The organism is Streptomyces cupreus, from assembly GCF_014257025.1.
In the GTDB taxonomy this organism is placed as follows: domain Bacteria; phylum Actinomycetota; class Actinomycetes; order Streptomycetales; family Streptomycetaceae; genus Streptomyces; species Streptomyces cupreus.
The window spans coordinates 1-56,987 of the sequence record NZ_JACMSF010000044.1; the positions used below are offsets into that span (position 1 = coordinate 1).

Annotated in this window: 52 protein-coding genes and 1 pseudogene (1 of these 53 running past the window's edge); 33 read left to right on the forward strand and 20 right to left on the reverse strand. The window is 71.2% G+C overall.

Features of this window, described 5'->3' with window-relative positions:
• The 8 genes from H4N64_RS31655 to H4N64_RS31690 all read left to right on the forward strand — a co-directional run.
• Positions 1-848 (forward strand): FtsK/SpoIIIE domain-containing protein (locus H4N64_RS31655; protein WP_186285869.1); only part of this gene is annotated, 848 nt, incomplete at its 5' end.
• Between the two features lie 244 nt (positions 849-1,092).
• The gene (locus H4N64_RS31660; RefSeq protein WP_186285870.1) at positions 1,093-1,926 is read left to right on the forward strand and encodes a RodZ domain-containing protein; all 834 of its coding nucleotides are present in this window, start codon (positions 1,093-1,095) and stop codon (positions 1,924-1,926) included.
• Between the two features lie 86 nt (positions 1,927-2,012).
• A complete protein-coding gene (gene rimO, locus H4N64_RS31665) occupies positions 2,013-3,482 on the forward strand; it encodes a 30S ribosomal protein S12 methylthiotransferase RimO (RefSeq protein WP_186285871.1) in 1,470 nt (489 codons plus the stop codon).
• Positions 3,479-4,192 carry a CDP-diacylglycerol--glycerol-3-phosphate 3-phosphatidyltransferase gene (gene pgsA / locus H4N64_RS31670; protein WP_186285872.1) on the forward strand — a complete coding sequence of 238 codons (714 nt, stop codon included), beginning with the start codon at positions 3,479-3,481 and terminating at the stop codon, positions 4,190-4,192. Before rimO ends, pgsA begins: the two co-directional genes overlap by 4 nt.
• Positions 4,189-4,734 (forward strand): nicotinamide-nucleotide amidohydrolase family protein, encoded by a 546-nt coding sequence (locus tag H4N64_RS31675; RefSeq protein ID WP_186285873.1) that lies wholly within the window; start codon positions 4,189-4,191, stop codon positions 4,732-4,734. The genes pgsA and H4N64_RS31675 overlap by 4 nt, the downstream gene beginning before the upstream one ends.
• Positions 4,735-4,843: 109 nt before the next feature.
• Positions 4,844-5,224, forward strand: coding sequence for a helix-turn-helix domain-containing protein (locus H4N64_RS31680; RefSeq protein WP_015657463.1), 381 nt, complete (start codon positions 4,844-4,846; stop codon positions 5,222-5,224).
• 158 nt (positions 5,225-5,382) lie between these two features.
• Positions 5,383-5,853, forward strand: coding sequence for a Dps family protein (locus H4N64_RS31685; RefSeq protein ID WP_186285874.1), 471 nt, complete (start codon positions 5,383-5,385; stop codon positions 5,851-5,853).
• A 92-nt stretch (positions 5,854-5,945) separates the two neighbouring features.
• Positions 5,946-6,221: a hypothetical protein gene (locus H4N64_RS31690; RefSeq protein WP_186285875.1), complete on the forward strand. Its 276-nt coding sequence runs from the start codon at positions 5,946-5,948 to the stop codon at positions 6,219-6,221.
• Here the strand turns inward: H4N64_RS31690 and H4N64_RS31695 are convergent.
• From H4N64_RS31695 to H4N64_RS31705, 3 genes are read right to left on the reverse strand one after another with little or no spacing between them, the layout of a single operon-like run.
• Complete coding sequence (locus H4N64_RS31695; protein WP_186285876.1) at positions 6,169-6,933, reverse strand: SDR family NAD(P)-dependent oxidoreductase; 765 nt, start codon at positions 6,931-6,933, stop codon at positions 6,169-6,171. The genes H4N64_RS31690 and H4N64_RS31695 overlap by 53 nt on opposite strands.
• Before the next feature lie 32 nt (positions 6,934-6,965).
• On the reverse strand, positions 6,966-7,790 hold the full coding sequence (locus tag H4N64_RS31700) for an Fpg/Nei family DNA glycosylase (protein ID WP_186285877.1): 825 nt from the start codon (positions 7,788-7,790) through the stop codon (positions 6,966-6,968).
• A gap of 59 nt (positions 7,791-7,849) precedes the next feature.
• The gene (locus H4N64_RS31705) at positions 7,850-12,637 is read right to left on the reverse strand and encodes an ATP-dependent helicase (RefSeq protein WP_186285878.1); all 4,788 of its coding nucleotides are present in this window, start codon (positions 12,635-12,637) and stop codon (positions 7,850-7,852) included.
• A gap of 93 nt (positions 12,638-12,730) precedes the next feature.
• On the opposite strand from H4N64_RS31705, the gene H4N64_RS31710 reads away from it, so the two are divergent.
• Genes H4N64_RS31710 through H4N64_RS31720 form a run of 3 tightly spaced genes read left to right on the forward strand, consistent with a single transcriptional unit; the run spans position 12,731 to position 14,621 of the window.
• On the forward strand, positions 12,731-13,687 hold the full coding sequence (locus H4N64_RS31710) for an AraC family transcriptional regulator (protein ID WP_186285879.1): 957 nt from the start codon (positions 12,731-12,733) through the stop codon (positions 13,685-13,687).
• Complete coding sequence (locus H4N64_RS31715; protein ID WP_186285880.1) at positions 13,594-14,316, forward strand: AzlC family ABC transporter permease; 723 nt, start codon at positions 13,594-13,596, stop codon at positions 14,314-14,316. The genes H4N64_RS31710 and H4N64_RS31715 overlap by 94 nt, the downstream gene beginning before the upstream one ends.
• A complete protein-coding gene (locus H4N64_RS31720; protein WP_186285881.1) occupies positions 14,313-14,621 on the forward strand; it encodes an AzlD domain-containing protein in 309 nt (102 codons plus the stop codon). The genes H4N64_RS31715 and H4N64_RS31720 overlap by 4 nt, the downstream gene beginning before the upstream one ends.
• 10 nt (positions 14,622-14,631) lie before the next feature.
• Here H4N64_RS31720 and H4N64_RS31725 read toward each other — a convergent pair whose 3' ends face one another.
• A complete protein-coding gene (locus H4N64_RS31725; RefSeq protein ID WP_186285882.1) occupies positions 14,632-15,576 on the reverse strand; it encodes a hypothetical protein in 945 nt (314 codons plus the stop codon).
• A 79-nt stretch (positions 15,577-15,655) separates the two neighbouring features.
• On the opposite strand from H4N64_RS31725, the gene H4N64_RS31730 reads away from it, so the two are divergent.
• Entirely contained in the window at positions 15,656-15,853 is a 198-nt protein-coding gene (locus H4N64_RS31730; RefSeq protein ID WP_186285883.1) for a DUF3046 domain-containing protein, read from the forward strand.
• A gap of 60 nt (positions 15,854-15,913) precedes the next feature.
• Positions 15,914-17,173 carry an AI-2E family transporter gene (locus tag H4N64_RS31735; RefSeq protein ID WP_186285884.1) on the forward strand — a complete coding sequence of 420 codons (1,260 nt, stop codon included), beginning with the start codon at positions 15,914-15,916 and terminating at the stop codon, positions 17,171-17,173.
• Positions 17,174-17,177: 4 nt separating this feature from the next.
• Here the strand turns inward: H4N64_RS31735 and H4N64_RS31740 are convergent, their stop codons facing one another.
• A complete protein-coding gene (locus H4N64_RS31740) occupies positions 17,178-17,750 on the reverse strand; it encodes a GNAT family N-acetyltransferase (RefSeq protein WP_186285885.1) in 573 nt (190 codons plus the stop codon).
• A gap of 275 nt (positions 17,751-18,025) precedes the next feature.
• Between H4N64_RS31740 and recA the strand changes: the two genes are divergently transcribed.
• From recA to H4N64_RS31755, 3 genes and pseudogenes are all read left to right on the forward strand, one after another.
• Positions 18,026-19,150 (forward strand): recombinase RecA, encoded by a 1,125-nt coding sequence (recA, locus tag H4N64_RS31745; protein ID WP_186285886.1) that lies wholly within the window; start codon positions 18,026-18,028, stop codon positions 19,148-19,150.
• Positions 19,151-19,153: 3 nt separating this feature from the next.
• A complete protein-coding gene (gene recX / locus H4N64_RS31750; protein WP_186285887.1) occupies positions 19,154-20,002 on the forward strand; it encodes a recombination regulator RecX in 849 nt (282 codons plus the stop codon).
• A 27-nt stretch (positions 20,003-20,029) separates the two neighbouring features.
• Positions 20,030-20,341 (forward strand): annotated as a pseudogene (locus tag H4N64_RS31755) (sugar ABC transporter substrate-binding protein); the annotation flags it as partial.
• Between the two features lie 37 nt (positions 20,342-20,378).
• Here the strand turns inward: H4N64_RS31755 and H4N64_RS31760 are convergent.
• The 8 genes from H4N64_RS31760 to H4N64_RS31790 all read right to left on the reverse strand — a co-directional run bounded on the left by H4N64_RS31760 (position 20,379) and on the right by H4N64_RS31790 (position 26,768).
• Positions 20,379-20,792, reverse strand: coding sequence for a rhodanese-like domain-containing protein (locus tag H4N64_RS31760; RefSeq protein ID WP_222109644.1), 414 nt, complete (start codon positions 20,790-20,792; stop codon positions 20,379-20,381).
• Positions 20,783-21,313, reverse strand: a complete 531-nt coding sequence (locus H4N64_RS31765; RefSeq protein ID WP_186285889.1) for a cupin domain-containing protein — start codon at positions 21,311-21,313, stop codon at positions 20,783-20,785. The genes H4N64_RS31760 and H4N64_RS31765 overlap by 10 nt, the downstream gene beginning before the upstream one ends.
• A gap of 81 nt (positions 21,314-21,394) precedes the next feature.
• The gene (locus H4N64_RS46895; protein WP_351985706.1) at positions 21,395-21,481 is read right to left on the reverse strand and encodes a putative leader peptide; all 87 of its coding nucleotides are present in this window, start codon (positions 21,479-21,481) and stop codon (positions 21,395-21,397) included.
• Positions 21,482-21,548: 67 nt separating this feature from the next.
• Complete coding sequence (locus H4N64_RS31770) at positions 21,549-23,150, reverse strand: FAD-dependent monooxygenase (protein ID WP_186285890.1); 1,602 nt, start codon at positions 23,148-23,150, stop codon at positions 21,549-21,551.
• 199 nt (positions 23,151-23,349) lie between these two features.
• The gene (locus H4N64_RS31775) at positions 23,350-24,255 is read right to left on the reverse strand and encodes an ABC transporter permease subunit (RefSeq protein WP_186285891.1); all 906 of its coding nucleotides are present in this window, start codon (positions 24,253-24,255) and stop codon (positions 23,350-23,352) included.
• Positions 24,252-24,929, reverse strand: coding sequence for an ABC transporter permease subunit (locus H4N64_RS31780; protein ID WP_186285892.1), 678 nt, complete (start codon positions 24,927-24,929; stop codon positions 24,252-24,254). The genes H4N64_RS31775 and H4N64_RS31780 overlap by 4 nt, the downstream gene beginning before the upstream one ends.
• Positions 24,930-25,062: 133 nt before the next feature.
• Complete coding sequence (locus H4N64_RS31785; protein WP_186285893.1) at positions 25,063-25,911, reverse strand: glutamate ABC transporter substrate-binding protein; 849 nt, start codon at positions 25,909-25,911, stop codon at positions 25,063-25,065.
• An 80-nt stretch (positions 25,912-25,991) separates the two neighbouring features.
• On the reverse strand, positions 25,992-26,768 hold the full coding sequence (locus tag H4N64_RS31790) for an amino acid ABC transporter ATP-binding protein (RefSeq protein ID WP_186285894.1): 777 nt from the start codon (positions 26,766-26,768) through the stop codon (positions 25,992-25,994).
• 291 nt (positions 26,769-27,059) lie between these two features.
• On the opposite strand from H4N64_RS31790, the gene H4N64_RS31795 reads away from it, so the two are divergent.
• Positions 27,060-27,746 (forward strand): response regulator transcription factor, encoded by a 687-nt coding sequence (locus tag H4N64_RS31795; RefSeq protein ID WP_186285895.1) that lies wholly within the window; start codon positions 27,060-27,062, stop codon positions 27,744-27,746.
• 9 nt (positions 27,747-27,755) lie between these two features.
• On the forward strand, positions 27,756-29,141 hold the full coding sequence (locus tag H4N64_RS31800; protein WP_186285896.1) for an ATP-binding protein: 1,386 nt from the start codon (positions 27,756-27,758) through the stop codon (positions 29,139-29,141).
• Here H4N64_RS31800 and H4N64_RS31805 read toward each other — a convergent pair.
• From H4N64_RS31805 to H4N64_RS31815, 3 genes are all read right to left on the reverse strand, one after another.
• Positions 29,138-30,133 (reverse strand): TAXI family TRAP transporter solute-binding subunit, encoded by a 996-nt coding sequence (locus H4N64_RS31805; RefSeq protein WP_186285897.1) that lies wholly within the window; start codon positions 30,131-30,133, stop codon positions 29,138-29,140. The genes H4N64_RS31800 and H4N64_RS31805 overlap by 4 nt on opposite strands.
• Before the next feature lie 71 nt (positions 30,134-30,204).
• On the reverse strand, positions 30,205-31,428 hold the full coding sequence (locus H4N64_RS31810; protein ID WP_186285898.1) for a cation:proton antiporter domain-containing protein: 1,224 nt from the start codon (positions 31,426-31,428) through the stop codon (positions 30,205-30,207).
• 4 nt (positions 31,429-31,432) lie between these two features.
• A complete protein-coding gene (locus H4N64_RS31815; RefSeq protein WP_186285899.1) occupies positions 31,433-31,918 on the reverse strand; it encodes a cation:proton antiporter regulatory subunit in 486 nt (161 codons plus the stop codon).
• Between the two features lie 165 nt (positions 31,919-32,083).
• Here H4N64_RS31815 and H4N64_RS31820 point away from each other — a divergent pair, with 165 nt between their 5' ends.
• The 5 genes from H4N64_RS31820 (at position 32,084) to H4N64_RS31840 (ending at position 37,916) form a co-directional block, all read left to right on the forward strand.
• Positions 32,084-33,019, forward strand: a complete 936-nt coding sequence (locus tag H4N64_RS31820) for a sensor histidine kinase (protein WP_336246843.1) — start codon at positions 32,084-32,086, stop codon at positions 33,017-33,019.
• The gene (locus tag H4N64_RS31825) at positions 33,019-33,672 is read left to right on the forward strand and encodes a response regulator (protein WP_186285901.1); all 654 of its coding nucleotides are present in this window, start codon (positions 33,019-33,021) and stop codon (positions 33,670-33,672) included. Before H4N64_RS31820 ends, H4N64_RS31825 begins: the two co-directional genes overlap by 1 nt.
• Before the next feature lie 48 nt (positions 33,673-33,720).
• On the forward strand, positions 33,721-35,577 hold the full coding sequence (locus tag H4N64_RS31830; RefSeq protein ID WP_186285902.1) for a glycoside hydrolase family 5 protein: 1,857 nt from the start codon (positions 33,721-33,723) through the stop codon (positions 35,575-35,577).
• 62 nt (positions 35,578-35,639) lie between these two features.
• The gene (miaB, locus tag H4N64_RS31835) at positions 35,640-37,160 is read left to right on the forward strand and encodes a tRNA (N6-isopentenyl adenosine(37)-C2)-methylthiotransferase MiaB (RefSeq protein ID WP_186285903.1); all 1,521 of its coding nucleotides are present in this window, start codon (positions 35,640-35,642) and stop codon (positions 37,158-37,160) included.
• Positions 37,161-37,208: 48 nt separating this feature from the next.
• Positions 37,209-37,916 carry a class III extradiol dioxygenase subunit B-like domain-containing protein gene (locus H4N64_RS31840; protein WP_186285904.1) on the forward strand — a complete coding sequence of 236 codons (708 nt, stop codon included), beginning with the start codon at positions 37,209-37,211 and terminating at the stop codon, positions 37,914-37,916.
• A gap of 84 nt (positions 37,917-38,000) precedes the next feature.
• On the opposite strand, the gene H4N64_RS31845 is transcribed toward H4N64_RS31840, so the two are convergent.
• Both H4N64_RS31845 and H4N64_RS31850 read right to left on the reverse strand, forming a co-directional pair.
• A complete protein-coding gene (locus tag H4N64_RS31845; RefSeq protein ID WP_186285905.1) occupies positions 38,001-38,285 on the reverse strand; it encodes an antitoxin in 285 nt (94 codons plus the stop codon).
• Between the two features lie 24 nt (positions 38,286-38,309).
• A complete protein-coding gene (locus H4N64_RS31850; RefSeq protein WP_186285906.1) occupies positions 38,310-38,597 on the reverse strand; it encodes a hypothetical protein in 288 nt (95 codons plus the stop codon).
• A 183-nt stretch (positions 38,598-38,780) separates the two neighbouring features.
• Here H4N64_RS31850 and miaA point away from each other — a divergent pair, with 183 nt between their 5' ends.
• From miaA to hflX, 6 genes are all read left to right on the forward strand, one after another.
• Positions 38,781-39,719 (forward strand): tRNA (adenosine(37)-N6)-dimethylallyltransferase MiaA, encoded by a 939-nt coding sequence (miaA, locus tag H4N64_RS31855; protein ID WP_186285907.1) that lies wholly within the window; start codon positions 38,781-38,783, stop codon positions 39,717-39,719.
• A gap of 108 nt (positions 39,720-39,827) precedes the next feature.
• Complete coding sequence (locus H4N64_RS31860) at positions 39,828-40,331, forward strand: hypothetical protein (RefSeq protein ID WP_186285932.1); 504 nt, start codon at positions 39,828-39,830, stop codon at positions 40,329-40,331.
• Positions 40,332-40,382: 51 nt separating this feature from the next.
• Positions 40,383-41,252 (forward strand): diaminopimelate epimerase, encoded by an 870-nt coding sequence (gene dapF, locus H4N64_RS31865; protein WP_186285908.1) that lies wholly within the window; start codon positions 40,383-40,385, stop codon positions 41,250-41,252.
• 301 nt (positions 41,253-41,553) lie between these two features.
• Positions 41,554-43,683 (forward strand): RelA/SpoT family protein, encoded by a 2,130-nt coding sequence (locus H4N64_RS31870; RefSeq protein ID WP_186285909.1) that lies wholly within the window; start codon positions 41,554-41,556, stop codon positions 43,681-43,683.
• 93 nt (positions 43,684-43,776) lie between these two features.
• On the forward strand, positions 43,777-45,240 hold the full coding sequence (locus tag H4N64_RS31875; RefSeq protein ID WP_186285910.1) for a M1 family metallopeptidase: 1,464 nt from the start codon (positions 43,777-43,779) through the stop codon (positions 45,238-45,240).
• 155 nt (positions 45,241-45,395) lie between these two features.
• Positions 45,396-46,889 carry a GTPase HflX gene (gene hflX / locus H4N64_RS31880; RefSeq protein WP_186285911.1) on the forward strand — a complete coding sequence of 498 codons (1,494 nt, stop codon included), beginning with the start codon at positions 45,396-45,398 and terminating at the stop codon, positions 46,887-46,889.
• A 63-nt stretch (positions 46,890-46,952) separates the two neighbouring features.
• Here hflX and H4N64_RS31885 read toward each other — a convergent pair whose 3' ends face one another.
• Together H4N64_RS31885 and H4N64_RS31890 are read right to left on the reverse strand one after the other, a co-directional pair.
• Complete coding sequence (locus H4N64_RS31885; RefSeq protein ID WP_186285912.1) at positions 46,953-48,119, reverse strand: trypsin-like serine peptidase; 1,167 nt, start codon at positions 48,117-48,119, stop codon at positions 46,953-46,955.
• 135 nt (positions 48,120-48,254) lie between these two features.
• Complete coding sequence (locus tag H4N64_RS31890) at positions 48,255-49,475, reverse strand: trypsin-like serine peptidase (protein WP_186285913.1); 1,221 nt, start codon at positions 49,473-49,475, stop codon at positions 48,255-48,257.
• A 677-nt stretch (positions 49,476-50,152) separates the two neighbouring features.
• On the opposite strand from H4N64_RS31890, the gene H4N64_RS31895 reads away from it, so the two are divergent.
• From H4N64_RS31895 to H4N64_RS31910, 4 genes are all read left to right on the forward strand, one after another.
• Positions 50,153-51,562, forward strand: a complete 1,410-nt coding sequence (locus H4N64_RS31895) for a diaminobutyrate--2-oxoglutarate transaminase family protein (RefSeq protein WP_186285914.1) — start codon at positions 50,153-50,155, stop codon at positions 51,560-51,562.
• A 160-nt stretch (positions 51,563-51,722) separates the two neighbouring features.
• A complete protein-coding gene (locus H4N64_RS31900; RefSeq protein ID WP_418896304.1) occupies positions 51,723-53,822 on the forward strand; it encodes an IucA/IucC family protein in 2,100 nt (699 codons plus the stop codon).
• A 100-nt stretch (positions 53,823-53,922) separates the two neighbouring features.
• On the forward strand, positions 53,923-54,735 hold the full coding sequence (locus H4N64_RS31905) for a GNAT family N-acetyltransferase (protein ID WP_186285915.1): 813 nt from the start codon (positions 53,923-53,925) through the stop codon (positions 54,733-54,735).
• A 375-nt stretch (positions 54,736-55,110) separates the two neighbouring features.
• Positions 55,111-56,987, forward strand: partial view of an ATP-dependent DNA helicase gene (locus H4N64_RS31910; RefSeq protein ID WP_186285916.1) — the 5' portion only. Its footprint extends 103 nt past the window's final position; 1,877 of the gene's 1,980 nt are visible here — the first part of the coding sequence; its start codon is at positions 55,111-55,113; the stop codon falls past the right edge of the window.

The following is a 56,987-nucleotide window of genomic DNA, read 5'->3' on the forward strand; positions in this document are numbered from 1 at the left end:
CCAACCCCAAGCGGGCCGCCGAGGCGCTCCAGTGGGTCGTACGGGAGATGGACCTCAGGTACGACGACCTGGCGGCGTACGGCTTCCGGCACATCGACGACTTCAACCAGGCGATAAGGGACGGCAAGGTCAAGCCGCCGGAGGGCAGCGAGCGCGAGCTCCAGCCGTATCCGTATCTGCTGGTGATCGTCGACGAGCTCGCCGACCTGATGATGGTCGCTCCGCGGGACGTCGAGGACGCGATCGTGCGGATCACGCAGCTCGCGCGTGCGGCCGGTATTCACCTGGTGCTCGCCACGCAACGGCCCTCGGTCGACGTGGTCACCGGTCTGATCAAGGCGAACGTGCCCTCGCGGCTCGCCTTCGCCACCTCCTCGCTCGCCGACTCGCGGGTCATCCTCGACCAGCCGGGTGCCGAGAAGCTGATCGGCAAGGGTGACGGACTGTTCCTGCCGATGGGGGCCAACAAGCCCACCCGTATGCAGGGCGCGTTCGTGACCGAGGAGGAGGTCGCGGCGGTCGTCCAGCACTGCAAGGACCAGATGGCGCCGGTCTTCCGGGACGACGTCACCGTGGGCACCAAGCAGAAGAAGGAGATCGACGAGGACATCGGCGACGACCTCGATCTGCTGTGCCAGGCGGCGGAACTGGTGGTCTCCACGCAGTTCGGGTCGACGTCCATGCTCCAGCGCAAGCTGCGGGTGGGCTTCGCCAAGGCCGGGCGGCTGATGGATCTGATGGAGTCGCGGAACATCGTCGGGCCGAGCGAAGGCTCCAAGGCACGTGATGTTCTTGTGAAGCCTGACGAGCTGGGTGGCGTGCTGGCGCAGATCCGCGGGGAGGCTTGAGAGGAGTCCCCGGCGGGTCGGGCCACCGATGTTCGATTGTGACTCATCCGTAAGGGATCATTGAGCAACTGTTTTCCTTTGGCGTACGTCAAGTTGAGGGAAGCGAAAATCTGCTGCTTCACCATCGGTGTGCCGGGCCATACCGATGGCGTACAAAGTCCCACCGCCCGGTTGCCCCACCCTTTCGCACCCCCCCTAGACTGAACCTCCAGCACAGGTGGCTACACGCTCGAAAGGCGCCCCCGTGTCCATCGGCAACTCCCCTGAAGACGAGCGTCCGTTCGAAGACGTTTCCGACGAAGCCCGCCTCTCCGTCGGCCGTGCCCTCCAGCAGGCGCGTATCGCTGCCGGGCTGACCGTCGACGACGTCAGCAACGCCACCCGGGTCCGCCTGCCCATCGTGCATGCCATCGAGGCGGACGACTTCGCCCCCTGCGGCGGAGACGTGTACGCCCGCGGCCACATCAGGACCCTGGCCAAGGCGGTCGGCATCGATCCGGGCCCGCTGCTCGCCCAGTACGACGCGGATCACGGCGGGCGGCCCGCGCCCACCCCCGCGGCCCCGCTGTTCGAGGCGGAACGCATCCGCCCGGAGCGGCGCGGGCCGAACTGGACCGCGGCGATGGTCGCCGCGATCGTCGCCGTGATCGGCTTCGTCGGGTTCACCGCGTTCAAGGGTGACGACGGCGGCTCGGCGTCGGTCGCCGAGGGCGCCACGCCCTCGACCAGCAAGCCCGCCACGTCCAAGCCCAAGACCGAGAAGCCCGAGGACCCGAAGCCGGATCCGACCGACAGCGCCATCGCGGCCGCGCCCCAGGACAAGGTGACGGTCCAGGTCAGCGCCGACGACGGCAAGAGCTGGATCTCCGCCAAGGACCACAACGGCCGGCTTCTCTTCGACGGCCTGCTCAAGCAGGGCGAGTCCAAGACCTTCCAGGACAGCGAGAAGATCAACCTCGTCCTCGGCGACGCGGGCGCGATCCAGCTCTACGTCAACGGCAAGAAGATCGACGACGACTGGCAGCCGGGGGCCGTGGAGCGCCTCACGTACACGAAGGGCGACCCCCAGGTCGGTTAAGAGCGGCTCATGTATGTACGGGGTTGGCCAAGATCGGCCAACCCCGTCGACGTGGGGTGTCAGTGAGACAAAGTACTCTTGAGCCCATGCCTGAACGCCGTACCGTCGCACTCGTCACCCTTGGCTGCGCCCGTAACGAGGTGGACTCGGAGGAGCTCGCAGGCCGCTTGGAGGCGGACGGCTGGGATCTCGTGGAGGATGCCTCCGACGCGGATGTCGCCGTCGTCAACACCTGTGGCTTCGTCGACGCCGCCAAGAAGGACTCCGTGGATGCCCTGCTGGAGGCCAACGACCTCAAGGGGCACGGGAGAACCCAGGCGGTGGTGGCGGTCGGCTGCATGGCCGAGCGGTACGGCAAGGAGCTCGCGGAGGCCCTTCCCGAGGCCGACGGCGTGCTCGGCTTCGACGACTACGCCGACATCTCCGACCGGCTGCAGACCATCCTGAACGGCGGTATCCACGCCGCGCACACTCCGCGCGACCGGCGCAAGCTGCTGCCGATCAGCCCGGCCGAGCGGCAGGAGTCCGCCGCCGAGGTGGCGCTGCCCGGGCACGCGCCCGTGGACCTCCCGGACGGCCTCGCGCCCGCCTCCGGCCCCCGTGCGCCCCTGCGCCGCCGGCTCGACGGCGCCCCCGTCGCCTCGGTGAAGCTCGCCTCCGGCTGCGACCGGCGCTGCTCCTTCTGCGCCATCCCCTCCTTCCGCGGCTCCTTCATCTCGCGCCGCCCCAGCGACGTACTGAATGAGACGCGCTGGCTGGCCGAGCAGGGCGTCAAGGAGATCATGCTGGTCTCCGAGAACAACACCTCCTACGGCAAGGACCTCGGCGACATCCGCCTGCTGGAGTCCCTGCTGCCCGAGCTGGCCGAGGTCGACGGCATCGAGCGGGTGCGCGTCAGCTACCTCCAGCCGGCCGAGATGCGCCCCGGGCTGATCGACGTCCTCACCTCCACGCCCAAGATCGCGCCCTACTTCGACCTCTCCTTCCAGCACTCCGCGCCCGGCGTGCTGCGCGCGATGCGCCGCTTCGGCGACACCGACCGCTTCCTGGAGCTGCTCGACACCATCCGGAGCAAGGCACCCCAGGCGGGTGTGCGCTCCAACTTCATCGTGGGCTTCCCCGGCGAGTCCGAGGCCGACCTGGCCGAGCTGGAGCGTTTTCTCAACCACGCCCGCCTGGACGCCATCGGCGTCTTCGGCTACTCCGACGAGGAGGGCACCGAAGCGGCGACGTACGAGAACAAGCTGGACGTGGACGTCGTCGCCGACCGGCTGGCACGTGTCTCCCGGCTGGCCGAGCAGCTCGTCTCGCAGCGGGCCGAGGAGCGCCTGGGCGAGACCGTGCAGGTGCTCGTGGAGTCGGTGGACGAGGAGGGCGTGTACGGCCGCGGCGCGCACCAGGCGCCGGAGACGGACGGCCAGGTGCTGCTCACGAGCGGCGAAGGCCTGCGTGCCGGTCGTATGGTCGAGGCGAAGGTGTTCGGCACCGAGGGTGTCGACCTCGTGGCCGAGCCGCTCCAGGGCTCGTTCGTACCCGGTGAGGAGGCGGCCAGATGACCGGAGTCCCGGCATCCGCCGCGGGCGGCTCCTCCAAGGCGACGCCGGCGGGCGCGACCTCCGGTGAACCCGGGGGCGCGAAGTCGGCCCGGGGCGGGAAGATCGCGGCGGCGGCCGTCAACCAGGCCAGCGTCTGGAACATCGCCAACCTCCTGACCATGCTCCGGCTGCTCCTCGTGCCCGCGTTCGTCACGCTGATGCTGGCCGAAGGCGGCTATGACCCGGCGTGGCGCTCGCTCGCCTGGGCGGCCTTCGCCATCGCCATGATCACTGACCTGTTCGACGGTCATCTGGCGCGGACGTACAACCTCGTCACCGACTTCGGGAAGATCGCCGACCCCATCGCCGACAAGGCGATCATGGGGGCGGCGCTGATCTGTCTGTCCGCGCTCGGCGATCTGCCGTGGTGGGTGACCGCGGTGATCCTCGGCCGGGAACTCGGCATCACCCTGCTGCGTTTTCTCGTCATCCGGTACGGAGTCATCCCGGCGAGCCGGGGCGGCAAGCTCAAGACGCTCACCCAGGGCGTGGCCGTCGGGATGTACATCCTGGCGCTGACGGGGTGGCTGGCCACTCTTCGGTTCTGGGTGATGGGTGCGGCGGTGGTCCTGACCGTGGTGACCGGGCTCGACTATGTAAGACAGGCCATTGTGCTGCGCAGACAGGGCATCGCCGAGCGCAAGGCCGCGTCGGAGGAGTCGGAAGCGTGAATTCCCCGGCCGCCGAGGTGGTGCGACTACTGACCGTGAGGGGCGAGACCCTCGCCGTCGCGGAATCGCTGACCGGTGGCCTTGTTGCGGCGGAGATCACAGCGGCCCCCGGGGCGTCCAAGGCCTTCCGGGGCTCGGTGACCGCCTACGCCACCGAGCTCAAGCACCGACTGCTTGGCGTCGACGCCACTCTGCTGGAGCGCCGCGGCGCGGTGGATCCGCAGGTAGCGGCCGAGATGGCCGCGGGAGTGCGCAAGGCTCTGGGGGCCGACTGGGGCCTCGCGACGACCGGCGTCGCGGGCCCCGAGGAGCAGGACGGGCAGCCCGTCGGAACCGTTTTCGTGGCCGTGGACGGGCCCTGGGCGGCGGATTCCGGATCCACCGGTGGCGGGAAAGTGGCCTCGCTGCGGTTGAACGGCGACCGGGCGGAAATTCGTATGGAGAGTGTACGGAGCGTACTCGCGTTGCTCCTTCAGCAGCTTGCGAGCGAACAGACCGAGAATGAGCGGGCACAGGATACGGAACAGAACGGGGGGTTTTGATGTTTGCAGCCCTGAGTGAACACGACATCGCTCCCCGCACGGCCGCAGCGCGAGGCGGTACGGTGGGGCGTGAAGGATGCGGCTACGCGGTCCGAGGAGGGAGCCACCGATGATTCTGCTCCGTCGCCTGCTGGGTGACGTGCTGCGTCGGCAGCGCCAGCGCCAGGGCCGTACTCTGCGCGAAGTCTCCTCGTCCGCCCGAGTCTCACTCGGCTATCTCTCCGAGGTGGAGCGGGGGCAGAAGGAGGCTTCCTCCGAGCTGCTCTCCGCCATCTGCGACGCGCTGGACGTACGGATGTCCGAGCTCATGCGGGAAGTGAGCGACGAGCTCGCCCTCGCCGAGCTGGCCCAGTCTGCTGCGGCCACCCCCAGCGAGCCCGTGCCCACGTCGGTCCGACCGATGCTGGGTTCCGTTTCGGTGACCGGTGTGCCACCGGAACGGGTGACGATCAAGGCGCCCGCGGAAGCTGTGGACGTGGTCGCCGCGTGAGTCTCACGCGCGTGGGCGCATGATCTGATCATGCGCTGAGGAAGTGTGCGAAGCCCCGGCCGGGGTCTTTCCAGGCGAACTGGAGAGGCGACGGCCGGGGCTTTCGTGCATCGTGGAGGGCGTGGAATCGGGGCCGGCACACCGATCGGAGCATGTGGATGTACGTCGTGAAGAGCCCGTTGTCCGACGCCCACCTCAAGACCGTCTCCGAGGCGCTCCAGGGCGCTCTCGTCGATCTCGTGGACCTCGCCCTGGTGGCGAAGCAGATCCACTGGAACGTGGTCGGACCCCGGTTCCGTTCCGTGCATCTCCAACTCGACGAGGTCGTGGACACCGCGCGCACGCACTCCGACACGGTCGCCGAGCGCGCCTCGGCCCTTGGCGTCCCGCCCGACGGGCGTGCCGCGACGGTGGCCGCCGGCAGCGGCATCGGGGCCGTGTCCGAAGGCTGGGTCAAGGACGTGGACGCGGTGGGGACGCTGGTGAACGCGCTCGGCGCGGTGATCGCCCGGATGCGCGAGCGGGTCGAGGCGACCGGCGAGGCGGACCCGGTCAGCCAGGACATCTTCATCACCGTCACGGCGGACCTGGAGAAGCATCACTGGATGTTCCAGGCCGAGAACGGATGACGAGGGTGCTGTCCGCGTTGCTTCCGTGTGCCGTCGGTGCGCCCTCCCGGCGGTGAGAGCGGCGATCTAGCTTCGGGCCGGAGGTGGCGGGCATGGCGGGGATGGTGCGCTGGGGGGCGGCGCTCGGGCTCGGGACGCTGTGGTGGTGGGCCGCGCTGCGGCTCGCCATGGCGCCGGACGCCGGAGTGGTGGAGGGCGCGATCGCCGCCGGGGGATGGGGGCTGAGCCTGCTGCCCGTGCACTGTGTGCCGAAGTCACGGGCCGCGGGCGCGCTGGCCACGGGGCGGTGGGTACGGGCATGGCGGGCGGCCGGGGTCACCACGGCATCGCCACACCCCCGTTCGGACGCAGGATCTGACCCGTCGTGAAAGCCGAGGCGTCCGAGGCCAGATACAGCACCGCGTGCGCGACGTCCTCCGGTTCGCCGACGCGGCCCAGGGGCGCCATCCGCGTCATGAGCGCCTCGGTGTGCGCCTGTGCTTCGTCGTCATGGCGGTCCGTCATGGGCGTGCGGATCCAGCCCGGCGCCACGGCGTTGACCCGGATGCCGTGCCGGCCCATCTCGGTCGCGAGGGTCTTCGTCAGCTGGACGACGGCCGCCTTGGCGGCGCCGTAGCAGAGCAGTCCGGGGCCGCCGGTGTCGACGGCGCCCGAGGCCATGGTGACGATGCTGCCCCGGATGCGCCGGGCGAGCATCAGACGGGCGGCCTCCTGGCAGGCGTGGAGGACGCCTTTGAAGTTGACGTTCAGGACGCGGTCGAGGTCCTCGTCGCTCGTCTCCAGGACCGGGCTGCTGTGCATGATCCCGGCGATGGCGGCCAGTACGTCCAGGCGCTCACAGGAGGCGATCGCCTGTTTGAGCCGGGCGCGGTCCGTGACATCCAGGGGGTGGGTGTGGGCGGTGCCGCCCCGGCCCTTGATCAGGGTCGCCGTCTCGTGCAGGCCCTGTGGGTCGCGGTCCGCGCAGTGCACCGTGGCGCCGGAATCCGCGAGCAGGACGGCCGAGGCGCGGCCGATGCCGCTCGCGGCGCCGGTGACGAAGGCGGTGCGTCCGGTGAGGTCGTACGCGCTGACGGCCATGAAGGGACCGTACGAGGCTTTCTGACGGGTCGTCAATTGTTGGTACGGCGGGGATGTCCCGGTGTGGGGGCCGGGCCGGTCTGGCAGCTCGGGCACCAGTAGGTGGGGCGTTCGCGGGAGCCGTCGCCCTGGTTGGCGGAGCGGATGGAGGTGCCGCAGCGCAGGCAGGGGCGCGGTGCGCGGCCGTAGACGAAGAGGTCCTGGCCTCGGCGGGCCGTCGTGCTGCGGACCGGGCGGTCGCGGTTGGCCTCCAGGAGCTTCCTTGCCAGGGCGGGGAGTTTCGCCACGCGGTCGGGCGGGAGGGCGCCGACCGGGAGCCAGGGGGTGGCGCCCAGGAGGAAGCAGAGCTCGCTCTTGTAGATGTTGCCGATGCCGGCGAGGTTGCGCTGGTCGAGGAGGGCCTCGCCGAGGGGGCGGGCGGGGTCCGCGAGGAGGTTGGCCAGGGCCTGCTCGGGGTTCCAGTCCGGGCCCAGGAGGTCGGGGCCGAGGTGGCCGACGGCTCGGGACTCGTCGGTGGTGCGGAGCAGTTCGAGGACCGGGAGGCGGTAGCCGACGGCTGTGCGGTCGATGGTGGCGAGGACCGCGCGGATCTGGTGGGTGGGGCCGCCGGTCCAGCGCTGCCGGTCGGCGTACACCTTCCAGGAACCCTCCATGCCGAGGTGCGAGTGCAGGGTCAGGCCGCCCTCGATGCGGGTGAGGAGGTGCTTGCCGCGCGGGGTGACGTCCAGGACGGTGCGGTCGGTGAGGTCGACCGTGGCGTACTTGGGCACCCTGAAGTCGCTGCGGGTCAGGACCTTGCCCGCGAGGGCTGAATGCAGGCGCTGCGCGGCCTGCCAGACCGTGTCTCCTTCGGGCATGGGTCAAGGGTTGCATGCGGGCCGGTGATGCGGATCGCGCATGTGCCTGGGCTTCCGGGTCATGCGCGCAGGCGCAGACCGCGGGGGGTGGCGATGAAGCCCGCTCCTTCCAGGAGGGTGCCGAGGGGGGAGGTCAGGGCCGAGGCGCCGTTGACGCGTTCGACGGTGACGGTGCCGAGGGAGCCCGCGCGGGCGGCCGCGGCGAGGGCGTCGGCCGCCGTGTGCAGGCGGGGGTCGTCCGTCGGGGCGTCGTCCGGGGCGGTGAGCCAAGCCAACAGGGTTTTGCCGCCGCGCTCCATGTAGAGGGTCAGCTCACCGTCGACCAGCACTACCAGCGAGCCCGCCTTGCGGCCCGGTTTGTGCCCGGCGCCGGTCGGGGGCTCGGGCCAGGGGAGTGCGGCGCCGTACGCGTTCGCCGGGTCGGCGGCGGCGAGGACGACGGCCCGGGAGTCGGGGGCGGGGCGCGGGCGGTGTGCGGGCGGGGGGAAGTCGCGGGGCGAGATGTACTCGTCCGGCCTGGTGGGGAGGAAGTGCGCTGCGCCCTCGTCGAAGTCGTGGCCCGCGAAGGCCTCGGTCTCGAAGGGCGGGGCCGGCAGTGCCTCGCCGCGGTCGCGGGCGTTCGAGACCGCGCGCAACCGGTCCACCGCGCCGTCCATCGCGAACTGCGCGGCGCCGAGGCCCTCCACCACATAGCCGCGCCGGGCCTGACCGCTCTCCTCGAAGACGGACAGGATGCGGTACGTCGCCGAGAAGCCGCCCTCGACGCCTTCCGCGGAGACCGCGCCCCGGGTCACCACGCCGTGCCGGTCGAGGAGGGCGCGGGCCAGGGCGTGGGCGCGGACGGTGGGGTCGGGTTCGTGGGCGGGGAGCAGGGACCAACGGCCCGCGGCGGTCGGCGGGCCCGAGCGGGAGGCGGGGCGGGCGGCCGCCGTGAGCGAGCCGTAGCGCCCGCGCGGGACGGTGCGCTTGGCTCGGTGGGCCGTGGAGCCCGCGGTGCGGCCCGAGCCCAGCAGGGAGCGCATCGGTGCCAGCGTGTCGTTCGTCAGGCGGCCCGACCAGGCCAGTTCCCAGATGGTGTCGGCGAGTTGGGGGTCGGTGGCGTCGGGGTGGGTGGTGGCGCGGACCTGGTCGGCGATCTGGCGGAAGAACAGGCCGTAGCCCCCGGACAGGGCGTCCAGGACGGACTGGTGGAGCGCGGTCAGCTCCAGGGGGTGGGGCGCGGACAGCAGCAGGGGGGCCGCGTCCGCCATGTACAGCGAGACCCAGCCGTCCTTGCCGGGCAGGGCGCCGGCGCCCGCCCACACCACCTCTCCGGCGGCGGTCAGTTCGTCGAGCATCGCCGGTGTGTAGTTCGCGACCCGGGACGGCAGGATCAGCTTCTCCAGGGCGGAGGCGGGCACCGACGCGCCCTGCAACTGCTCGATGGCGCGCACCAGTCCGTCGATGCCTCGCAGCCCGTGTCCCTTGCCGATGTGCTGCCACTGGGGGAGGAACTGGGCGAGCGCGGCCGGGGGCACCGGCTCCAGCTCGTGCCGCAGCGCGGCCAGGGAACGGCGCCTGAGGCGGCGCAGCACCGCCGCGTCGCACCACTCCTGGCCGATCCCGGCCGGATGGAACTCGCCCTGGACGACTCTGCCCGCCGCCGCGAGCCGCTGGAGGGCGCCCTCGGTGACGGCCACACCCAGTCCGAACCGGGCCGCAGCGGTGACCGAGGTGAAGGGGCCGTGGGTGCGGGCGTAGCGTGCGAGGAGGTCGCCGAGCGGGTCCTTCACCGGTTCCGTGAAGGCCTCCGGGACGCCGACCGGCAGAGCGGTGCCGAGGGCGTCGCGCAGACGCCCCGCGTCCTCGATCGCCGCCCAGTGGTCGGCGCCGGCGACACGGACCTTGATCGCGCGGCGGGCTCCGGCCAGCTCCTGCGCCCACTGCCGCTCCGCGCCCCTCTCGGCCAGCTCGGCGTCCGTGAGCGGGCCGAGGAGGCGCAGGAGGTCCGCGACGCCCTCGGCGTCCTTGACGCGGCGGTCCTCGGTGAGCCACTGGAGCTCCTGCTCCAGCTCGGTCAGCACCTCGGCGTCGAGCAGTTCGCGCAGCTCCGCCTGGCCGAGCAGCTCGGCCAGCAGCCGGGAGTCGAGGGAGAGGGCGGCGGCGCGGCGCTCGGCGAGCGGGGAGTCGCCCTCGTACAGGAACTGGGCGACGTAGCCGAACAGCAGGGAGCGGGCGAAGGGGGAGGGCTCGGGGGTGGTGACCTCGACCAGGCGCACCTTGCGGGACTCCAGGTCGCCCATGAGCTCGACCAGTCCCGGGACGTCGAAGACGTCCTGGAGGCATTCGCGGACCGCCTCAAGGACGATCGGGAACGAACCGAACTCGCTGGCCACCTGGAGCAGTTGAGCCGCGCGCTGACGCTGCTGCCACAGCGGGGTGCGCTTGCCGGGGCTGCGGCGCGGCAGGAGGAGGGCGCGGGCGGCGCACTCCCGGAAGCGGGAGGCGAACAGGGCCGAGCCGCCGACCTGGTCGGTGACGATCTGGTCGACGTCGCCCTTGTCGAAGACGACGTCCGCGGCGCCGACGGGGGCCTGGTCGGCGTCGAACTCCGTACCCGCCTTCATGGGCTCCTGGTCGAGCAGGTCAAGGCCCATCAGATCGGCGTCCGGCAGGCGCAGCACGATGCCGTCGTCGGCGTGCATCACCTGCGCGTCCATGCCGTACCGCTCGGAGAGCTTGGCACCGAGGGCCAGGGCCCAGGGGGCGTGCACCTGGGCGCCGAACGGGGAGTGCACGACGACCCGCCAGTCGCCGAGCTCGTCGCGGAAGCGCTCGACGACGATGGTGCGGTCGTCGGGGATGTGGCCGCAGGCCTCGCGCTGTTCGTCCAGGTAGGACAGGACGTTGTCCGCGGCCCAGGCGTCCAGGCCCGCGGCGAGCAGGCGCAGCCGGGCGTCCTCCTTGGTGAGCGAGCCGACCTCGCGCAGGAACGCGCCCACCGCGCGGCCCAGTTCGAGCGGGCGGCCCAGCTGGTCGCCCTTCCAGAAGGGGAGCCGGCCGGGGACGCCCGGAGCGGGGGAGACCAGGACGCGGTCGCGGGTGATGTCCTCGATGCGCCAGGAGCTGGTGCCGAGCGTGAAGACATCGCCCACGCGGGACTCGTAGACCATCTCCTCGTCGAGCTCGCCGACCCGGCCGCCGCCCTTCTTGGGGTCGGATCCGGCGAGGAACACCCCGAACAGGCCGCGGTCGGGGATGGTGCCACCGGAGGTGACGGCGAGGCGCTGGGCGCCGGGGCGGCCGGTGATGGTGCCGGCGACGCGGTCCCACACCACGCGCGGGCGCAGTTCGGCGAAGGCGTCCGAGGGGTAGCGCCCGGCGAGCATGTCGAGGACGGCCGTGAACGCGGACTCGGGGAGCGAGGCGAAGGGGGCGGCCCGGCGGACCGTGGCGAGGAGGTCGTCGAACTGCCAGGTGTCCATCGACGTCATGGCGACGAGCTGCTGGGCCAGTACGTCCAGGGGGTTGGCCGGGACGCGGAGCGACTCGATCGCGCCGGTGCGCATCCGCTCGGTGACCACGGCCGCCTGGACCAGGTCGCCGCGGTACTTCGGGAAGACCACGCCGGTCGAGACCGCGCCCACCTGGTGTCCCGCGCGGCCCACGCGCTGGAGCCCCGAGGCCACGGAGGGCGGGGACTCCACCTGCACGACCAGGTCGACCGCGCCCATGTCGATGCCCAGTTCGAGGCTGGAGGTGGCCACCACGGCGGGGAGCCGGCCCGCCTTGAGGTCCTCCTCGACGAGGGCGCGCTGCTCCTTGGAGACCGAGCCGTGGTGGGCGCGCGCGATGACCGGCGGGGCGCCCTGGGCGGCCCCGGAGCCGCCCATCAGCTCGGCGGGGGAGTGATGTTCGTCCAAGGGCTCGCCGGTGGCCCGCTCGTACGCGATCTCGTTCAGGCGGTTGCACAGGCGCTCCGCCAGACGGCGGGAGTTGGCGAAGACGATGGTGGAGCGATGGGACTGGACGAGGTCGGTGATGCGCTCCTCGACATGCGGCCAGATCGACGGGCGCTCCCCGCCCTCATTGCCGTCGGCCACCGGGGAGCCGCCCAGCTCGCCCAGGTCCTCGACCGGGACCACCACCGAGAGGTCGAACTCCTTGCCCGACTTCGGCTGGACGATCTCCACCTTGCGGCGCGGGGAGAGATAGCGGGCGACCTCGTCGACCGGCCGGACAGTGGCGGACAGGCCGATGCGGCGGGCGGGCCTCGGCAGCAGCTCGTCCAGACGCTCCAGGGAGAGCGCGAGATGGGCGCCGCGCTTGGTGCCCGCGACCGCGTGCACCTCGTCCAGGATCACCGTCTCGATGCCGGTCAGCGCCTCGCGGGTGGCCGAGGTCAGCATCAGGAACAGGGACTCGGGCGTGGTGATCAGGATGTCCGGGGGGCGGGTGGACAGGGCACGGCGCTCGGCGGCCGGGGTGTCGCCGGAGCGGATGCCGACCTTGACCTCCGGCTCGGGCAGGCCGAGGCGGACGGACTCCTGGCGGATGCCGGTCAGCGGGCTGCGGAGATTGCGCTCGACGTCCACCGCCAGGGCCTTCAGCGGGGAGACGTACAGCACGCGGCAGCGCTTCTTGGGGTCGGCGGGCGGGGGAGTCGAGGCCAGCTGGTCCAGGGCGGCGAGGAACGCGGCCAGCGTCTTGCCGGACCCGGTGGGGGCCACCACCAGGACGTCCGAGCCCTCGCCGATGGCCTGCCACGCGCCCGCCTGAGCCGCGGTGGGCGCGGAGAAGGCCCCCGTGAACCAGCCGCGGGTCGCGGGGGAGAAGACGTCCAGAGCTCGGTGTGCGGAGCTGACCATGCGTCCATCCTGCACCCGGCCACTGACAATGACGCTGACCTGCGCGAACGCGGTCGGCGGCGGCGCCGGTCCGGGGGCGGTGACAATGGGGGCATGGCGGGATCGAACGAGCGGGCGCGGCACTGGCAGTACGCGGAGCTGCCCGGTGTCGACCTGCTGCGGGCCCGGTACATCCGCAAGACGTTCGTCCGGCACACCCACGAGCACTTCGTGATCGCCGCCATCGCCGACGGCGTCGAGGTCTTCCACCACCGCGGCTCCGACCAGTACGCGGGCGCCGGAGCGCTCGCCCTGGTCAACCCCGACACCCCGCACACCGGGCGGGCCGGGGTGCCGGAGGGCTGGAGGTACGGGGCGGTGTATCCGTCGCCCGAGGTCGTGGCGGAGATCGCGGCCGAGACCACGGCGATCCGCGGCACCCCCGGCTTCGTGTCCCCGGTCCTCGACGACCCCTACGCCGTGTCCCTGGTCCATCAGGTGCTGCGCGCCGCCGACGAGGGCAACGCGCTGGCCGCCGACACGCTGTTGCGGGTCGCCGTGACGCGGCTGCTGCGGCTGAACGGCGGGGCGCTGCCGCAGCGCGAGGTGCGCACGGCGGGAGCCAGGATCGCGGCACGCGCGCGTGGCGTGCTCCAGGAACGGATGGCCGAGCCGCCGACCCTGGAGAAGCTCGCCGGTGAACTGGGCACCAGCCCCTTCGCGCTGCTGCGCGCGTTCCGGGACGCCTATGGGATGCCACCGCACACCTGGCTCACGGACGCCCGGGTACGGCGGGCGCGCGGGCTGCTGGACGCCGGTGTGGCGCCCGCCGAGGCCGCCGTCGCCGTGGGCTTCGTCGACCAGCCGCATCTGAACCGGCACTTCACCCGGATCGTGGGCGTGCCCCCGGGCGCGTACCAGCGCGAGCGCAAGAACGTACAAGACCCGAAAGGGCGGCTGCTCCTACCGTCCGAGGCGTGGCAGACACAACACTCACAGACATACGGGACGGCGGAGGAAAGCCGGACGCCGCGGTCGTACGGGACGGGCTCGGGGTCGGGGTCGCCGTAGGGCTGTCCGGGTTCGCGTTCGGGGTGACCTCGGCCGGCAGCGGGCTCACGCTCTGGCAGACCTGTGCGCTCAGCCTTCTGGTGTTCACCGGTGCGTCCCAGTTCGCGCTGGTCGGGGCGCTGGCGGCCGGGGGCGGGCCGATCGCGGCGGCCGCGGGGGCCTTCTTCCTCGGGGTGCGCAACGCCTTCTACGGGCTGCGTCTGTCGCAGGTGCTCGCCCTCCCGCGCGCGGTGCGGCCGTTCGCGGCCCAGTGGGTCATCGACGAGACGGCCGCCGTCGCGCTCGCGCAGCCCACACGGCGTGCCGCGCGGATCGGGTTCGTGGTGACCGGGCTCAGCCTGTACGCGCTGTGGAACCTCACCACCCTGGCCGGAGCGCTCGGCGCCGAGGCCATCGGGGACACCGACGCCTGGGGCCTCGACGCGGCCGGACCCGCCGTGTTCCTGGCGCTGCTCGCGCCGATGCTGACGAGCACGACCGAGCGCGCTGTCGCCGGGGCGGCGGTCGTACTGGGACTCGGGCTGCTGCCCGTCCTGCCGGCCGGTGTACCGGTGCTGGTGGCCGCGCTGGCGGCACCTGTCGTGCTGTGGGCCCAGGGGCGGCGCGGGCTGCGGGAGGGGGACCGTTGAACATCTGGATCGCCATCGCGCTGACCGTCCTCGGCTGTTACGCCGTCAAGCTCGCCGGACTCCTGGTGCCCGCGGGCGTCCTGGAACGGCCTCTGGTCCGGCGGCTCGCCGCGCTGCTGCCCGTCGCGCTGCTCGCCGCCCTCACGGCCCAGCAGACCTTCGCCGACGGGCGCGCGCTGGTGCTGGACGCGAGGGCGGCCGGGCTTGCGGCGGCCGCTGTGGCGTTGGTGCTGCGGGCACCGTTCCTGTTGGTCGTGGGGGCGGCCGTGGTGGTGACCGCGGGGGTGCGGGCGCTGGGCGGATGACCCGCGGAGGTCACCCGATGGCCCGCCCGTAGGCCCTCAGCGTGTGCAGGGCCGCGATGGTCACCATGGGGCGGGCCTCCAAGGCGGGGGCCGGAGCCCAGCGGCGCCACCGGATCGGCCAGCCGCCGTCCTCCTGCTGCTCGGCGGCGAGGAAGTCCAGCGAGCGAGCCATCTCGTCGTCGGTGAACCACGCGCGTGCCAGCGAACGCGGACTCTTCGCGTAGTCGTGCGGGAAGTGGTGTTCGGCGGGGGCGTAGCCGGGCGCCACCGGGTAGGCGTCGAGATCGTCCGGGTCCAGTGCCGCGAGCCGGTGCTCGCGGACCAGGCGGCCGAGCCGGTCCGCGGCCGCCTCCGCGCGCGAGCGGTCCGGTGCGGAGTCCAGGAAGGCCACCGCGGCCTCGATCTCGTACGGATGGGACTTTTCCAGGGACTCCACCGCCTGCCAGCAGAAGTCCGTCGCCCGGAACAGCCAGGCGTGCCACACCTCGTTGCTGTGCAGTACCCCCACCACCGGACCGGTGGCCAGGAGTTCGCTCGGCGGGTCGTCCACGATCGGGATGAACGGCGCCGCCGGGTAGCCGCGCTGGCTGGGATGGATCGCCGGAAGGGCGCCCTCCGCGGTGGAGACCGAGGTCAGATAGCGGCACACGCGCTCCACGCGCTGCCCGCCGCAGCGTCCGACCGCGTCCAGCACCTGCAGCGCGTGCGCGGTGTGCAGCGGCTGGCTGACCGGGCCGCGCAGATCGGGTTCCAGCGCGTGACCGTAACCGCCGTCGTCGTTGCGGTAGGCGTCCAGCGCGGTCTCCACCGGGTCGGCGCCGCCGTGCAGGAAGTGATGCGCGAAGAGTCGCTGCTCCAGCACGCGCGCGGTGAGCCACACGAACTGCTCGGCGCGGAAGAGCGGGGAGTGCGCCGGGGGCGTCGGGGGGGGTGGGGAAGCTCCTGATTCGGCCATGCGTCAGACCGTAGGCCGGAAAGCGGTCTCGGCGAGGGGTCCCCGCGAGGGCCCACCCTCAGGGCGGGATACTGACGTCATGAGGTTGACGGTCTTCTGGGAGCGGATGGCGGAGCACTTCGGCACGGCGGGATACGCCGAGACCTTCGCGCGCGATCACGTGATGTCGGAGCTCGGCGGACGCACCGTGCACGAGGCACTGGACTCCGGCTGGGAGGCCAAGGACGTGTGGCGGGTCGTCTGCCAGGTCATGAACGTGCCACAGGAACAGCGCTGACAGGTCACGAAGATCGCAGGACCGCCTCCGATTGTCGGTGGCGTGGGCGAGACTTGCTCCGTGGCACCCACTGACGACACCGGGCAGCTCGCCCCGCACACCTCTTCGTTCGCTACGGCGCCGCCGGCCGAGCCCCCGGCCGACGGCGCCGTCACGCAGCCGCATGCGCGCATGCCGCGCTGGCTGCCGCGCGCCATGGTGCTCGCGCTCGCGCTCGTCGGTGCCTTCCAGCTCGGCAGCTGGGCCTTCCACCAGCTCACCGGGCTGCTGATCAACATCCTGATCGCGTTCTTCCTGGCCCTCGCCATCGAGCCCGCGGTGAGCTGGATGGCCGCCCGCGGGATGCGCAGGGGGCTGGCCACGGCGCTGGTGTTCCTCGCCGTGATGGTGGTGTCCGCCGGCTTCGTCACCTTGCTCGGCTCGATGCTCGCGGGCCAGATCATCACGATGGTCGAGGGATTCCCGGACTACCTCGACTCCGTGATCAACTGGATCAACACCCACTTCCAGACCGATCTGAAGCGCGTGGACATCCAGGAGGGCCTGCTGCGCTCCGACTGGCTGCGCAACTACGTGCAGAACAGCGCGACCGGTGTCCTCGATGTGTCCACCCAGGTCATCGGCGGTCTGTTCCAGCTGCTGACGATCACGCTGTTCTCGTTCTACTTCGCCGCGGACGGTCCGCGACTGCGCCGCGCCCTGTGCTCCGTCCTGCCGCCCGCCAAGCAGGCCGAGGTGCTGCGCGCGTGGGAGATCGCGGTGAACAAGACCGGCGGCTATCTGTACTCGCGCGGTCTGATGGCGCTGATCTCCGGGATAGCCCACTACATCCTGCTCCAGTCCCTGGATGTGCCCTACGCGCCCGTGCTCGCCGTCTGGGTGGGCCTGGTCTCGCAGTTCATCCCGACCATCGGCACCTATCTCGCGGGCGCCCTGCCCATGCTGATCGCCTTCACGGTCGATCCCTGGTACGCGCTGTGGGTGCTGATCTTCGTCGTGGTCTACCAGCAGTTCGAGAACTATGTGCTCCAGCCCAAGCTGACCGCGAAGACCGTCGACGTGCACCCCGCGGTCGCCTTCGGTTCCGTCATCGCCGGCACCGCTCTCCTGGGCGCGGTGGGCGCCCTGATCGCGATCCCGGCGGTCGCCACGCTCCAGGCGTTCCTGGGGGCGTACGTGAAGCGGTACGACGTCACCGACGACCCACGTGTGCACGGGCACCGGGGGCGCCGGCCGGGCCCCGGCATGCTCACGCGCGCGCGGCAGATATGGGCCCGGCGGCCGGGAGAGGCCCCCGCCTCGGAGACCGACACGGGCTGAGCCTTCAGCGCAGGTCGAGCCGCATCAGGATGCGGGGGTGTCCGGCCAGCACCGAGGTGGTGTCGGCGACGTGGACGAACCCGGCGCGCTCGAAGTTCTTGCGGAGACCGGCGTACGCCATCGTCAAGTCGACCTTGGCGTCGCCGTTGTCGAGGGGGTACGCCTCGACGACCGGTGCGCCCTGGGCGCGGGCGAACTCCACCGCGCCCTCGATGAGGGCGTGCGAGATTCCCTGCTTGCGGTGGCCGGGGCGGACCCGGATGCACCACAGCGACCAGACCGGCAGTTCGTCGACGTGCGGGATCTTGCGGTTGCGGGCGAAGGAGGTCTCCGCGCGCGGGGCCACGGCGGCCCAGCCGACCGGTTCGTCGCCGTCGTAGGCGATCACCCCGGGAGGAGGGTCGGCCCGGCACAGCTCGGCGACGTACTCGCCGCGGGCCGGGCCGCGCAGCTCCTTGTTGAGCTTGGACGGGATCCGATAGCTCAGGCACCAGCAGACGTTGGCTCCGGGTGACTTCGGGCCGAGCACGGCCCGGACGTCCTCGAAGACCGACGCGGGACGAACCTCGATGGTCATGGCTGCACGATAGAACCAAGGGGTTCCGCGATGCCGACGATGTTTCCCACCCGTCGTCGACCCGTCGGGCGCCCGTGTGGTGCCCTTGACACGAAAATCGAACATCCATTCTTATGGAATCTCCGGCGGGGCTCTCGGTGGGTTGTTTGCCCTGGTTTCGATAGGGAAGTGCCCGAGTTATCCACAGGCCGGACGGGCGTCGGGGCGCATTGTCAGTGGCAGGCGTTAGCGTCTTTGACGTGAAGCGATCGACTCAAGCAAATCGGGTGGAACCCATGGCAGGAACCGACCGCGAGAAGGCCCTGGATGCCGCGCTCGCACAGATTGAACGGCAATTCGGCAAGGGCGCGGTCATGCGCATGGGCGAGCGGTCGAAGGAGCCCATCGAGGTCATCCCGACCGGGTCGACCGCGCTCGATGTGGCCCTCGGCGTCGGCGGTCTGCCGCGCGGCCGCGTCGTCGAGATCTACGGACCGGAGTCCTCCGGTAAGACGACCCTGACCCTGCACGCGGTGGCGAACGCCCAGAAGGCCGGCGGCCAGGTGGCCTTCGTGGACGCGGAGCACGCCCTCGACCCCGAGTACGCGAAGAAGCTCGGCGTCGACATCGACAACCTGATCCTGTCCCAGCCGGACAACGGCGAGCAGGCGCTGGAGATCGTGGACATGCTGGTCCGCTCCGGCGCCCTCGACCTCATCGTCATCGACTCCGTCGCCGCGCTCGTCCCGCGCGCGGAGATCGAGGGCGAGATGGGCGACAGCCACGTCGGCCTTCAGGCCCGTCTGATGAGCCAGGCCCTGCGGAAGATCACCAGCGCGCTCAACCAGTCGAAGACCACCGCGATCTTCATCAACCAGCTCCGCGAGAAGATCGGCGTGATGTTCGGCTCCCCGGAGACCACGACCGGTGGCCGGGCGCTGAAGTTCTACGCCTCGGTGCGTATCGACATCCGCCGCATCGAGACCTTGAAGGACGGCACCGAGGCTGTCGGCAACCGCACCCGCTGCAAGGTCGTCAAGAACAAGGTCGCGCCGCCCTTCAAGCAGGCCGAGTTCGACATCCTCTACGGCCATGGCATCAGCCGCGAGGGCGGCCTGATCGACATGGGCGTGGAGCACGGCTTCGTCCGCAAGGCCGGCGCCTGGTACACGTACGAGGGCGACCAGCTCGGTCAGGGCAAGGAGAACGCGCGCAACTTCCTGAAGGACAACCCCGACCTGGCCAACGAGATCGAGAAGAAGATCAAGGAGAAGCTGGGCGTCGGCGTGCGTCCGGAGGAGCCGGCCGCCGAGCCGGGTGCGGACGCCGCGGGTTCCGCCGCCGCGGACGAGGCCGCCAAGACGGTGCCCGCTCCGGCCGCGGCCAAGGCTGCCAAGACCAAGGCCGCCGCCAAGAGCTGACCCGTGACACGACGAACCGACTGGGCCGAGTACGCCTACCCGGACCCGCCCTATGAGCGGGACGGGAGAGGCGTCGCGGGTTCCGCCGAGACGGGCGGCGAGTACAGCTCTGAGGGGCCGTACGACGAAGACGGCGCCCCCGGCACGGACGGACCGTACGGCGGCGGGCGCCGGGTGAGCGGTGGCCCGGCGTCGGAGGCCGATGAGCTCGCCGGCGGTTCGCGCCGGAGAGCCGGCGGGGCTCGTGGCGCGGGCGGCGCCCGGGGGCGTCGCCGGCGCGGTCGCGAAGAGCCGTCCGGTGAGGACGGAGGCACCTCCGCCTCGTCGAGGGCCGAGAAGGGGGAGCCCCCGGGGGACCCGGTGGAGCGGGCACGGGCGATCTGCCTGCGCCTGCTCACCGGGACTCCACGCACCCGCAAGCAGCTCGCCGACGCCCTGCGCAAGCGGGAGATCCCGGACGAGGCCGCGGAGGAGGTGCTGTCGCGGTTCGAGGAGGTCGGACTGATCAACGACAGCGCGTTCGCGGACGCCTGGGTGGAGTCCCGGCACCACGGGCGGGGGCTGGCCCGGCGGGCGCTCGCCCAGGAGCTGCGGACCAAGGGCGTCGACTCCTCGCTGATCGACGCGGCCGTCGGTCAGCTCGACTCCGAGCAGGAGGAGGCGACCGCGCGCGAACTCGTCGCCCGCAAGCTCCGCTCCACCCAGGGCCTCGACCGCGACAAGCGTCTGCGCCGCCTCGCCGGGATGCTGGCCCGCAAGGGGTATCCCGAGGGGATGGCGCTTCGGGTGGTCCGGCAGGCGTTGGAGGGGGAGGGGGAGGAGACGGAGTTTCTGGAGGGCGAGGGGTACTGACGCGGGGCATCGGACGCCCCGCTGGACCTGGACTACGCGTTCGTCGCCAACGAGGCGATGGCCTTCGCCGTCCGCAAGGCCGTCGACGCGGCCGGCGCCCAGGACGTCAGGGTCGTCACGGTCAACGGCACCGACGAGGGGCTGGCCCCGCTCAAGGACGGCCGGTTCGCCGCGACCGTCGCCAACTCGGCCGCGGACACCGGCGAACTGGCGGTGACGAACACGACCTCCCTCCTGTGTGACTCGGACGCCGAGAGAATCGCCCACACCCCGGTCCGCCTGGTGACCAAGAGCAACGCGGACACGGCACCGCTCTACTGCCCGCCGGACGTGCCGTGAGGTGCGCCCCTTCGGAACCCGCCACGCGGGGGGCCCGTCACGCGGGATCCGTCACCGGCAGCCCCGCCGCCCGCCAGGCCTGGAACCCCCCGGCCAGATCGGTCGCCCGATGCAACCCCAGCCGGTGCAGCGACTCCGCCGCCAAGCTGGACGCGTACCCCTCGTTGCAGAACAGCACCACCCGCAGGTCGTGGCCGCTCGCCTCCGGCACCCGATGGCTCCCGCGCGGATCCAGCCGCCACTCCAGCTCGTTGCGCTCGACCACCAGCGCCCCCGGGACCAGCCCGTCCCGCTCCCGCAGTGCCTCGTACCTGATGTCCACCAGCAGCGCCTCGCCGGACTGGGCGGCATCGTAGGCCTCGTGGGGCTCCACGCGCGCGTACGTCGCGCGGACCCGCTCCAGCAACTCGTCGATCCCGACGGGCCGTTCACCGAGGCCGCTCACTGCCAGTCCTCCGGCCGCTCCACCTGCTCCAGACGCAGGATCGGCCCGCTGCGGCTGTAACGGCGGATCCGGGGCAGCGGCGGATAGTAGGCGTGGACGGAGATCGCGTGCCGGTCGAGGGACTCGTTGAGGACCTCGTGGACATGGTGGCGGCCGAAGGAGCGGCCCTTGCCGGCCGGCAGCCTGCGTTCCCGGTCGACGTCCTCGCTGAGTTCCAGGGTCTTCCAGCCGTCCGTGGGCAGCCGGGCGGCGAGCGAGTTCTCCTTCAGCTCACCGGTCGCCGTCAGGAACGCGCCGACCGAGTCCGCGTGGTCGTGCCAGCCGGTGCCCGAGCCCGGCGGCCAGCCGATCAGCCAGGCCTCACTGCCGGCGGGCCCTTCCAGACGCACCCAGGTGCGGCCCTCGGGGTCGAGCGGGAGCGAGGCGATCAGCTCGGCGTCGGCGGCGGTGCGCCGTACGAAATCGAGGAGGTCCGCCTGCGTGGGAGCAGTGGAAACGGAAGAGGAAAGGGAAGGCGAGACAGACACTTCGACCGTCCTGATGAGGGTTCGCGAGGAGCGCGCGATGACACATCGGCCGCGCCCGGAAAGGAGTGGAGAGATGCGAATTCAGCAGGACCGGGTACACATGCAGCCCGCGTAGCGGACGAGGTCCACATGGACCTTCCGCCACAGGTGCACACAGGTGTCGGTCACGATCCGGAGTACACCATGGCGGTGCGGACCGGTCAACTCACCATCAACATATGGACGGTGGGCCCGCTCAGCGTGACCCCGCCGTCGTCGCCTCCGCCCCCGACTCCACCGGACCGCCCAGCGTCGCCTCCGCTGCCGCGTACAGGTCGGCGGGACGCACCCCGCCGAGCGCCGTGACGAGGTGGCCGTCGGGCCGGATCAGCAGGACGCTGTGCGCGGGGGCGCCCGGGTAGCTCTCGGCGACCAGCAGCTCCGCCGGATGCGGCAGCGCCGTCACGGCCGCCGCGAGCCTGGGCATGATCCCGGCGGTCACCCAGTGCTTGCGGTCCCACACACCCGTGCCCGGAGCGATCAGCAGCACCAGCAGCGCCCCTCGGCCGAGCCGGTCCCGCAGCCGTACGAACGAGCCGTCCTCCGCGGTCACCCGTACATCGGCGGCCGGCGCGCCCACGGGCGTGTCGACGGACACCTCGCCCTCCAGATGCCGGGGCGCGAGCGGCGAGTCGGCGTACGCCCCCGGCGCGCCCAGCGCCCCGCGCCCCAAGTGGCCCTCCGCGAGCAGCGTGTCATGGCCCCGGGCCGAGCCGGGGACGTACGACCGCAGGCCCCCGCCGCCGCGCAGCAGCGGCAGCGCCTGGTCGGCGGCGCGCAGCCGGGCGGCGACGACCGCGCGCCGCTCCGTCTGGTAGCTGTCCAGCAGCGCCTCGTGCGGCCCGTGATGCCAGGCCAGCGCCAGCTTCCAGGCGAGGTTGTCGGCGTCCCGGAGCCCCTCGTCGAGCCCGTGCGTGCCGAGCGCCCCGAGCAGATGCGCCGCGTCCCCGGCAAGAAACACCCGCCCGGCCCGCCAGCGCCGCGCCAGCCGGTGGTGCACGGTGTGGACGCCGGTGTCGAGGAGTTCGTACGGCGGTGTCGAGCCGTCCGTCCAGCCCGCGAGCGTCTCCCGGACGCGGGCCACCAGCAGATCGGGTGTGACCAGGTCCTTGCTGCCCGGCGGGAGCAGCCAGTCCAGCCGCCAGGCCCCGTCCGGCAGCGGGCGCGCCGTGATCTCGCCGGCCGACGGGCCCGAGGTCCGCCATGGCGGCACCCGGTGCAGCAACGCCTCGTCAGGGCGGGGGAGTTCGGCGCGCAGCGCGGCGACCGCGTGCCGTTCGACGGCCGTACGGCCGGGGAAGCGGATGTCCAGGAGCTTGCGCACGGTGGAGCGGGGGCCGTCGCAGCCGGCCAGGTAACTGCCGCGCCACCAGGTGCCCTTGGGGCCCCGGGTGTGGGCGGTGACGCCGGAGGACTCCTGTTCGATGCCGTCCAGGCGGCTGTCCACGGCGATCCTCACCAGCCGCTCCCCGGCCAGGGCCGCGCGCAGGGCGCCGGTCAGGACGTGCTGGGCGATGTGCACGGGCGCCGAGTCGTCGAAGGACACCTCGCGCATCACCTGCTTGCGCCGCATCGACCGCCATCCGGCCCAGCGGCAACCGGCCTGCGCGACCGGAAGCCCGGTCAGCCGCTCCATCAGGGCGGCGGTGTCCTCGCGCAGCACGACGGTGCGCGCGAGACGGGGTTCGTCCTTGCCGGGCCCCTCGTCGAGGACGACCGACGGCACCTCCTGACGCGCCAGCGCCAGGGCGAGCGTGAGCCCGACGGGCCCCGCTCCGACGATGATCACCGGGTCCACGGCGTGGCGCCCCCTGCCCGCGGCGGTGCCCCGAGGGACGTGTGTGAACAGGAGGTTTGAGCAGGGTGCACGATCACAGAACGTATGCAACCCATTGCCGGTGCTTGCGTCAAGTGACGGAAGGCAGTGGCGATCATGCCACTGCCTCCGTGTTGTTCACGCCATGGTTCGCGTGTCGCTCAGGTCACTTGACTGCCTGTCAGACGATGTCGCCCTTGCCGGTCCCGGGGGTGCCGATCTCCGCGGCGTTGAGCTCGTCGACATCCTCGGCGCCGAGCACCGCGCCCGTGCTGCGCTTGCTGCGCCGCAGCCTGGCCTCCAGCCAGCCGGCGAAGCTGGTCAGGATGAAGTTCAGGACGATGAAGATGACCGCCACCACGATGAAGCTCGGGATGACGTTGGCGTAGTTCGCCGCGAGCGTGCCGCGCGCGTTCAGCAGCTCGGTGAAGCCGAGCATCACGCCGCCCAGCGCGGTGTCCTTCACGATGACGACCAACTGGCTGACGATGGCCGGGAGCATCGCCGTGACCGCCTGCGGGAGCAGGATGGTGGTCATCGTCTGGCCCTTGCGCAGACCGATCGCCTGGGCGGCCTCCGTCTGCCCCTTGGGCAGCGCGAGGATGCCCGCGCGGACGATCTCGGCGAGGACCGAGGCGTTGTAGAGCACCAGGCCGGTGACGACCGCGTAGAGGGGCCGGTCCGCGCTGCTGACGTCCGTGTAGCGGGCGTAGAACTCGTTGGCGAACAGCATCAGCAGCAGCACCGGGATGGCCCGGAAGAACTCGACCACGGCGCCCGCCGGCATCCGCACCCAGCGGTGGTCCGACATACGGGAGATACCGAAGAAGGCGCCCAGCGGCAGCGCGATGATCATCGCGAGCGCCGCTGCCTTGAGGGTGTCGCCAAGACCGGGCAGCAGATAGGTCGTCCAGGCCTCGGACTGGGTGAACGGCTCCCACAGGGCCCACCTCAGCTGGCCCTTGTCGTCCATCACCTGCCAGATCCACCACGCCAGCAGAGCGAGCAGGACGAAGAACACGACAGAGAAGAGCAGATTGCGCCGCTTGGCCTTGGGGCCGGGGGCGTCGTACAGAACGGAGGTCACCGCTTCACCGCCAGTCGCTTGCTCAGCCAGCCCAGGAACAGACCGGTGGGCAGGGTAAGTACCACGAAACCGAAGGCGAAGATCGCGCCGATGAGCAGCGTCTGGGCCTCGTTCTCGATCATTTCCTTCATCAGCAGGGCCGCTTCCGCGACACCGATCGTGGCCGCCACGGTCGTGTTCTTGGTCAGCGCGATCAGCACGTTGGCCAGCGGGCCGATGACCGAGCGGAACGCCTGCGGCAGGACGATGAGCCGGAGCACCTGGCTGAAGCTCAGCCCGATGGCCCGGGCCGCCTCGGCCTGTCCGACCGGCACGGTGTTGATGCCGGAGCGCAGCGCCTCACAGACGAAGGCGGCGGTGTAGGCGACCAGGCCGAGGATCGCCAGGCGGAAGCCCTGGGCCTCGAAGTCGTCGGGCGCGCCCATCGTCATACCGAAGATGTCGGCGAGGCCGAGCGAGGTGAAGACGATGATGACGGTCAGGGGGATGTTCCGGACGATGTTCACATAACTGGTGCCGAAGCCGCGCATCAGAGGAACCGGGCTGACCCGCATGGCCGCCAGCAAGGTGCCCCAGATCAGGGAACCTACGGCAGAGAAGAAGGTGAGCTGCACCGTCACCCAGAAGGCGCCCAGCAGGCTCGGGTCGTCATAGTCAGAAAGAAAGTCGAACACGATCTCCCGCGCTTCCGGGTGTGTGGCGTACGTGGTGTACGCGGCGGTCGTGTCGGGCCACCGTCGTACTGACGTGCCGCGCCGCCGCCGTGAGGGTCAGGCCGACGGCGGCGGCGCGTCCGCGGAATCCGCGTTACTGAACGATGTTCCCGATCTTCGGGGCGGGCTCGTTCTTGTAGTCGGCCGGGCCGAAGTTGTCCGTGACGGCCTTCTCCCAGGCCTTCTCGCTGACCATCTTCTCCAGCGCGTCGTTGATCTTGTTCACGGTCTCGGTGTCACCCTTCTTGACGCCGATGCCGTAGTTCTCGTTGCTCAGCTTCAGGCCGGCGAGCTTGAACTGGCCCTTGTACTGCTCCTGCGCGGCGAAGCCGGCGAGGATCGAGTCGTCCGTCGTCAGCGCGTCCACGGCACCGCTCTGAAGTGCGGCAACGCACTCCGAGTAGGTGCTGACCTGCTTCAGCTGGGCCTTCGGGGCGAAGTCGTTCTTGACGTTCTGCGCCGAGGTGGAGCCGGTCACGGAGCAGAGCTTCTTGCCGTTGAGGTCCGTGGCCTCGGTGATGTCCGAGTCCGACTTGACCAGCAGGTCCTGGTGGGCCAGCAGGTACGGACCGGCGAAGTCGACCTTCTCCTTGCGCTCGTCGGTGATCGAGTACGTGGCCGCGATGAAGTCCACGTCGCCGCGGGCGAGGGCGTTCTCGCGGTCGGCGCTCTTGGTCTCGATGAACTCGATCTGGTCCGGCTCGTAGCCGAGCTCGCCCGCCACGTAGGTGGCGACGTCCACGTCGAAGCCGGAGAAGGATCCGTCCGGCTCCTTCAGGCCCAGACCGGGCTGGTCGTACTTGATGCCGACCTTGATCTTGTCGCCGCCGCCGGAGCCCGTGTCGGCGCTGTCGCTGTCGTTGTCGTCGCCACCACAGGCGGTCGCGGTGAGGGAGAGGACGAGCGCAGCGGCCGCCGCGGCGGTGACCTTGCGGAGCTTCATGGTGAACATCCTTTGTCTGGTGAAGAGATGCGAGCCGTCAATGCGGGTGACGCAGGGCCGTCGAGTACGTCGATGCGTCGTCAGTGGTGCAGGATCTTGGACAGGAAGTCCTTCGCACGGTCGCTGCGCGGGTTGCTGAAGAACTGGTCCGGCACAGCCTCTTCGACGATCCGCCCGTCCGCCATGAACACCACTCGATTGGCGGCCGAACGAGCGAAACCCATCTCATGGGTGACGACGATCATGGTCATGCCGTCCCGGGCGAGCTGCTGCATGACCTCCAGCACCTCGTTGATCATTTCCGGGTCCAGGGCCGAGGTCGGCTCGTCGAAGAGCATGACCTTCGGGTCCATCGCCAGGGCGCGTGCGATGGCCACGCGCTGCTGCTGGCCGCCGGAGAGCTGAGCGGGGTACTTGTCCGCCTGGTTGGCCACGCCCACCCGGTCCAGCAGGGCGCGGGCCTTCTCCTCGGCCTTCTTCTTGTCGGTCTTGCGGACCTTGATCTGGCCCAGCATCACATTCTCGAGCACGGTCTTGTGCGCGAAAAGGTTGAACGACTGGAAGACCATGCCGACATCGGCGCGCAGCCGGGCCAGCTCCTTGCCCTCCGCGGGCAGCGGTTTGCCGTCGATGACGATCGTCCCCGAGTCGATCGTCTCCAGGCGGTTGATGGCGCGGCACAGGGTGGACTTCCCGGACCCGGAGGGCCCGATGACCACGACGACCTCGCCGCGGGCGATCGTCAGGTCGATATCCTGGAGCACGTGCAACGCGCCGAAATGCTTGTTGACACTCTTCAGGACGACCAGCTCGCCGGTCGCGGCCACATCTTCCTTGGCCACCGATACTTCGGTCATCGCTCTCAGGCTCCGTCCTCCTCGGTTTCGGAGGACAGTAATAACCGTATCCGACCTGCGTCATCAGTCCTGAGGGGAATTTGAGCATCACGATCCGGTAGCAATCAGACACGTGTCGTAGCACTTGCGACCTGGGCGCGTACCGGGTGGGTAACGACCACCCGCGCGCAACCGGAACCCACTTGACGGCGTCATCGTCCATCAGCGTGACTGCCATGGTGCATGCGCGCGTGTGCCCGAATCATGTCTAGTTGATCTACCCGTACGGCCGATGAACAGGAGGGGGACGGGATGAGACTGCTCCTCGTCGAGGACGACAACCATGTCGCCGCCGCCCTGTCCGCGGTCCTGGCGCGGCACGGTTTCGACGTCACCCACGCCCGCAGCGGCGAGGAGGCACTCCAGGCGCTGGTCCCGGAGGGGCCCGGCTTCGGCGTGGTCCTGCTCGACCTGGGCCTGCCCGACCAGGACGGCTACGAGGTCTGCGGCAAGATCCGCAAGCGCACCAGCACCCCCGTGATCATGGTGACCGCCCGCTCCGACGTGCGCTCCCGCATCCACGGCCTCAACCTCGGCGCCGACGACTACGTGGTCAAGCCGTACGACACCGGCGAACTGCTCGCCCGGATCCACGCCGTCAGCCGGCGCACCGTCCACGAGGACCCCGCGTCCGGCGGCGACACCGTGCTGCGACTCGGCCCCGTGCACATCGAACTGCCCACCCGGCAGGTCAGCGTGGACGGCTCGGTCGTCCAGCTGACCCGCAAGGAGTTCGATCTCCTCGCCCTGCTCGCCCAGCGGCCCGGGGTGGTCTTCCGCCGGGAGCAGATCATCAGCGAGGTGTGGCGGACCAGCTGGGAGGGGACCGGACGCACCCTGGAGGTCCATGTGGCCTCCCTCAGGGCCAAGCTGCGGATGCCGGCCCTGATCGAGACCGTGCGCGGCGTCGGCTACCGGCTCGTCGCCCCGGCCGCCTAGCGGGTACGGGTGCGCACTCGACTCCTTCCGCTGCTCATCGTCCTGATGGCGGCCGTGCTGCTGGCGCTCGGGGTGCCGCTCGCCGTCAGCCTGGCCGCCGCCCAGCAGCAGAAGGTGGTCGTCGACCGGATCGACGACACGGCGTACTTCGCGGCCATGGCCCGCTCGGTCATGGACACCCCCGAGGGCCCGCGCGACGAGGGCCGCACCCTGAGCCGGGAGCTGGAGAGCTACTACGGCGTCTACGGCATCCGGGCCGGCGTCTTCCTGCCGGGCGACACCCCGCTGGCCAACGCGCCGGAGACCTGGTTCCTGCCCGAGGCGGGCGAGGTGCGCGACGCCTTCGAGGAGGCCCTGCTCAGCCGGCGCAGCCACGACCCGCAGCAGGTGTGGCCCTGGCAGCGGAACCGCCTCGTGGTTGCCTCGCCGGTCGTCCGGGACGGCGATGTCGTCGCGGTCGTCGTCACCGACTCGCCCACCGGGGAGATGCGCTCGCGGATCCTGTACGGCTGGATGGTCATCGCCGCGGGCGAGTTCGCCGCGATGCTGCTCGCCGTCGGTGCCGCGCTGCGGCTGACCGGCTGGGTGCTCCGACCCGTGCGCGTCCTGGACGCCACCACCCACGCCATCGCGAGCGGCGCCCTGAAGTCCCGGGTCGCGGCGGCCGGCGGTCCACCGGAACTTCGGCGCCTTGCCCGGTCGTTCAACGAGATGGCGGACAACGTCGAGGACGTGCTGGAGCAGCAGCGCGCCTTCGTCGCCGACGCCTCGCACCAGCTGCGCAACCCGCTCTCGGCGCTGCTGCTGCGCATCGAGCTGCTCGCCCTCGAACTGCCCGAGGGCAATGAGGAGATCGCCTCGGTCCAGGCCGAGGGCAAGCGTCTCGCCCAGGTCCTGGACGATCTGCTCGACCTGGCGCTCGCCGAGCACACCGCCGCCGACCTGCGGCTCACCGACATCGGCGCGCTGACCGCCGAGCGGGTCGCCGCCTGGTCGCCGACGGCCGAGGCGAAGGGGGTCGAGCTGACCGGGGACTGTCCGGCCACCACCGCCTGGGTCGACCCGGTGGCGCTGTCGTCCGCGCTGGACGCGGTGATCGACAACGCCGTGAAGTTCACGCCGGAGGGCGAGCGGGTCGAGGTGGCGGTCGCGTCCAACGGCAGCACCGCGACCGTCGTCGTCGCCGACCACGGGCCCGGCCTCACCGACGAGGAGCTCGCCCGCGTCGGCGACCGCTTCTGGCGCAGCGGCCGCCATCAGAACGTCAAGGGCTCGGGCCTGGGCCTGTCCATCTCCCGGGCCCTGCTCTCGGCGGGCGGCGGGACGATCGCGTACGACCATCACGAGCCGCACGGTCTGAAGGTGACGGTGCGGGTGCCGAGGAGCGAGACCTAGGGCTTGACCGAGCGGTAGTAGCGCCGGGCGCCCTCGTGCAGCGGGAGCGGGTCGGTGTAGATCGCGGTGCGTACGTCGACCAGCTGGGCGGAGTGGACGTGCGCGCCGATGCCGTCACGGCTGTCGAGCACGGTCCGGGTCAGCCACTCGGTGAGCCGGGGGTCCAGGTCCTTGCGGGTCACGAGGAGGTTGGAGACGGCCATCGTCGCGACCGTGGAGCCGTTCTGGATGGTCTTGTAGGCCGATTCCGGCATGTTGGTGGCCCGGTAGTACCGGGTGGCGCCGCCCTGGGCGTGCACCCGGGCGACCAGGGCGGAGTCGATGGGCACGAACCGGAAGGCGGAGGTCTCGGCCAGCTCCCGAAGCCCGCGCGTGGGCAGACCGCCGGACCAGAAGAACGCGTCCAGCTCGGACCCCAGCCGCTTCGGACCGGTGTCGATGCCGTCCGACCGGGGTGTGATGTCCTTCTCCGGGTCGATTCCGGCCGCCTCCAGCACGCGGTTGGCGATGAGCCGCACACCCGAGTTCGGCAGCCCTATGGCCACCCGCTTGCCCCGCAGATCCGCGACGGACTCGATGTCGGAGTCCGGCGGGACGACGAGCTGCACATAGTCGTCGTACAGCCGCGCCACCCCACGCAGCCGGTCCGCGCCGGTGCCGCCGTCGGTCTCGTACGTGGCCACTGCGTCCGCCGCGGCGATGGCGACGTCGGCCTCCCCGGTCGCCACGCTTTGCACGTTCTCCTGTGACCCGGCACTGGTCACCAGCTCGACCTTCAGGCCCGGCATGTCCTTGGCGAGCTCCTTCTGGAGCCGCTCGCCGTACTCGTAGTACACCCCGGCCCGGGTTCCCGTGCTGAACGTGATCGTCCCGCTCGGCGGCTCCTCGCCCAGGGGCAGCAGCCACCACAGCAGCAGCCCGAGCGCGACGAAGCCGGCGACCGCGCCCTGGAGGGCCCGGCGCCTGCCGACAGGGGGGAACAGCGTGGGCATGCGGGCGATACTGCCAGGGTCCTCGGTCCCCTGACCAGGGGCGGCGCCTCTCGCCCGCCGGTCCGGCACCCCTACCGGTCGGCCACCGGGGCCTCCGATTCCTCGTACTGCCGCGATTCCTCCGGCTTCCGCGCCGCGGTCCGCCGTCCCACCCACCACATCGCCACCGGCTCCGTGAAGCGGGCCGTCAGCGGGCCGACGATGACCAGGATCAGGACGTAGGCCGTGGCCAGGGGGCCCAGGGACGGTTCGATTCCCGCGCTCACCGCCAGGCCCGCGATGACGATCGAGAACTCGCCGCGAGCCACCAGGGCGCCGCCCGCGCGCCAGCGGCCCTTCACGGAGATGCCCGCCCGCCGCGCGGCCCAGTAGCCGGTCGCGATCTTCGTCGCCGCAGTCACCAGCGCCAGCGCCAGCGCGGGCAGCAGGACCGGAGCGATGCTCGCCGGGTTCGTGTGCAGGCCGAAGAAGACGAAGAACACCGCGGCGAACAGGTCCCGCAGGGGGCTGAGCAGGGTGTGCGCGCCCTCCGCGACCTCCCCGGACAGGGCGATGCCCACCAGGAAGGCGCCCACCGCCGCGGACACCTGGAGCTGCTGGGCGACGCCCGCGACCAGGATGGTCAGGCCCAGCACCACCAGCAGCAGCTTCTCCGGGTCGTCACTGGAGACGAAACGGGAGATCACACGGCCGTAGCGGACCGCGACGAAGAGGACGAGGCCCGCCGCGCCCAGCGCGATGCCCAGCGTGACGCCGCCCGCCAGCAGGCCCGCCCCGGCGACCAGGGCCGTGACGATGGGCAGGTACACCGCCATCGCCAGGTCCTCCAGGACCAGGACGCTGAGGATGACCGGGGTCTCGCGGTTGCCCACCCGGCCCAGGTCGCCCAGCACCTTCGCGATGACGCCGGAGGAGGAGATCCAGGTGACGCCGGCCAGGACCACGGCCGCCACCGGGCCCCAGCCCAGCAGCAGCGCCGCCGCCGCGCCCGGGAGCGCGTTGAGCGCGCCGTCGACGAGTCCCGCGGGGTAGTGGGCCTTGAGGTTCGTGACGAGATCGCCGGCCGTGTACTCAAGGCCCAGCATCAGCAGCAGGAGGATGACGCCGATCTCCGCGCCCGCCGCGATGAATCCCTCGCTCGCCCCGAGCGGCAGCAGCCCGCCCTCGCCGAAGGCCAGCCCGGCGAGCAGGTACAGCGGGATCGGGGAGAGCCGGAAGCGGGCGGCGGCCCGGCCGAGCAGACCCAGGCCGAGGATGATCGAACCGAACTCGATCAGCAGGATGCCGGAATGCACCGGTTCACTCCCGCCCGAGTATCGAGGCGGCGGCGTCCACGCCCTCGCGGGTGCCGATGACGATCAGGGTGTCACCGCCCATCAGCCGGAAGTCCGGCGCGGGGGAGGGGATGGCCTCGGCCCGTCGCAGCACCGCCACCACGGAGGCTCCCGTCTCGGTGCGCATCCGGGTGTCGCCCAGCAGCCGTCCGTTCCAGCGCGAGGCCGCGGCCACCTCGATCCGCTCGGCGACCAGGCCCAGGTCGGTGGTGTAGAGCAGGCTCGCGCTGTGGTGGGACGGCTTCAGCGCGTCGATCAGCGAGTCCGCCTCGGGGCCGGTCAGCCGCAGGGACTGCAGGCACGAGTCGGGATCGTCGGTCCGGTACACATTCACCGTGCGGCCGCCGTCGCGGTGTGCCACCACGGACAGATGGCGGTGTTCCCGGGTCACGAGGTCGTACTGGACCCCGATGCCGGGCAGCGGCGTCGCCCTGAGGCGTGGCACAGACACGTTTCTTCCCCTTGCTCTTCGTGATCGTGATGGCCCGGTCGGCATGCTGCCAGCCACCCGTACGGTGGCGATATGGGTGCTGACACGGATATACGCGACCGGACTCGGGCGGCGAACCTGGCGACGGCCGTGCCAGGGAGAGCCGGAAGGAGTCGCAGCGCGCCCGTGTCCCTGTTCTGTCGGATCTTCTCGCTCAACGCCACAGGCCTGGTCGTGGCCGCGGCCCTGCTGCTGGGCCCGGTCACCGTCTCGACGCCGGTGCTGCCCGCCGAGGCGCTGGTGGTCGTCGCGGGCCTCGCCCTGCTGCTGATCGGCAACGCCGTCGTGCTGCGGCTGGGGCTCGCCCCCCTGCACCGGCTGGGCCGGGCCATGGCCGCCGCCGACCTGCTGCGCCCCGGGGCCCGCGCGATGGTCGCGGGACCGGCGGAGGCGGCCGAGCTGATCAGGACGTACAACACGATGCTCGACCGGTTGCAGAGCGAGCGGGCCGCCGGGGCCGCTCGTGCCCTGTCCGCGCAGGAGCGCGAGCGCCGGCGGATCGCGCGGGAGCTGCACGACGAGGTCGGACAGACGCTGACCGCCGTACTGCTCCAGCTCAAGCGGGTCGCCGACCGGGCGCCCGAGGAACTGCGCGAGGAGGTGGGCCAGGCGCAGGAGGCCACCGGGGCCGGCCTCGACGAGATCCGGCGTATCGCCCGCCGACTGCGCCCCGGCGTCCTGGAGGAGCTCGGTCTGGCCAGCGCCCTGCGCTCACTCGCCGTCGAGTTCACCACGCACGGCCTGACCGTACGCCACCACATCCCCGCCGAACTGCCCCCGCTCACCGAGGAGTCGGAACTCGTGCTCTACCGGGTCGCCCAGGAGGGCCTGACCAACACCGCCCGCCACGCGGGTGCCGACCGCGCGGAGATCATGCTCAGGCCCTTCGCCGACGGCGTCGAACTGGTCGCACGTGACAACGGCCAGGGGCTCGGCGACGTTCCCGAGGGTGCCGGCATCCGGGGGATGCGGGAGCGGGCGCTGCTGGTGGGGGCGGAGTTGTCCGTGGGGCCGGGGCCCGGGCGGGGGACGGAGACACGGCTGCGGGTGGGTGGTCGTTGATGCCCGCGCCGATCCGGGTGCTCCTCGCCGACGATCACACCCTCGTGCGCCGGGGCGTACGGCTCATCCTGGACGGTGAGCCGGATCTGGAGGTCGTCGCCGAGGCTGCCGACGGGGCCGAGGCGGTCGCGCTGGCCCGGTCCCGCGAGGTCGATCTGGCGGTGCTGGACATCGCCATGCCGCGGACGACCGGCCTCCAGGCGGCCAGGGAACTCTCCCGGCGCCTCCCGGACCTGCGGATCCTGATCCTGACCAGGTACGACAACGAGCAGTACTTCTTCGAGGCGCTGAAGGCGGGCGCGGGCGGTCACGTCCTCAAGTCCGTCGCCGACCGCGATCTGGTCGAGGCCTGCCGGGCGGCCGTACGCGATGAGCCGTTCATCTACCCCGGGGCCGAACGGGCCCTGGTCCGCTCATACTTGGAGCGGCTGCAAGGCGGTGACCGGCTGCCGGAGCGGCCCGTGACCGAGCGCGAGGAGGAGATACTCAAGCTGGTCGCCGAGGGGCACACCTCGAAGGAGATCGGTGAGCTGCTCTTCATCAGCGCGAAGACGGTCGAGCGGCATCGGGCCAATCTGCTCCAGAAGCTGGGCGTGCGGGACCGGCTGGAGCTGACGCGGTACGCGATACGGGCGGGCCTCATCGAGCCCTGAGACGCAGGTATGGACTAAGCGGGGATACGGCGTCATTATGACGCCGCCATGACAAGTCTGACGAGCTTCCTCAGGGCGGCCCTGGTCGCCGTCCTCCTCCTGCCCCTCACCTCCGCTCCCGCCCAGGCGGCGCCGGACGACTGGACGGGCCCGCTCAGCACCCGGGGCCGCTGGATCGTCGACGCGGACGGCGAACGCTTCAAGCTGCGCTCGGGCAACTGGCACGGCGCCAGCGGCACCTGGAACGGCTCGGGCAGCGCCGACGAGGACGCCAACCATCACGCGGGCGAGAACTCCGGGCGCATCCCACTCGGCCTGGACCGCGCCCCCATGGCCGAGATCATCGCCGGTTTCCGGGAGATCGGGATCAACAGCATCCGGCTGCCCTTCTCCAACGAGATGATCCACGACACCCGCCCGGTCACGGACGACGCCGTCGCGGCCAACCCCTCCCTGCGCGGAAAGACACCGCTCCAGGTCTACGACGTCGTGGTCCGCGACCTCACCTCCGCCGGACTCGCCGTCATCCTCAACAACCACACCAACACGACCCGCTGGTGCTGCGGAGTCGACGGCAACGAGCGCTGGAACACCAGCCAGTCCACCCAGACCTGGGAGAACGACTGGCTGTTCATGGCCCGCCGCTACCAGGACAACACGCGGGTCGTCGGCGCCGACCTCTACAACGAGGTCCGCCGCAACGTCTGGGACGACCCCAACTGGGGCCTGGGCGACGACCACGACTGGTTCGCGGCCTCGCAGAGGGTCGCGGACCGGCTGCTGCTGGAGGCCAATCCGAACCTTCTGATCATCGTCGAGGGCATCAACTGGACCGGCATCCCGGTCGACGGCTTCGCCCATGAACGCCCAACCCTGGAGCCGGTACGCCACCTCTCGCACACCCTCGTCGACTCGGGCAAGCTCGTGTACTCGGCCCACTTCTACGACTACACGGGCCCGAACCACAGCGGCGCGACCGGCACCGGCGAGACCACCGACCCGCGCTACCGGGACCTGAGCCCGAGCGAGCTGATCGACGTCCTGAACCGCCAGGCCTTCTACGTCAGCTCCGAACCGGACCGGCACTACACCGCCCCTGTCTGGATCAGCGAGTTCGGCGTCGGGGGCCGCGAGGAGACCGGCGCCAAGCAGCGGGCCTGGTTCGAGAACTTCGTCGACCACCTCATCCGCACCGACGCCGACTTCGCGTACTGGCCGCTCGTCGGCTGGCACGAGGACCGCAAGGGCAACGGCTGGGCGCTGCTGCACTGGGACGCGGCGGGCAACCGGATGGGCCTCTACGACGGTGACGACTGGCGGGCCGCCGCCTGGACCCGGCTGATCGGGGCGCAGGGCCGGACCGGGCCGGTGGCGGCCGTGGCCGACTGGTCCATGCTCAGCCCCGACGACGGCGACTTCATCGCCTCCCGGCGCATGCGCGCGCAGCCCGACTGGAACCCCGGCGCACGCAAGGCCGTCTGCCCGGACGGACAGCGCCTGCTGGGCCTCAGCCACACCGGGAACCGCGGGCTCTGCTCGGACGCGGGCTTCTCGGCGGGCTCGGGTGCCTACGAGGTGGTCGTCGACGAGCGGCACGTCCGACAGGACTGGGCGTCCGGCTACACGAAACTCCAGTGCCCGGACGGATCCGTGCTCACCGGGTACAGCGTCCGCGGCTCGGCGGTCTCCGCCGCGCTGTGCACGGCCGGCTCGGTCGGCGGCACGAGCGGCCGTCCGGTCTGGTTCGACCGGGGCGACAACCGAGGGCCGGCGCCCAAGGGCGGGGACTTCGCGTACGGCCACTACAAGGGGCAGTGCGCCGACGACGAGTACGCCGCCGGGATCGCGTACACGGGCCGGGTGGGGTCGGGGCGGACGCCGGACGCGCTGTACTGCCGCAAGTGATCAGCACGCGCGCGTGAGGGCGGCCGGGAGGGGTGCTCCCGGCGCGCCCTTACCCTTATGGCATGAGCAGCATCGACCGGAGCCACGCCGTGGACGTCAAGCGAACGTATGAGGTGCGCACCTACGGGTGCCAGATGAACGTCCACGACTCCGAGCGATTGTCCGGGCTGCTGGAAGAGGCCGGCTACGTCCGGGCCCCCGAGGGTGCCGACGGCGACGCCGACGTCGTCGTCTTCAACACCTGCGCCGTCCGCGAGAACGCCGACAACCGGCTCTACGGCAACCTCGGGCGCCTCGCCCCGAAGAAGGCCTCGCGGCCCGGTATGCAGATCGCGGTCGGCGGCTGTCTGGCGCAGAAGGACCGCGACACCATCGTGAAGAAGGCGCCCTGGGTGGACGTCGTCTTCGGCACGCACAACATCGGCAAGCTGCCCGTCCTGCTGGAGCGCGCCCGCGTGCAGGAGGAGGCCCAGGTCGAGATCGCCGAGTCGCTGGAGGCATTCCCGTCGACCCTGCCGACCCGGCGCGAGAGCGCGTACGCGGCCTGGGTGTCGATCTCCGTCGGCTGCAACAACACCTGCACCTTCTGCATCGTCCCGGCCCTGCGCGGCAAGGAGAAGGACCGCCGCCCCGGCGACATCCTCGCCGAGGCCGAGGCCCTGGTCGCCGAGGGCGTCTCCGAGATCACGCTGCTCGGCCAGAACGTCAACGCGTACGGCTCCGACATCGGCGACCGCGAAGCCTTCAGCAAGCTGCTGCGGGCCTGCGGGAACATCGAGGGCCTGGAGCGCGTCCGCTTCACCTCCCCGCACCCCCGCGACTTCACCGACGACGTCATCGCCGCCATGGCCGAGACCCCGAACGTGATGCCGCAGCTGCACATGCCGCTCCAGTCCGGTTCGGACACGGTCCTGAAGGCGATGCGCCGTTCTTACCGGCAGGAGCGTTACCTCGGGATCATCGAGAAGGTGCGCGCCGCCATCCCGCACGCGGCCATCACCACCGACATCATCGTGGGCTTCCCCGGCGAGACCGAGGAGGACTTCGAGCAGACGATGCACGTGGTCCGCGAGGCCCGCTTCGCGCAGGCGTTCACCTTCCAGTACTCCAAGCGCCCCGGCACCCCGGCCGCGACCATGGAGAACCAGATCCCCAAGGAGGTCGTCCAGGCGCGCTACGAGCGTCTCGTCGCCCTTCAGGAGGAGATCTCCTGGGAGGAGAACAAGAAGCAGGTCGGCCGCACCGTGGAGCTGATGGTCGCCGAGGGCGAGGGCCGCAAGGACGGCGCCACGCACCGTCTCTCCGGCCGCGCCGCCGACAACCGCCTGGTCCACTTCACCAAGCCGGACCAGGAGGTCCGCCCCGGCGACGTGGTCACGGTCGAGATCACCTACGCCGCCCCCCACCACCTCCTGGCCGAGGGCGAGGTCCTCTCCGTGCGCCGCACGCGCGCGGGTGACGCGTGGGAGAAGCACAACGCGGCCGAGGCGGCGAAGCCGGCGGGCGTGATGCTGGGCCTGCCGAAGATCGGCACTCCGGAGCCCCTGCCGGTGGCCACGGGGAGCGGCTGCGGCTGCGACTGACGCCCTGGTGACGTCGCGCTGACGCCGCGCGGGGTTACGCTGCCGATCATGCTTGTCGCCGCTGCCGTCTGTCCCTGTCCGCCCCTGTTCGTGCCCGAGGTCGCCTCGGGGGCCGCGCCCGAGCTGGACGCCGCGCGTGCCGCGTGTGCGGACGCGCTCGGGGTGCTCGCCGCCGCGCGGCCCGATCGGCTGGTGGTCGTCGGGCCCGCCGGGGAGCAGGAGCGCGGGGCTTACCCCGAGGGGGCGCGGGGTTCCTTCCGGGGCTTCGGCGTGGATCTCGACGTACAGCTGGGGAAGGCCGCGGCGGCCGGGCGGGCGCTGCCGACCTCGTTGGCGGTGGCGGCCTGGCTGTTGGACCGGGTCGGATGGGCCGATGCCCCGATCGAGGGACTCGCGGTGGCGGAACCTCTGGCCGCCGAGCGGTGTATTGAAATCGGAAGGGACATCGCCGCGGGCCCCGACCGTGTGGCGATGCTGGTGATGGGCGACGCCAGCGCCTGCCGCACCCTCAAGGCACCCGGCTATCTCGACGAGCGGGCGGAACCCTTCGACGCGGCCGTCGCGCGGGCGCTGGGCACGGCGGACCTGGCCGCGCTCAAGGCGCTGGACACCGAGCTGGCGCACGAGCTGAAGACGTCCGGCCGGGCGCCCTGGCAGGTGCTCGCGGGTGCCGCGGAGGACGCCGGGCTGTCCGGGGCGCTGCTGTACGACAGCGCGCCGTACGGCGTGGGGTATCTGGTCGCGACCTGGTCGTAGCCCTTGGGCTGCCGCCGCACGACGGCGGACGGCCGGGAGCGTCCATGCTCCGCGGCCGTCCGTCGGCGTGCCGTGTTGCCTTGATCAGGAAGCCGGAGGCGGCGTGCCGGGCGGAGTGCTCGGCGGGTTGGTGCCGCCGCCCGTGCCCGTGCCGCCTTCGTCCTTGTGCGCGAGTCGGTCCATGGCGTCCTTGGCCTTGCCGGTGCCCGTCTGGATCTTCTCGTGGTACTTGCCCTTGGTCTTCTTGTCGACGACCTTGGCTGCCTTGTCCAGACCGTGCTGGACCTTGCCCCCGTGCTGCTGGGCGAGGCCGGACACCTTGCCCTTGGCCGGGCCGAGCTTGGCCTTCAAATTGTCCAGGAGACCCATCGTTCGCCTTCCCACGCGGGATCGTCAGGTGCGGGCGCCCTCGCCGGCCTCTCGCTCGGCCGCCTCGTCGGCGGACTGCTGCCTGGGGATCTCGATGCCCTCGGCCGGCTCGGCGTCGACGGCCTCCGTCGCCGTCGCCTCCTCCGGAGCCTTGGCCTCGACCTCCGTCGACCCCTTCGCCTCGGTGGCCTCTTCCGCCTGAGCCGCCTCTTCCGCCTCGGACCCGGCAGCTGTCGTGCCGGCCTGTGCCTCGGGGGCCGACGCCTCGTCCGACGCCTTCGACCTCCGAAGAAGCCGTGCCAAAACGCCCATATCAACTCCATACGTTACTCGTGCGGGCGAAATCCCGCGTCGTCCGGTGCGTCCGTTTGCGTCGCCCGGATCGCCGCCTCTCGGGGACCGGCGGCGCGAACCTCGCAACTGGCAACGACGTCGGACCCGCGCCGTTACGTAACTCGTTCGAGGCCACCCTGTGAGGTTTGCGAGACTGGGGCGGTGAGCAGCGCACCCTCCGCCCCCCGCGTCATCGCCGTCGTCGGCCCCACTGCGGCCGGAAAGTCCGATCTGGGCGTCTTTCTGGCCCGACAGCTCGGCGGCGAGGTCGTCAACGCCGACTCCATGCAGCTGTACCGAGGGATGGACATCGGCACCGCCAAGCTGACGCCCGAGGAGCGGGCCGGCGTACCGCACCATCTGCTGGACATCTGGGACGTCACCGTCACCGCGTCGGTCGCCGAGTACCAGCGGCTCGCCCGTGAGCGGATCGACGCGCTGCTCGCCGAGGGACGCTGGCCGATCCTGGTCGGCGGCTCCGGCCTGTACGTCCGTGCCGCCGTCGACAACCTGGAGTTCCCCGGCACCGACCCCGAGGTCCGCGCCCGCCTGGAGGAGGAGCTCACGCTGCGTGGCTCGGGCGCGCTGCACGCCCGTCTGGCCGCCGCGGACCCGGGCGCCGCGCAGGCGATCCTGCCCAGCAACGGCCGCCGTATCGTCCGCGCCCTTGAGGTGATCGAGATCACCGGCCAGCCCTTCACCGCCAACCTCCCGGGGCACGACTCGGTCTACGACACCGTGCAGATCGGCGTCGACGTCGCCCGCCCCGAACTCGACGAGCGCATCGCCCGCCGCGTCGACCGGATGTGGGACGCGGGGCTCGTCGACGAGGTGCGGGCGCTGGAGGCGCAGGGGTTGCGGGAGGGGCGTACGGCCTCGCGCGCGCTCGGCTACCAGCAGGTGCTCGCGGCGCTCGCCGGGGAGTGCACCATGGAGGAGGCCCGCGCCGAGACCGTACGGGCCACCAAACGCTTCGCGCGCCGCCAGGATTCATGGTTCAGGCGCGACCCGCGGGTGCACTGGCTGAGTGGGGCTGCGGCGGATCTCACAGAACTTCCGCACCTCGCACTGGCGTTGGTCGAACGACCGGTTACAGCCTGATCACGTCATGGCATCGGGACGCTCCGGCCGTCATCGCGGCCTCCGGCGGCGTGCCATCATCGAGCTTCGATCGACCAAGTGGAGTCCGAGTTGGGAGGGCGCGTGGCGATGGAGGCCGGCCCTCGCGACACCGCACAAGGTACCGAACCCGTCACCAGCGACCGGGGCGAACCGGAGCAGGACGGCGACCGTCTGAGCCCGGACGGGCCCGACGAGACCCAAGGTGGCGTGACCGCCGACGGCCCCGAGCCGGAGGAGATGTTCACGAGCGGCCCCGAGGTCGAGGTCGAACTGCGCCCGCAGCGCAAGCTGCGCATCTGGCAGCTCGCCCCCATCGTGTCCCTGGCCGCGGTCGGCTCCCTGATGTTCGCCTTCCCGCTGGCCTTCGACTTCGGTGACAGCGGCGCGGTGATCGCCATGCTGGGCCTGCTGATCTGCTCGTGCGCGGCGGGCTGGGGCATGATGGCGGCGCGCCGGGTGGGTTACACCTGGCCGGGCCTGCCGCAGCGGGGCTCGGGCCGCAGACCGGACTGGCGGGTCGTGCTGGCGTACGTGGTGGTGGTCGCCGCGGTGATCGTGCTGGCGGTGTGGCGCGTGGCGAGGCTGCGCTGAGCCGACGGCTCCGTTTCACGCACTGACAGTGCGGCACCGTACGATCGAGGAATGAGCAACTCGATCGCCTTCCTCAAGGGGCACGGAACCGAGAACGACTTCGTGATCGTCCCGGACCCCGAGAACGCCATCGACCTGCCCGCCTCCGCCGTCGCCGCGCTGTGCGACCGGCGCGCGGGCATCGGCGGTGACGGCCTGCTGCACGTCGTGCGGTCCGCCGCGCACCCCGAGGCGAAGGACATGGCGGCCGAGGCCGAGTGGTTCATGGACTACCGCAACGGCGACGGTTCGATCGCCGAGATGTGCGGCAACGGCGTCCGCGTCTTCGCCCGCTACCTCCAGCGCGCCGGACACGTCACCGAGGGAGACCTCGCGGTCGCCACGCGCGGGGGCGTGAAGCGCGTGCACCTCGCCAAGGATGGGGACGTCACCGTCGGCATGGGCAAGGCGCTGCTCCCCGAGGGGACCGTTACCGTGAGCGTCGGCGAGCGCAGCTGGCCCGCGCGCAATGTGAACATGGGCAACCCGCACGCCGTCGCCTTCGTGGAGGACCTCGCGCACGCCGGCGACCTGTACTCCCCGCCGCCGTTCAGCCCGGCGTCGGCCTACCCGGACGGGGTGAACGTCGAGTTCGTCGTCGACCGGGGCCCCCGTCACGTCGCCCTGCGGGTGCACGAGCGCGGCGCCGGTGAGACCCGCTCCTGCGGCACGGGCGCGTGCGCGGTCGCCGTCGCCACGGCGCGCCGGGACGGTGCCGACCCGGCTCTCACCGGCACCCCGGCGACGTACACCGTCGATGTGCCCGGCGGCACCCTGGTGATCACCGAGCGGCCCGACGGCGAGATCGAGATGACCGGACCCGCGGTGATCGTCGCCGAGGGGATTATCGACGCCGACTGGCTGGAGACGCTCGCCCGCTGAGGCCGGGCAACGACTTGGTATCGGTGTGCCGGGCGCCCGGCACACCGAGGGCGCTCCTTCCCGGCCGCCCGGTCGAGGATCGAAACCCCGGTCGGCCGCAGGTCGCGCGGTTCGAAACCGTAAACCTGCGAACCTTCGCTCGAATGGGTGATCCGTTTCACGCTCGGCGAGAGGCGGTCAGCCGCGCGTGATGGGCTCGGTAGCATCAAGCACCGGCCCGGACGGGGGACCTTTGCCAGTCCCCTGAGCCGTGTCCGCCATGGGGCACCCCGTCCGCCGGTCCACGCAGCCGGAGGTGCCCATGAGTGCGGAGGCCACGAACCCCGCGACGCCAGGTCCGGTGACCGCCGGACCCGCCGCACGCTGGCGGGCGAGGATCGACCTGCGGCGCCTGGGCCGGGCCGCGCTGCTCGGTCCGGCCGCCCGTGACCGGCTGCCCGACGCCATCGGCCATGTCGCCGAGGCCCACCGCGCTCACCACCCCGACGCCGACCTCGAACCCCTGCGCCGCGCCTATGTGCTGGCCGAGTCCTCGCACCGCGGCCAGATGCGCAAGAGCGGCGAGCCGTACATCACGCACCCCCTCGCCGTGACCCTCATCCTCGCCGAACTCGGCGCCGAGACCACGACATTGACCGCCTCCCTGCTCCACGACACCGTCGAGGACACCGAGGTGACGCTCGATCAGGTCGGCGGGCAGTTCGGCGCGGAGGTGCGCTATCTCGTCGACGGCGTGACGAAGTTGGAGAAGGTCGACTACGGCGCCGCCGCGGAGCCGGAGACCTTCCGCAAGATGCTCGTCGCCACCGGCAACGATGTCCGCGTGATGTCGATCAAACTCGCCGACCGGCTGCACAACATGCGCACCCTCGGTGTGATGCGCCCCGAGAAACAGGCCCGGATCGCCAAGGTGACCCGGGACGTCCTCATCCCGCTCGCCGAACGGCTCGGCGTGCAGGCGCTCAAGACCGAGCTGGAGGACCTGGTCTTCGCGATCCTGCATCCCGAGGAGTACGAACACACACGGGAGTTGATCGTCGACAACGCCTCCCGCGCGGACGATCCGCTCGCCGAGGTCGCCGACGAGATGCGCACGGTCCTCAAGGACTCCGACATCCACGCCGAAGTCCTCATCCGGCCACGGCACTTCGTCTCCGTGCACCGGGTGGCCCGCAAACGCGGCCGGCTGCGCGGCGCCGACTTCGGGCGGCTGCTGGTGCTGGTGGGCGAGGACGCGGACTGTTACGGCGTCCTGGGCGAACTGCACACCTGTATGACGCCGGTGGTCTCGGAGTTCAAGGACTTCATCGCCGTACCGAAGTTCAACCTGTACCAGTCCCTGCACACGGCGGTGGCGCGGGAGGACGGCCAGGTCGTCGAGGTCCTCATCCGCACCCACCAGATGCACAAGGTGGCGGAGGCCGGGGTGATCGCGCTCGGCAATCCCTACGCCCCCTCCTCCGACGAGCCCGTCGACGGTGAGCGCGCGGATCCGACCCGCCCGGGCTGGCTCTCCCGCCTCCTCGACTGGCAGGAAGCGGCCCCCGACACCGACACCTTCTGGTCCACCCTCCGCGAGGACCTCGCCCAGGACCGCGAGATCACCGTCTTCCGCCCCGACGGCGGTACCCTCGGCCTGCCCGAGGGCGCGACCTGCGTGGACGCGGCCTACGCGCAGTACGGCGAGGATGCGCACGCGTGCATCGGCGCCCGCGTGAACGGCCGCCTGGCGACCCTGAGCACGGTGCTGAGGGACGGCGACACCGTCCAGCTCCTCATGGGCCAGGACCCCGCCTCCGAGCCCTCCAGGGAGTGGCTGGAGCATGCCCACACCCCCGCCGCCCGCATCGCCATCCAGCGCTGGCTGGCCTCCCACCCCTCGCACGAGGACGAGGAGGACCGCGCCGACGCCGGGGCGACGGCCCCCCGCCCCACCACGGAGGCCCTGTCCACGGACGGCTCCCCGACGGCCCGCCCCGCGGCGAACGTCGTGGCCGACCAGCCGGGCGCGACGGTACGACTGGCCGGCTGCTGCACCCCGGTACCGCCTGACGAGATCACGGGGTTCGCGGTACGCGGGGGAGCGGTGACCGTCCACCGGGTCGAATGCGCGGCGGTGAACCGCATGAAGGGCACGGGCCGCGCGGAGATCGGGGTGCGCTGGGGCGACACGACGGAGGTCCGGGTGACCCTGGTAGCCGAATCGTTCGTCCGCCCCCACCTCTTGGCCGACCTGACGGAAGCGATGGCCCAGGAGGGCGCGGAGATCGTCTCGGCCACGGTGGAACCCCCCACGCAGCAGAGGGTCCGCCACATGTACACGGTCCAACTCCCGGACGCCGCACACCTTCCCGCGCTGATGCGGGCGATGCGGAATGTGGCGGGGGTGTACGACGTGAGCCGGACGCAGACGCAGCTCGGGGTGTCGTAGGGCGCCGCTGTACCCGACCCGCGAGGAACCCGTTCGGGTGGGCCGATCGCGCGTCGCCGCCTTCCCGCGCGCGCCCGCTGGTAGCGGTGGTCCATGCCGCACATCCCCCGCAAGGCCACCGCCCTCCTCGCCTCGGCCGTCACCGTCTGCCTCCTCGCCGCCGGCGCCCCCGCCGAACCCCTCGGCATCGGCGACCGTCTCTTCCCCCATCTCGGTAACCCCGGCTACGACGTGGCGTCGTACGACCTCTCCTTCAGCTATCCCGGCACCAACAGCGAGCCCCTCCAGTCGGTCACCACCATCAACGCGTGGACCACGACCACCCTCGACAGTGTGAACCTCGACTTCGCCCACGGCGACATCGAGTCCGTGGAGCTGGGCGGCGAACCGGCCGCCTTCACCACCGCGGGCCAGGACCTCGTGGTCACCCCGGACGAGCCACTGCCCACCGGCAGCTGGATGCGGATCACCGTGCGGCACACCAGCGACCCCAGGCCGGCCAAGGACCGCGACGGCGGCTGGGTCCGCACTGCGGACGGACTGGCGATGGCCAACCAGGCCGACGCCGCGCACCTGGTGTTCCCCGGCAACGACCACCCCTCCGACAAGGCGATGTTCACCATCAGGGTGACCGCGCCGAACGGCTACACGGCGGTCGCCAACGGCCTGCCCACCGACGTGGACCGCTCACGCGCGGCGACGACCTGGACGTACCGCACCCAGCACCCCATGGCCACCGAGCTCACCCAGGTCTCCATCGGCCGCTCCACCGTCCTGCGCCGCACCGGCCCGCACAGCCTGCCCGTCCGCGACGTGGTGCCCACCAAGGACCGCGAGCGCCTGGAACCGTGGCTGAAGAAGACGCCGGACCAGATCTCCTGGATGGAGGGCAAGGTCGGCCGCTACCCCTTCGAGACGTACGGCGTGCTCATGGCGGACGTGGACACCGGCTACGAACTGGAGACACAGACCCTCTCCCTCTTCGAGAAGGCCCTGTTCACCGAGCCCGCCTACCCCGCCTGGTATGTCGAATCGATCATGGTCCACGAGCTGGCCCACCAGTGGTTCGGCGACAGCGTCAGCCCCCGCACCTGGTCCGACCTGTGGCTCAACGAAGGGCATGCCACCTGGTACGAGGCCCTGTACGCCGAGGAGAAGGCCGACCGCCCGCTGGCGGCGCGGATGAAGGCCGCGTACAGCGCCTCCGACCGCTGGCGCGCCGCCGGCGGCCCACCGGCCGCGCCCAAGGCACCGAACCCCGGCCAGAAGATCAGCATCTTCCGCCCCAACGTCTACGACGGCGCCGCCCTCGTCCTCTACGCCCTCCGCCAGGAGATCGGCCACCCGGCCTTCGAACGCCTGGAACGCGCCTGGGTCACCCACCACCAGGACGGGGTCGCCGGCACCGACGACTTCGTCGCACTCGCGTCGGAGATCGCTGGACGCGACCTGAGCGGCTTCCTCCAGCCCTGGCTGTACGGGGAGAAGACCCCGCCCATGCCCGGCCACCCGGAATGGAAGCCGGCCGCTCCCGTGAAAGCCCCGGCCGCGAAATAAGGCGATGACGAGACGCCCCGTCCCGTGCGACCATCTTCAGGTCGGCGTCGGTACGGGGCCGGGAACCGTCAGCGGTTCCGCGGGAATCTCCCGGGGCACTCGTACGTTGTGCACAATGACCGCCGTACAGGAATCCTCAACGACGTAAGGACCCAATGACCTCCTCTTCTTCCCCTTCCCAGGACACGCAGCGCTTCGCGTACACCTACCCCGAGGGTCTTCGGGCCGATGCCCTGATGGAAGAGGACGTCGCCTGGAGCCACGAGATCGACGGAGAGCGGGACGGCGACCAGTTCGACCGCTCCGAGCGCGCGGCTCTGCGCCGCGTGGCGGGCCTGTCCACCGAGCTTGAGGACGTCACCGAGGTCGAGTACCGCCAGCTCCGTCTGGAGCGTGTCGTGCTCGTCGGCGTCTGGACCACGGGGACCGTACAGGACGCCGAGAACTCCCTCGCGGAGCTCGCCGCCCTCGCGGAGACCGCGGGCGCGCTCGTGCTCGACGGTGTCATCCAGCGCCGCGACAAGCCCGACGCCGCCACCTACATCGGTTCCGGCAAGGCCGAGGAGCTGCGCGACATCGTCCTCGAAACCGGCGCGGACACCGTCATCTGCGACGGTGAGCTCAGCCCGGGCCAGCTCATCCACCTCGAAGACGTCGTCAAGGTCAAGGTCATCGACCGCACGGCCCTGATCCTCGACATCTTCGCCCAGCACGCCAAGTCCCGAGAGGGCAAGGCGCAGGTCGCGCTCGCGCAGATGCAGTACATGCTGCCGAGGCTGCGCGGCTGGGGTCAGTCGCTGTCCCGTCAGATGGGCGGCGGCAAGGGCGGCGGCCTCGCCACCCGTGGTCCCGGTGAGACCAAGATCGAGACGGACCGGCGCCGGATCCGCGAGAAGATGGCGAAGATGCGCCGGGAGATCGCGGACATGAAGACCGGCCGCGAGATCAAGCGCCAGGAGCGCAAGCGCCACAAGGTGCCCTCGGTCGCCATCGCCGGCTACACCAACGCCGGTAAGTCCTCCCTGCTCAACCGCCTCACGGGCGCGGGCGTCCTGGTCGAGAACGCCCTGTTCGCGACCCTGGACCCGACCGTCCGCCGGGCCGAGACCCCGAGCGGCCGGCTGTACACGCTGGCCGACACCGTCGGCTTCGTCCGGCACCTGCCGCACCACCTGGTCGAGGCGTTCCGCTCCACGATGGAGGAGGTCGGCGAGTCCGACCTGATCCTGCACGTGGTCGACGGTTCGCACCCGAACCCGGAGGAGCAACTGGCCGCCGTACGCGAGGTGATCAGGGACGTCGGCGCCACCGACGTACCCGAGATTGTCGTGATCAACAAGGCCGACGCGGCCGACCCACTGACGCTCCAGCGGCTGCTGCGGATCGAGAAGCGCTCCATCGCGGTCTCGGCCCGCACCGGCCGGGGCATCACCGAGCTGCTCGCGCTGATCGACAACGAGCTGCCCCGGCCCTCGGTCGAGATCGAGGCGCTCGTGCCGTACACGCTCGGCAAGCTGGTCGCCCGCGCGCACGACGAGGGCGAGGTGATCTCCGAGGAGCACACCCCGGAGGGCACCCTGCTCAAGGTGCGGGTGCACGAGGAACTGGCGGCGGATCTCGCGCCGTACGTCCCCGCTCCCGCGGTGTAAGCGGTACGCGCGACGAAGGCCCGCCCCCCCTTGCGGAGGCGGGCCTTCGTCATGCCGACGTCGTCACTGACCGCCGTAGGTCTTGCTCATGTTCTCGTACAGCGCCTCGGCGTTCGCACCGAGCTGCGGCCCGGCCAGCCAGGTGTTGTCCTCGGGGCCGATGGAGGTGTTCGACACCAGCTTGGTCTCACCGTCCACCACCCGGAACCAGCCGCCACCGGAGGAGCCGCCGGTCATCGTGCAGCCGATCCGGTACATCGTCGGCAGCGTCGGGCTGAGCGAGAAGCGGCCCGGCTGGTCGAGGCACTTGAACATCTTCAGACCGTTGTACGGCGGCGCCGCCGGGTAGCCCCAGGCGCCCATCGTGCCGGACTCGGTCGCGGAGGGGGCCGAGAAGTCCACGTCCAGCGCGGCACCGACAGTCTCCTCAAGCGACTTCGCGCCCTGCTCCGGCTTCACATGCAGTACGGCGTAGTCGTACGCCGCACCCGCGCCGCCGGTCGACGAGCCGCCCTGGATCCACTCGTTCGAGGTGGAGGCCCAGTCCGCCCACCAGTTGCCGTGGGGGGCGATTTCGGTGGCGTTCGCGTTGCCCAACTGCGCCTCAGACTTGCCCAGGTCGTTGTAGGCCGGAACGAAGACGATATTGCGGTACCAGCCGCCTTCACCACCCGCGTGCACACAGTGGCCGGCCGTCCACACCAGGTTGGACTTGCCCGGGTGGTTGACGTCCTTGACCACCGTGCCGGAACAGACCGCGGGACCGTCGGGGGAGTCGAAGAAGACCTTGCCGACCGGAGCGGCGTTCTCGTGGTACGGCGTCTTCTCGGCCTTCGCCTCCACGGGCGCCGGCTCCGGGTCGCTGACGCCCTGGTCGGCCGAGGCGTCCTTCGTGGAGACCGTCTTGTCGGCCTCCTTTGCGGACTGCATCCGGTCCGGCTTCCACAGGCCCTCGATCACCGGGTTGACGAAGTCCTTGGCCTCACTCAGCCACTTGTCCTTGTCCCAGTCCTGCCAGCCGCCGTCGGCCCAGGCGTCGACGTCGATGCCGTGTTCCTTCAGCTTGTCGGCGATGCTCTGGGGAACCTCGGCCTTGCCCTGATCGGCGGCCTGAGAGGCGCTGGACTTGTCACTCGCCTCGTCGTCGCCGGAACCGCTGCACGCGGTCGCGGTCAGCGCCACGGCCGCGAGAAGCGCGGTGGCGGCGAGGCGGGTACGTGTGGAACGCATGGTGCGGTGACCCCCGTAGAACTGCTCTGACTGATTCATGAGTGCCCCTGGCACGCGAGACCCCACTATGCTCGGGGAGTTGAGGGCGAACGGCGGTGAGACCGTGAAGGTTTCCCGCCCTCACCGCCGCAGGTCTCACTGGCCGGCGAACTTCCCGCTGACCTCGTCGAACACACCCTTGGCCTCCTCACCGAGCCGCGGCCCGGCCAGCCAGCCCGACTCCACCGGCCCGATGGAGGTGTTGGAGACGAGCGTGGGCTTGCCGTCCGAGCCCGTGGCGACCCAGCCACCGCCCGACGAACCACCGGTCATCGTGCAGCCGATGCGGTACATCGTGGGGTCCGCCTTGTTCAGCGACAGCCGTCCCGGCCTGTCCTGGCACTGGTACAGCTTCTGCCCGTCGAACGGCGGCGCCGCCGGGTAACCCGTCGCGGTCATGCTGTCCACCTCCGGCACGGCCGGCGCGTTGAAGTCCACCGGCAACGCCGAACCGACCATCTCCTCCAGCGACTTGCCCTCGCCACCCTCCTCCGGCGTCACATGAATGACGGCGAAGTCATAACTGGCGCCGTCCCCGCCGGTCGCACCACCCTGCTCGATCCACTGGTCCGAGGTCTGCACCCAGTCACCCCACCAGACCCCGTACGGCGCGATCTCCTCCCGGGTGGCGCTCTCCAACTCCGCCGTCTCCATGGCGTCGTTGTTGTACGACGGCACGAACGCGATGTTCCGGTACCAGCCGCCGTCCTTGCCGGCGTGCACACAGTGGCCCGCCGTCCACACCAGGTTGGACTTACCGGGGTTGGCCGGGTCCGCAACGACCGTCGCCGAACACACCATCGTGCCCTCGGGGGAGTCGAAGAACACCTTCCCGGCCGTCGGCGCACTGTCGTGGTACGTGGCCGGCACGGCCTGCGCGTCCACCGGAGCCGGCGTCGGGTCGGTCACACCCTGGTCACCGGAGAGGTCACTGTCGTCGACACCCTTGTCCGGCTCCTCGGCCTCACGCATCCGGTCCGGGTCCCACAGGTCCTCGATGATCGGGTTGACGAAGTCCTCGGCCTCGCGCAGCCAGTCGTCCTTGTCCCAGTTCTTCCAGGCGCCGTCCTTCCACTTGTCGATGTCGATCCCGTGCTCCTTGAGCCGGTCCTTGATGTCGTCCGGGATCGAGATCTTGTCGTCACCGGCGGCGGCGGTCGCCGAGGACCCGCCACTGGCGTCGGTGTCGCCCGACTCACAGGCGGTGGCGGTGAGCGCGAGGGCCGCGGCGAGGGCGACGGCGGCGGGCAGTGGGGAGGTTCTGCGCCGTGCGCCCCTCCCTCGGCGAGCGGTGAACGACGGCCGTATCGATCGCATGGTCTGACTCCCCCTGGGGTGAACGAACTTGGCAGCACTGCCGCACTCCGGCGCCACTCAACTCGGCGACCGGGAACGGCACCACACACTATGCGCTCGCTGTGGGGGACTTCCGACGGAACGGCAACGGTTCCGTCACGGCAAGGATCTTGAAGCAACCCGTAACCGCGTGAGCGGTGCGGGGTTGGTAGCGGTGGGGGTTCTGCTGCCTGTGCGCGGCCCCCTGTGCCCAATTCCCCAGAGCTTCGAGTGAAGCCTCGCGGGGGTGCGTATGTCGGGACGGGCGAGGACACATGTGACCTGCTCGCCCCTGGACGGCGGGAGGTCGGGGAACGATGGCTGTGACCGGGGCTGCGGGTGGGGGGTTCTGTCGGGGAGAGGGGGCGGGTGGGGTTGGGGTACCTGGGCCTGGGCCTACGTTGGGAGTGTGTGAGGAGGGGGCGGCTGGGGTCGGGGTGCCTGGGTCGGGGGTGCGTGACGAGGGGGCGGCTGAGGTTGGGGCTCCTGCGCCGGGGGTGCGCGAGGTAGGGGCGGCTGGGGTCGGGGTGCCTGGGTTGGGGGTGCGTGACGAGGGGGCGGCTGAGGTTGGGGCTCCTGCGCCGAGGGCGCGTGAGGAAGCGACGCCCGGGGTCGGGGCGCCTGCGCCGGGGGCGCGTGAGTCGGGCGGGCGGAGGCTTGTGGGGCGTGAGGGCGTGGGGGTGCGCTCCTCCTGGCACGAGGGGATCCTGCGGCGGCAGTCGGCGCGCGAGTCGGCAGCGCGCACCTACGCGCGTGCCCTGCCGATCGTGCCGGTACGGGCGCGCGGGATGACGATCGAGGGCGCGGACGGACGCCGGTACCTGGACTGCCTCTCCGGGGCCGGCACTCTCGCCCTCGGCCACAACCACCCCGTCGTCCTGGAGGCGATCCGCAAGGTCCTTGACTCTGGTGCCCCCTTGCATGCCCTCGACCTCGCCACCCCGGTCAAGGACGCCTTCACCACCGAACTGTTCCGCACGCTGCCCCCGGGACTCGCCGACCACGCGCGCGTGCAGTTCTGCGGCCCTGCCGGAACCGATGCCGTCGAGGCCGCCTTCAAGCTGGTCCGCACCGCCACCGGCCGCAACGGGATGCTCTCCTTCACCGGCGCCTACCACGGCATGACCGCCGACGCCCTCGAAGCCTCCGGCAACGCCTTCGACGTACGCGTCGCCCGCCTGCCCTACCCGCAGAACTGCCGCTGCCCGTTCGGCGTCAGCGGCGAACGCGGTGCCGAACTCGCCGCCCGCTGGACCGAGTCCGTCCTCGACGACCCCAAGTCGGGCGTACCGCACCCCGCCGGGATGATCCTCGAACCCGTGCAGGGCGAAGGCGGAGTGATCTCCGCACCCGACACCTGGATGCGCTGGATGCGGAAGCTCACGGCCGACCGGTCCATCCCGCTGATCGTTGACGAGGTCCAGACCGGAGTCGGACGCACCGGCGCCTTCTGGGCCGTCGAGCACAGCGGCGTCACACCCGATGTGATGGTCCTCTCCAAGGCCATCGGCGGCAGCCTGCCCCTGGCCGTCGTGGTCTACCACGAAGACCTCGACGTCTGGGAGCCCGGCCCCCACGCGGGCACCTTCCGCGGCAACCAACTCGCCATGGCCGCGGGCACGGCCACCCTGGCCCACGTCCGCGAGAACGGCCTCTCCGAACGCGCCCATCACCTGGGCACCCGCATGCTGGCCGAACTCCGGGCATCGGTGGGCCAATTCGCCTGCGTCGGCGATGTCCGGGGGAGGGGCCTGATGATCGGCGTGGAGGTGGTGGACCCGACGGAGGGGCCGACGCCGAAGCAGCACCCCGAGCCGAGCCAGGATCCGGCACGACCGGACGCCGCTCGCGATCCTCGCCCTCCAGCCCCCGAACTCGCCGCCGCAGTCCAGCGGGAGTGCCTGAAGCGAGGCCTGATCGTCGAACTCGGCGGCCGCCACAACAGTGTCGTACGGCTCCTCCCACCGCTCACGATCAGCGACGAGCAGGCGACCGCCGTATTGGACCGCCTGACCGACGCCGTGCACACGGTCGCCCGCGACCACGCCGAAACCCGGCCCCTCCACTGACAGCTTCCTCTCCACCAGAACCACCTCCCCAGGAACAGAGCAGAAGTTGAACACCACGCGCGCATCCGACGAGCACACCCCGAGGGGCGCGGCAGGCCCCACCGACGCCGATTCGCCGACGCCGACGCCCGCCCCGGTCCGCCGGCAACAGGAAGCTGGCCTGGAGCTGGGCCGGGCGGGGACCGCCGACTCGACGCGAGGAGAGGCGGCCGCTCCCTCACCGGAAGGGACTCCGGCGCAGGGCGACGCACCGCACGCCGAACGGTCACGCCGTCCCGCCACCGACCTCCTGGAGCACCCCGACCCGCACACCGCGGCCCAGGCCGCCGCCGTGGAGAACCTGCTCCGCTGCTGGGTGAGGGAGGCGCGCCTCCCCGCCCCTTCCGACGGGACCCTCCGCATCCCCCTCCCCGCCAGCGGCACGGCCCTCATCGCACCGGTCCACTACTGGTCCCCGACCGGCTGGCACCGCTTCGGCCTCCCGCATCTGGCGGACACCCCGGAACAGTCCCCGCCCGCCGACGCGGTCACGGTCGCGGCCCTGCTCGCCCGGGAGACCCCAGAGGGAGTCGGCACAGCAGGCCCACGAGCGGCTGACGCGACCAGGGCGCCGTCCGGTGCCTCGGCGGTCTTCGGACCGGCCTCCGCGACCCCCGGACTAGCCTCGGCGGTCTTCGGACCGGCCTCCGCGACCCCGGGACTAGGCTCAGCGGTTCTGGGACCTGCACCCGCGCCGACCGGACCCGTCCCCGACACTCCCGGCCCCGCCCCGGAGACTCCCGGACCCGCGTCAGCCGATCGCACCGACCTCGTCGCCCGCGTAGCCGAATCCGTTCACCGCACGGCCCTGTTCATCAGCGACCGTCAGGACCGGCCTGCCGACGGCCCCGACCTCTTCCTCAGCGCCGAGCAGGCACTCGTCCTCGGGCACCCTCTGCACCCCGCCCCGAAGAGCCGCGAAGGCCTCTCCGATTCCGAAGTCCGGCTGTACTCACCCGAATTGCGTGGCTCCTTTCCCCTTCACTGGATCGCCGTGGCTCCCTCCCTGCTCGCCACCGACTCGGCCTGGACCGAACGCGGACGCCCCGTCGCCGCGCCCCAACTCACGGCCAGGCTTGCCGGGCCTGGTCTGTCGCTGCCCGACACCTACGCGGCCCTGCCCCTGCACCCCTGGCAACTGCGCGAGGTCCGCAACCGCCCCGATGTCGCGGCCCTGTTCGACGCCGGACTGCTCCGGGACCTCGGCCCTCATGGCGCCCCTTGGCATCCCACCTCCTCCGTACGGACCGTCCATCGGTCCGGCGCCCCCGCCATGCTCAAACTCTCCCTGGGTCTGCGCATCACCAACTCCCGTCGTGAGAACCTCCGCAAGGAACTGCACCGTGGTGTCGAGGTTCACCGCCTGATGCGCGCCGGCCTGTCCAGGCAGTGGCAGACCGCGCACCCGGGCTTCGACATCGTCCGCGACCCGTCCTGGCTCGCGGTCGACGCGCCGCAGGGTGAGCCGGTGCCAGGTCTCGACGTGATGATCAGGCACAACCCGTTCCACCCCGCCGCCGACGTCTCCTGCATCGCCGGTCTCGTCTCGCCCCGCCCGCACACCGAACCAACCACCACCCTAGGCGGCCACCGGACAGCTTGGCGGTCCCGTCTGGCCCAGGTCGTCACCCGCCTCGCCGCGCGGACAGGCCGACCCCGTGGCGCCGTGTCCGCCGAGTGGTTCCTGCGCTACCTCGAACACGTCATCCGCCCGGTGCTCTGGCTGGATGCGGAGGCGGGCATCGCCCTGGAGGCGCACCAGCAGAACACCCTGCTTCTGCTGGACACGGACGGTTGGCCCAGCGGCGGCCGCTACCGTGACAACCAGGGCTACTACTTCCGTGAGTCCCGTCGCGGGGAACTCGACGCCCGGCTCCCCGGCATCGGCCGGTACAGCGACACGTTCGTCTCCGACGAGGTGACCGACGAACGCTTCGCCTACTACCTCGCCATCAATAACGTCTTCGGCCTGATCGGAGCCTTCGGCTCCCAGGGCCTCGCCGATGAACGGCTGCTGCTCGCCGCCTTCCGCCGATTCCTCGCCGATGTGGCCACCGGTCCTGCCCGGCTGCGCACCTCGCTGCCGGCCCGTCTGCTCGACTCATCCACCCTGCGCTGCAAGGCCAACCTCCTGACCCGGCTGCACGGCCTGGACGAACTCGTCGGCCCGGTCGACACACAGTCCGTCTACGTCACCATCGCCAACCCCCTTCATTCCTGAGCTACGCCGTCGAACCACCTGAACCGGACCCTTTCACCACCTCAACTCCCTGCATTTCCGAGGAACATGACCCACCCCGCCTTCTGAGAGGAGCGTCGCCGTGCCTCCCAATGACGCGAGCACCGATGCCGGTATCGATCCTGCTGCCTCCGGCGGCACCGACACGGCCCCTGCTGTCTGCCCCCGTGGGGACAGCGAGGACACGCTGGACCTGCGCCTGCCCGATGAACTTCTCGCGCTGTTCGCGGCGACGGGGGAGGAGGCAGGGGGCGATGCCGTCGGTGACAGGGCCGATGGACCGGCGATGCTCACCTGGTCCGCCTCCGTCGTGCCGCTCGGCGACGATCTCCTCGACCGCGTCGTCGACTGGGGGCCGATCACCACGACCGTGGGTGTGCTCCAGCTCCTTCCCGTGCGCGTCGAGCACGATCTGCCACTCATCAGCCGCTGGATGAACGACCCCGCCGTCGCCGCCTTCTGGGAGCTGGCCGGGCCCCAGAGCGTGACCGAGCAACATCTGCGGGCCCAGCTCGCCGGGGATGGGCGCAGTGTGCCGTGCGTGGGTGTTCTGGACGGCACGCCGATGAGTTACTGGGAGATCTACCGGGCGGACCTCGACCCGCTGGCCCGCCACCATCCCGCCCGTCCTCATGACACTGGAATCCATCTCCTCATCGGTGATGTCTCCGACCGTGGGCGAGGCCTCGGCACCACACTTCTCCGAGCGGTTGCCGACCGAGTCCTCGACCGGCGGCCCGCCTGTGCGCGCGTCATCGCGGAACCAGACATTCGCAACATCCCTTCCGTCGCTGCTTTCCTGAGCGCCGGTTTCCGGTTCTCCGCCGAGGTCGAGCTGCCCACCAAGCGGGCCGCCCTCATGGTCCGAGACCGGGCCTTGCGCGATCTGCTGTAACGCCACGCTGCGGTGTCGTCACTTTTGGTACACCGCTCGGGCGGTCGGGGTTCCCAATCGCCGCCGACGGATTTCGAACCCCCCCGAAACCCGCCGGACGGCCCCCGCACCGACGGATGGGCCGCCGCACCGACGGACGGGACCCGGCACAGCCCGACGGAATCCCGCACCGCCGAATAGACCCCGCACAGCCCGACGAAATCCCGCACCGCACCCAGCGGAACGCCGCTGCCGCCCGAAAGGCCCGCGTCACCACCCGACCCACCAACTCGCCGCCCCCCGAGGATCCTCAGTCTTGATCCAGCCCCCTGCCATGCCCTACGCCACCGCCGTGATCACCCGTTTGTCAGTGCCGGGTCGTAGGGTGGTCGCGCTATGACGAAGCCCTCACTCCCCGAACTCCTGCATGCTGCCGTCACTGCCGTCGGCGGTACGGAGCGCCCCGGCCAGGTGACCATGGCCGAATCCGTCGCGGAGGCGATCGACGACTGTTCCCATCTGCTGGTCCAGGCCGGCACCGGCACCGGTAAGTCGCTGGGCTATCTGGTTCCCGCGCTCGCGCACGGGGAGCGCGTCGTCGTTGCGACGGCCACGCTGGCCCTGCAGCGCCAGCTGGTGGAGCGGGATCTGCCGCGCACGGTCGAGGCACTGCACCCGCTGCTGCGCCGCCGTCCGGAGTTCGCGATGCTCAAGGGCAGGTCGAACTACCTGTGTCTGCACCGCCTCCACGAGGGCGTTCCGCAGGACGAGGAAGAGGGCCTCTTCGACCAGTTCGAGGCGGCCGCGCCCACCAGCAAGCTGGGCCAGGACCTGCTCCGCCTGCGGGACTGGTCCGACGAGACCGAGACAGGCGACCGCGACGACCTCACGCCTGGCGTCTCCGACCGCGCATGGGCCCAGGTGTCGGTCTCGTCGCGGGAGTGTCTGGGCGCCACGAAGTGTGCCTACGGCGCCGAGTGCTTCGCCGAGATGGCCCGCGAGCGCGCCAAGCTCGCCGAGGTCGTCGTCACGAACCACGCACTGCTCGCGATCGACGCAATCGAGGGCGCCCCGGTGCTCCCGCAGCACGAGGTGCTGATCGTCGACGAGGCGCACGAACTGGTCTCCCGGGTCACCGGTGTCGCCACCGGCGAGCTCACTCCGGGCCAGGTCAACCGGGCAGTGCGCCGCGCCGCCAAGCTCGTCAACGAGAAAGCCGCCGACCAGCTCCAGACCGCCGCCGAGGGCTTCGAGCGGCTGATGGAGCTGGCGCTGCCGGGCCGGCTGGAGGAGATTCCCGAGGATCTGGGCTACGCGCTGATGGCATTGCGCGACGCCTGCCGCACGGTGATCTCCGCGATCGGCGCGACCCGTGACAAGTCCGTCCAGGACGAGGACGCGGTCCGCAAGCAGGCGCTGGCTTCGGTGGAGTCGGTGCACGACGTGGCGGAGCGGATCACGCACGGCTCCGAGTGGGACGTCGTCTGGTATGAGCGCCACGACCGTTTCGGCGCTTCCCTGCGGGTGGCGCCCATGTCGGTCTCCGGTCTGTTGCGCGAGAAGCTCTTCGCGGACCGCTCGGTGGTCCTGACCTCGGCGACCTTGAAGCTGGGCGGCGACTTCAACGGCGTCGGTGCCTCCCTGGGCCTCGCCCCCGAGGGCACCGAAGGCGAGGACCTCCCGCAGTGGAAGGGGGTCGACGTCGGCTCGCCCTTCGACTATCCCAAGCAGGGCATCCTCTATGTCGCCAAGCATCTGTCGCGCCCCGCGCGGGATGGTGACCGCGCGGACATGCTGGACGAGTTGACGGAGCTGATCCAGGCGGCCGGCGGCCGCACGCTCGGCCTCTTCTCCTCGATGCGGGCCGCCCAGCTCGCGGCGGAGGAGCTGCGCTCCCGGATCCCCGAATTCCCGATCCTCCTCCAGGGCGAGGAGACCCTCGGCGAGCTCATCAAGAACTTCGCGGCCGACCCCAAGACCTGTCTCTTCGGCACGCTCTCCCTCTGGCAGGGGGTCGACGTCCCGGGCCCCAACTGCCAGCTCGTCGTCATGGACAAGATCCCGTTCCCGCGCCCCGACGACCCGCTGATGAGCGCCCGCCAGAAGGCGGTCGAGGACGCGGGCGGCAACGGCTTCATGGCGGTTGCGGCGACCCATGCGGCACTGCTCATGGCCCAGGGCGCCGGTCGTCTCGTACGGGCGTCGGGGGACCGTGGCGTGGTCGCCGTACTCGATCAGCGGCTGGCGACGGCGCGGTATGGGAGCTATCTGAA

What these genes read in the sequence shown, in the direction of transcription:
- rimO (WP_186285871.1), top strand. Translation starts at nt 2,013, where the DNA reads ATGCCTGAACGCCGTACCGTCGCACTCGTCACCCTTGGCTGCGCCCGT.
- hflX (WP_186285911.1), top strand. Translation starts at nt 45,396, where the DNA reads ATGACCTCCTCTTCTTCCCCTTCCCAGGACACGCAGCGCTTCGCGTAC.
- dapF (WP_186285908.1), top strand. Translation starts at nt 40,383, where the DNA reads ATGAGCAACTCGATCGCCTTCCTCAAGGGGCACGGAACCGAGAACGAC.
- H4N64_RS31690 (WP_186285875.1), top strand. Translation starts at nt 5,946, where the DNA reads ATGGCGGGGATGGTGCGCTGGGGGGCGGCGCTCGGGCTCGGGACGCTG.
- H4N64_RS31705 (WP_186285878.1), bottom strand. Translation starts at nt 12,637, where the DNA reads ATGGTCAGCTCCGCACACCGAGCTCTGGACGTCTTCTCCCCCGCGACC.
- H4N64_RS31695 (WP_186285876.1), bottom strand. Translation starts at nt 6,933, where the DNA reads ATGGCCGTCAGCGCGTACGACCTCACCGGACGCACCGCCTTCGTCACC.
- pgsA (WP_186285872.1), top strand. Translation starts at nt 3,479, where the DNA reads ATGACCGGAGTCCCGGCATCCGCCGCGGGCGGCTCCTCCAAGGCGACG.
- recA (WP_186285886.1), top strand. Translation starts at nt 18,026, where the DNA reads ATGGCAGGAACCGACCGCGAGAAGGCCCTGGATGCCGCGCTCGCACAG.
- H4N64_RS31795 (WP_186285895.1), top strand. Translation starts at nt 27,060, where the DNA reads ATGAGACTGCTCCTCGTCGAGGACGACAACCATGTCGCCGCCGCCCTG.
- H4N64_RS31890 (WP_186285913.1), bottom strand. Translation starts at nt 49,475, where the DNA reads ATGCGATCGATACGGCCGTCGTTCACCGCTCGCCGAGGGAGGGGCGCA.
- H4N64_RS31730 (WP_186285883.1), top strand. Translation starts at nt 15,656, where the DNA reads ATGAGGTTGACGGTCTTCTGGGAGCGGATGGCGGAGCACTTCGGCACG.
- H4N64_RS31825 (WP_186285901.1), top strand. Translation starts at nt 33,019, where the DNA reads ATGCCCGCGCCGATCCGGGTGCTCCTCGCCGACGATCACACCCTCGTG.
- H4N64_RS31680 (WP_015657463.1), top strand. Translation starts at nt 4,844, where the DNA reads ATGATTCTGCTCCGTCGCCTGCTGGGTGACGTGCTGCGTCGGCAGCGC.
- H4N64_RS31710 (WP_186285879.1), top strand. Translation starts at nt 12,731, where the DNA reads ATGGCGGGATCGAACGAGCGGGCGCGGCACTGGCAGTACGCGGAGCTG.
- H4N64_RS31685 (WP_186285874.1), top strand. Translation starts at nt 5,383, where the DNA reads ATGTACGTCGTGAAGAGCCCGTTGTCCGACGCCCACCTCAAGACCGTC.
- H4N64_RS31850 (WP_186285906.1), bottom strand. Translation starts at nt 38,597, where the DNA reads ATGGGCGTTTTGGCACGGCTTCTTCGGAGGTCGAAGGCGTCGGACGAG.
- miaB (WP_186285903.1), top strand. Translation starts at nt 35,640, where the DNA reads ATGAGCAGCATCGACCGGAGCCACGCCGTGGACGTCAAGCGAACGTAT.
- H4N64_RS31875 (WP_186285910.1), top strand. Translation starts at nt 43,777, where the DNA reads ATGCCGCACATCCCCCGCAAGGCCACCGCCCTCCTCGCCTCGGCCGTC.
- H4N64_RS31845 (WP_186285905.1), bottom strand. Translation starts at nt 38,285, where the DNA reads ATGGGTCTCCTGGACAATTTGAAGGCCAAGCTCGGCCCGGCCAAGGGC.
- H4N64_RS31740 (WP_186285885.1), bottom strand. Translation starts at nt 17,750, where the DNA reads ATGACCATCGAGGTTCGTCCCGCGTCGGTCTTCGAGGACGTCCGGGCC.
- H4N64_RS31860 (WP_186285932.1), top strand. Translation starts at nt 39,828, where the DNA reads ATGGAGGCCGGCCCTCGCGACACCGCACAAGGTACCGAACCCGTCACC.
- H4N64_RS31785 (WP_186285893.1), bottom strand. Translation starts at nt 25,911, where the DNA reads ATGAAGCTCCGCAAGGTCACCGCCGCGGCGGCCGCTGCGCTCGTCCTC.
- H4N64_RS31725 (WP_186285882.1), bottom strand. Translation starts at nt 15,576, where the DNA reads ATGGCCGAATCAGGAGCTTCCCCACCCCCCCCGACGCCCCCGGCGCAC.
- H4N64_RS31790 (WP_186285894.1), bottom strand. Translation starts at nt 26,768, where the DNA reads ATGACCGAAGTATCGGTGGCCAAGGAAGATGTGGCCGCGACCGGCGAG.
- H4N64_RS31805 (WP_186285897.1), bottom strand. Translation starts at nt 30,133, where the DNA reads ATGCCCACGCTGTTCCCCCCTGTCGGCAGGCGCCGGGCCCTCCAGGGC.
- H4N64_RS31700 (WP_186285877.1), bottom strand. Translation starts at nt 7,790, where the DNA reads ATGCCCGAAGGAGACACGGTCTGGCAGGCCGCGCAGCGCCTGCATTCA.
- H4N64_RS31830 (WP_186285902.1), top strand. Translation starts at nt 33,721, where the DNA reads ATGACAAGTCTGACGAGCTTCCTCAGGGCGGCCCTGGTCGCCGTCCTC.
- H4N64_RS31840 (WP_186285904.1), top strand. Translation starts at nt 37,209, where the DNA reads ATGCTTGTCGCCGCTGCCGTCTGTCCCTGTCCGCCCCTGTTCGTGCCC.
- H4N64_RS31885 (WP_186285912.1), bottom strand. Translation starts at nt 48,119, where the DNA reads ATGCGTTCCACACGTACCCGCCTCGCCGCCACCGCGCTTCTCGCGGCC.
- H4N64_RS31870 (WP_186285909.1), top strand. Translation starts at nt 41,554, where the DNA reads ATGAGTGCGGAGGCCACGAACCCCGCGACGCCAGGTCCGGTGACCGCC.